Annotated in this window: 59 protein-coding genes and 1 other RNA gene (2 of these 60 only partly in view); 40 read left to right on the top strand and 20 right to left on the bottom strand. The window is 64.4% G+C overall.

Annotated elements, in window-relative coordinates; all coding sequences use genetic code 11:
* The 6 genes from pmbA to ACTJJX_RS07645 form a co-directional block, all read left to right on the top strand.
* Positions 1-1,349, top strand: partial view of a metalloprotease PmbA gene (gene pmbA / locus ACTJJX_RS07670; protein ID WP_003110024.1) — the 3' portion only. It extends 1 nt beyond the left edge of the window; only the last 1,349 of its 1,350 coding nucleotides appear in the window; the start codon is cut by the window's left edge — 2 of its three bases fall inside, at positions 1-2; its stop codon occupies positions 1,347-1,349.
* Between the two features lie 147 nt (positions 1,350-1,496).
* Entirely contained in the window at positions 1,497-1,892 is a 396-nt protein-coding gene (locus ACTJJX_RS07665; protein WP_003094374.1) for a hypothetical protein, read from the top strand.
* On the top strand, positions 1,885-3,261 hold the full coding sequence (gene fumC, locus ACTJJX_RS07660; protein WP_003098863.1) for a class II fumarate hydratase FumC: 1,377 nt from the start codon (positions 1,885-1,887) through the stop codon (positions 3,259-3,261). Before ACTJJX_RS07665 ends, fumC begins: the two co-directional genes overlap by 8 nt.
* Before the next feature lie 27 nt (positions 3,262-3,288).
* Positions 3,289-3,738 (top strand): hypothetical protein, encoded by a 450-nt coding sequence (locus ACTJJX_RS07655; protein WP_003094369.1) that lies wholly within the window; start codon positions 3,289-3,291, stop codon positions 3,736-3,738.
* A 12-nt stretch (positions 3,739-3,750) separates the two neighbouring features.
* A complete protein-coding gene (locus tag ACTJJX_RS07650) occupies positions 3,751-4,362 on the top strand; it encodes a superoxide dismutase (protein ID WP_016852110.1) in 612 nt (203 codons plus the stop codon).
* A gap of 18 nt (positions 4,363-4,380) precedes the next feature.
* Positions 4,381-5,313, top strand: coding sequence for a ZIP family metal transporter (locus tag ACTJJX_RS07645; RefSeq protein ID WP_003123303.1), 933 nt, complete (start codon positions 4,381-4,383; stop codon positions 5,311-5,313).
* A 96-nt stretch (positions 5,314-5,409) separates the two neighbouring features.
* Here ACTJJX_RS07645 and ACTJJX_RS07640 read toward each other — a convergent pair whose 3' ends face one another.
* The 10 genes from ACTJJX_RS07640 to kdsD all read right to left on the bottom strand — a co-directional run bounded on the left by ACTJJX_RS07640 (position 5,410) and on the right by kdsD (position 12,496).
* Positions 5,410-5,682: an HPr family phosphocarrier protein gene (locus ACTJJX_RS07640; protein ID WP_003094362.1), complete on the bottom strand. Its 273-nt coding sequence runs from the start codon at positions 5,680-5,682 to the stop codon at positions 5,410-5,412.
* Positions 5,683-5,711: 29 nt separating this feature from the next.
* Positions 5,712-6,572: an RNase adapter RapZ gene (gene rapZ / locus ACTJJX_RS07635; protein ID WP_003094361.1), complete on the bottom strand. Its 861-nt coding sequence runs from the start codon at positions 6,570-6,572 to the stop codon at positions 5,712-5,714.
* 1 nt (position 6,573) lies between these two features.
* Positions 6,574-7,038, bottom strand: a complete 465-nt coding sequence (gene ptsN / locus ACTJJX_RS07630; RefSeq protein WP_003098853.1) for a PTS IIA-like nitrogen regulatory protein PtsN — start codon at positions 7,036-7,038, stop codon at positions 6,574-6,576.
* A gap of 13 nt (positions 7,039-7,051) precedes the next feature.
* Positions 7,052-7,360: a ribosome hibernation-promoting factor, HPF/YfiA family gene (hpf, locus tag ACTJJX_RS07625; protein WP_003094359.1), complete on the bottom strand. Its 309-nt coding sequence runs from the start codon at positions 7,358-7,360 to the stop codon at positions 7,052-7,054.
* A gap of 77 nt (positions 7,361-7,437) precedes the next feature.
* Entirely contained in the window at positions 7,438-8,931 is a 1,494-nt protein-coding gene (locus tag ACTJJX_RS07620) for an RNA polymerase factor sigma-54 (protein WP_003094357.1), read from the bottom strand.
* Positions 8,932-9,156: 225 nt separating this feature from the next.
* The gene (lptB, locus tag ACTJJX_RS07615) at positions 9,157-9,882 is read right to left on the bottom strand and encodes an LPS export ABC transporter ATP-binding protein (RefSeq protein WP_003094355.1); all 726 of its coding nucleotides are present in this window, start codon (positions 9,880-9,882) and stop codon (positions 9,157-9,159) included.
* Positions 9,882-10,409, bottom strand: coding sequence for a lipopolysaccharide transport periplasmic protein LptA (gene lptA / locus ACTJJX_RS07610; protein WP_003120916.1), 528 nt, complete (start codon positions 10,407-10,409; stop codon positions 9,882-9,884). Before lptA ends, lptB begins: the two co-directional genes overlap by 1 nt.
* The gene (lptC, locus tag ACTJJX_RS07605; RefSeq protein ID WP_003094353.1) at positions 10,396-10,968 is read right to left on the bottom strand and encodes an LPS export ABC transporter periplasmic protein LptC; all 573 of its coding nucleotides are present in this window, start codon (positions 10,966-10,968) and stop codon (positions 10,396-10,398) included. The genes lptA and lptC overlap by 14 nt, the downstream gene beginning before the upstream one ends.
* A gap of 8 nt (positions 10,969-10,976) precedes the next feature.
* A complete protein-coding gene (locus ACTJJX_RS07600; RefSeq protein ID WP_003112742.1) occupies positions 10,977-11,516 on the bottom strand; it encodes a KdsC family phosphatase in 540 nt (179 codons plus the stop codon).
* Positions 11,516-12,496 (bottom strand): arabinose-5-phosphate isomerase KdsD, encoded by a 981-nt coding sequence (gene kdsD, locus ACTJJX_RS07595; RefSeq protein WP_003094347.1) that lies wholly within the window; start codon positions 12,494-12,496, stop codon positions 11,516-11,518. The genes ACTJJX_RS07600 and kdsD overlap by 1 nt, the downstream gene beginning before the upstream one ends.
* 413 nt (positions 12,497-12,909) lie before the next feature.
* Between kdsD and ACTJJX_RS07590 the strand changes: the two genes are divergently transcribed.
* From ACTJJX_RS07590 to hisC, 10 genes are all read left to right on the top strand, one after another.
* On the top strand, positions 12,910-13,719 hold the full coding sequence (locus ACTJJX_RS07590) for an ATP-binding cassette domain-containing protein (protein WP_003094343.1): 810 nt from the start codon (positions 12,910-12,912) through the stop codon (positions 13,717-13,719).
* Positions 13,719-14,516, top strand: a complete 798-nt coding sequence (gene mlaE, locus ACTJJX_RS07585; RefSeq protein WP_003094341.1) for a lipid asymmetry maintenance ABC transporter permease subunit MlaE — start codon at positions 13,719-13,721, stop codon at positions 14,514-14,516. The genes ACTJJX_RS07590 and mlaE overlap by 1 nt, the downstream gene beginning before the upstream one ends.
* Positions 14,517-14,990 carry an outer membrane lipid asymmetry maintenance protein MlaD gene (gene mlaD, locus ACTJJX_RS07580; RefSeq protein WP_003094339.1) on the top strand — a complete coding sequence of 158 codons (474 nt, stop codon included), beginning with the start codon at positions 14,517-14,519 and terminating at the stop codon, positions 14,988-14,990.
* 11 nt (positions 14,991-15,001) lie between these two features.
* Positions 15,002-15,649, top strand: a complete 648-nt coding sequence (locus tag ACTJJX_RS07575; protein ID WP_016852109.1) for an MlaC/ttg2D family ABC transporter substrate-binding protein — start codon at positions 15,002-15,004, stop codon at positions 15,647-15,649.
* The gene (locus ACTJJX_RS07570) at positions 15,646-15,954 is read left to right on the top strand and encodes an STAS domain-containing protein (RefSeq protein WP_003094335.1); all 309 of its coding nucleotides are present in this window, start codon (positions 15,646-15,648) and stop codon (positions 15,952-15,954) included. Before ACTJJX_RS07575 ends, ACTJJX_RS07570 begins: the two co-directional genes overlap by 4 nt.
* 116 nt (positions 15,955-16,070) lie before the next feature.
* Positions 16,071-16,310, top strand: a complete 240-nt coding sequence (locus tag ACTJJX_RS07565; RefSeq protein ID WP_003094334.1) for a BolA family protein — start codon at positions 16,071-16,073, stop codon at positions 16,308-16,310.
* 20 nt (positions 16,311-16,330) lie between these two features.
* Positions 16,331-17,596 (top strand): UDP-N-acetylglucosamine 1-carboxyvinyltransferase, encoded by a 1,266-nt coding sequence (gene murA / locus ACTJJX_RS07560; protein ID WP_003094332.1) that lies wholly within the window; start codon positions 16,331-16,333, stop codon positions 17,594-17,596.
* A gap of 17 nt (positions 17,597-17,613) precedes the next feature.
* On the top strand, positions 17,614-18,249 hold the full coding sequence (gene hisG, locus ACTJJX_RS07555; protein ID WP_003098837.1) for an ATP phosphoribosyltransferase: 636 nt from the start codon (positions 17,614-17,616) through the stop codon (positions 18,247-18,249).
* 125 nt (positions 18,250-18,374) lie between these two features.
* Complete coding sequence (gene hisD, locus ACTJJX_RS07550) at positions 18,375-19,697, top strand: histidinol dehydrogenase (protein ID WP_003094326.1); 1,323 nt, start codon at positions 18,375-18,377, stop codon at positions 19,695-19,697.
* Positions 19,698-19,699: 2 nt separating this feature from the next.
* Positions 19,700-20,755 (top strand): histidinol-phosphate transaminase, encoded by a 1,056-nt coding sequence (gene hisC / locus ACTJJX_RS07545; protein ID WP_003134757.1) that lies wholly within the window; start codon positions 19,700-19,702, stop codon positions 20,753-20,755.
* A gap of 42 nt (positions 20,756-20,797) precedes the next feature.
* On the opposite strand, the gene algW is transcribed toward hisC, so the two are convergent.
* Positions 20,798-21,967 (bottom strand): Do family serine endopeptidase AlgW, encoded by a 1,170-nt coding sequence (algW, locus tag ACTJJX_RS07540; RefSeq protein WP_003134756.1) that lies wholly within the window; start codon positions 21,965-21,967, stop codon positions 20,798-20,800.
* Between the two features lie 116 nt (positions 21,968-22,083).
* Between algW and ACTJJX_RS07535 the strand changes: the two genes are divergently transcribed.
* On the top strand, positions 22,084-22,842 hold the full coding sequence (locus tag ACTJJX_RS07535; RefSeq protein ID WP_016852108.1) for a Nif3-like dinuclear metal center hexameric protein: 759 nt from the start codon (positions 22,084-22,086) through the stop codon (positions 22,840-22,842).
* On the opposite strand, the gene mltB is transcribed toward ACTJJX_RS07535, so the two are convergent.
* A complete protein-coding gene (gene mltB, locus ACTJJX_RS07530; protein ID WP_016852107.1) occupies positions 22,829-23,932 on the bottom strand; it encodes a lytic murein transglycosylase B in 1,104 nt (367 codons plus the stop codon). The two genes, ACTJJX_RS07535 and mltB, sit on opposite strands and share 14 nt — an antisense overlap.
* A 343-nt stretch (positions 23,933-24,275) precedes the next feature.
* Here mltB and cysD point away from each other — a divergent pair, with 343 nt between their 5' ends.
* Together cysD and cysN are read left to right on the top strand one after the other, a co-directional pair.
* Positions 24,276-25,193, top strand: a complete 918-nt coding sequence (gene cysD, locus ACTJJX_RS07525; RefSeq protein WP_003094311.1) for a sulfate adenylyltransferase subunit CysD — start codon at positions 24,276-24,278, stop codon at positions 25,191-25,193.
* An 11-nt stretch (positions 25,194-25,204) separates the two neighbouring features.
* Positions 25,205-27,106, top strand: coding sequence for a sulfate adenylyltransferase subunit CysN (gene cysN / locus ACTJJX_RS07520; protein WP_003455505.1), 1,902 nt, complete (start codon positions 25,205-25,207; stop codon positions 27,104-27,106).
* 73 nt (positions 27,107-27,179) lie between these two features.
* Here the strand turns inward: cysN and ACTJJX_RS07515 are convergent, their stop codons facing one another.
* Entirely contained in the window at positions 27,180-27,626 is a 447-nt protein-coding gene (locus ACTJJX_RS07515) for a YhcB family protein (protein ID WP_003094304.1), read from the bottom strand.
* A 144-nt stretch (positions 27,627-27,770) separates the two neighbouring features.
* Between ACTJJX_RS07515 and ACTJJX_RS07510 the strand changes: the two genes are divergently transcribed.
* The 3 genes from ACTJJX_RS07510 to zapE all read left to right on the top strand — a co-directional run bounded on the left by ACTJJX_RS07510 (position 27,771) and on the right by zapE (position 31,003).
* Positions 27,771-28,400 carry an alpha/beta hydrolase gene (locus tag ACTJJX_RS07510; protein WP_003098823.1) on the top strand — a complete coding sequence of 210 codons (630 nt, stop codon included), beginning with the start codon at positions 27,771-27,773 and terminating at the stop codon, positions 28,398-28,400.
* Positions 28,401-28,467: 67 nt separating this feature from the next.
* Positions 28,468-29,814, top strand: a complete 1,347-nt coding sequence (locus tag ACTJJX_RS07505; RefSeq protein WP_003112748.1) for a tryptophan--tRNA ligase — start codon at positions 28,468-28,470, stop codon at positions 29,812-29,814.
* Between the two features lie 94 nt (positions 29,815-29,908).
* Positions 29,909-31,003, top strand: coding sequence for a cell division protein ZapE (gene zapE / locus ACTJJX_RS07500; RefSeq protein ID WP_003094297.1), 1,095 nt, complete (start codon positions 29,909-29,911; stop codon positions 31,001-31,003).
* Positions 31,004-31,067: 64 nt separating this feature from the next.
* Here the strand turns inward: zapE and ACTJJX_RS07495 are convergent, their stop codons facing one another.
* Positions 31,068-32,030 (bottom strand): hypothetical protein, encoded by a 963-nt coding sequence (locus ACTJJX_RS07495; RefSeq protein WP_003112749.1) that lies wholly within the window; start codon positions 32,028-32,030, stop codon positions 31,068-31,070.
* A gap of 158 nt (positions 32,031-32,188) precedes the next feature.
* On the bottom strand, positions 32,189-33,088 hold the full coding sequence (locus ACTJJX_RS07490; RefSeq protein ID WP_003120906.1) for a GlxA family transcriptional regulator: 900 nt from the start codon (positions 33,086-33,088) through the stop codon (positions 32,189-32,191).
* A 253-nt stretch (positions 33,089-33,341) separates the two neighbouring features.
* On the opposite strand from ACTJJX_RS07490, the gene ACTJJX_RS07485 reads away from it, so the two are divergent.
* On the top strand, positions 33,342-34,487 hold the full coding sequence (locus ACTJJX_RS07485) for an acyl-CoA dehydrogenase family protein (protein ID WP_003120905.1): 1,146 nt from the start codon (positions 33,342-33,344) through the stop codon (positions 34,485-34,487).
* 84 nt (positions 34,488-34,571) lie between these two features.
* Here the strand turns inward: ACTJJX_RS07485 and ACTJJX_RS07480 are convergent, their stop codons facing one another.
* Complete coding sequence (locus ACTJJX_RS07480) at positions 34,572-35,609, bottom strand: NADP(H)-dependent aldo-keto reductase (RefSeq protein ID WP_003098813.1); 1,038 nt, start codon at positions 35,607-35,609, stop codon at positions 34,572-34,574.
* Positions 35,610-35,854: 245 nt separating this feature from the next.
* On the opposite strand from ACTJJX_RS07480, the gene rplM reads away from it, so the two are divergent.
* From rplM to ACTJJX_RS07445, 7 genes are all read left to right on the top strand, one after another.
* A complete protein-coding gene (rplM, locus tag ACTJJX_RS07475; RefSeq protein WP_003094164.1) occupies positions 35,855-36,283 on the top strand; it encodes a 50S ribosomal protein L13 in 429 nt (142 codons plus the stop codon).
* Between the two features lie 14 nt (positions 36,284-36,297).
* On the top strand, positions 36,298-36,690 hold the full coding sequence (rpsI, locus tag ACTJJX_RS07470; RefSeq protein ID WP_003098810.1) for a 30S ribosomal protein S9: 393 nt from the start codon (positions 36,298-36,300) through the stop codon (positions 36,688-36,690).
* A 249-nt stretch (positions 36,691-36,939) separates the two neighbouring features.
* Positions 36,940-37,533 carry a ubiquinol-cytochrome c reductase iron-sulfur subunit gene (gene petA / locus ACTJJX_RS07465; RefSeq protein ID WP_003100631.1) on the top strand — a complete coding sequence of 198 codons (594 nt, stop codon included), beginning with the start codon at positions 36,940-36,942 and terminating at the stop codon, positions 37,531-37,533.
* On the top strand, positions 37,533-38,744 hold the full coding sequence (locus ACTJJX_RS07460; protein WP_003094159.1) for a cytochrome b: 1,212 nt from the start codon (positions 37,533-37,535) through the stop codon (positions 38,742-38,744). The genes petA and ACTJJX_RS07460 overlap by 1 nt, the downstream gene beginning before the upstream one ends.
* Positions 38,744-39,526 carry a cytochrome c1 gene (locus ACTJJX_RS07455; protein ID WP_003094157.1) on the top strand — a complete coding sequence of 261 codons (783 nt, stop codon included), beginning with the start codon at positions 38,744-38,746 and terminating at the stop codon, positions 39,524-39,526. The genes ACTJJX_RS07460 and ACTJJX_RS07455 overlap by 1 nt, the downstream gene beginning before the upstream one ends.
* 75 nt (positions 39,527-39,601) lie before the next feature.
* A complete protein-coding gene (locus ACTJJX_RS07450) occupies positions 39,602-40,219 on the top strand; it encodes a glutathione S-transferase N-terminal domain-containing protein (RefSeq protein ID WP_003094155.1) in 618 nt (205 codons plus the stop codon).
* Positions 40,220-40,230: 11 nt separating this feature from the next.
* A complete protein-coding gene (locus tag ACTJJX_RS07445; protein WP_003094153.1) occupies positions 40,231-40,638 on the top strand; it encodes a ClpXP protease specificity-enhancing factor in 408 nt (135 codons plus the stop codon).
* A 56-nt stretch (positions 40,639-40,694) separates the two neighbouring features.
* Here ACTJJX_RS07445 and ACTJJX_RS07440 read toward each other — a convergent pair whose 3' ends face one another.
* The 4 genes from ACTJJX_RS07440 to ACTJJX_RS07425 are packed head-to-tail and all read right to left on the bottom strand — an operon-like array spanning position 40,695 to position 44,080.
* The gene (locus tag ACTJJX_RS07440; protein WP_003094151.1) at positions 40,695-41,273 is read right to left on the bottom strand and encodes a BON domain-containing protein; all 579 of its coding nucleotides are present in this window, start codon (positions 41,271-41,273) and stop codon (positions 40,695-40,697) included.
* On the bottom strand, positions 41,270-41,863 hold the full coding sequence (locus ACTJJX_RS07435) for a phosphoheptose isomerase (protein ID WP_003094149.1): 594 nt from the start codon (positions 41,861-41,863) through the stop codon (positions 41,270-41,272). The genes ACTJJX_RS07440 and ACTJJX_RS07435 overlap by 4 nt, the downstream gene beginning before the upstream one ends.
* 28 nt (positions 41,864-41,891) lie before the next feature.
* Positions 41,892-42,269: a YraN family protein gene (locus ACTJJX_RS07430; RefSeq protein WP_003110149.1), complete on the bottom strand. Its 378-nt coding sequence runs from the start codon at positions 42,267-42,269 to the stop codon at positions 41,892-41,894.
* Positions 42,266-44,080 (bottom strand): penicillin-binding protein activator, encoded by a 1,815-nt coding sequence (locus tag ACTJJX_RS07425; RefSeq protein ID WP_003116210.1) that lies wholly within the window; start codon positions 44,078-44,080, stop codon positions 42,266-42,268. The genes ACTJJX_RS07430 and ACTJJX_RS07425 overlap by 4 nt, the downstream gene beginning before the upstream one ends.
* A 126-nt stretch (positions 44,081-44,206) precedes the next feature.
* On the opposite strand from ACTJJX_RS07425, the gene rsmI reads away from it, so the two are divergent.
* The 10 genes from rsmI to murD all read left to right on the top strand — a co-directional run.
* Positions 44,207-45,055, top strand: a complete 849-nt coding sequence (gene rsmI / locus ACTJJX_RS07420; protein WP_003120901.1) for a 16S rRNA (cytidine(1402)-2'-O)-methyltransferase — start codon at positions 44,207-44,209, stop codon at positions 45,053-45,055.
* Positions 45,056-45,095: 40 nt separating this feature from the next.
* Positions 45,096-45,445, top strand: an RNA gene (gene rnpB / locus ACTJJX_RS07415) — RNase P RNA component class A.
* Positions 45,446-45,759: 314 nt separating this feature from the next.
* Positions 45,760-46,215, top strand: coding sequence for a division/cell wall cluster transcriptional repressor MraZ (mraZ, locus tag ACTJJX_RS07410; RefSeq protein WP_003103101.1), 456 nt, complete (start codon positions 45,760-45,762; stop codon positions 46,213-46,215).
* A gap of 2 nt (positions 46,216-46,217) precedes the next feature.
* Positions 46,218-47,159 (top strand): 16S rRNA (cytosine(1402)-N(4))-methyltransferase RsmH, encoded by a 942-nt coding sequence (gene rsmH, locus ACTJJX_RS07405; RefSeq protein ID WP_004348010.1) that lies wholly within the window; start codon positions 46,218-46,220, stop codon positions 47,157-47,159.
* A complete protein-coding gene (gene ftsL, locus ACTJJX_RS07400) occupies positions 47,156-47,449 on the top strand; it encodes a cell division protein FtsL (RefSeq protein ID WP_003094142.1) in 294 nt (97 codons plus the stop codon). The genes rsmH and ftsL overlap by 4 nt, the downstream gene beginning before the upstream one ends.
* The gene (ftsI, locus tag ACTJJX_RS07395) at positions 47,446-49,185 is read left to right on the top strand and encodes a peptidoglycan D,D-transpeptidase FtsI (RefSeq protein ID WP_003094139.1); all 1,740 of its coding nucleotides are present in this window, start codon (positions 47,446-47,448) and stop codon (positions 49,183-49,185) included. Before ftsL ends, ftsI begins: the two co-directional genes overlap by 4 nt.
* Positions 49,185-50,648, top strand: a complete 1,464-nt coding sequence (locus tag ACTJJX_RS07390) for a UDP-N-acetylmuramoyl-L-alanyl-D-glutamate--2,6-diaminopimelate ligase (RefSeq protein ID WP_003094133.1) — start codon at positions 49,185-49,187, stop codon at positions 50,646-50,648. The genes ftsI and ACTJJX_RS07390 overlap by 1 nt, the downstream gene beginning before the upstream one ends.
* Entirely contained in the window at positions 50,641-52,017 is a 1,377-nt protein-coding gene (locus tag ACTJJX_RS07385) for a UDP-N-acetylmuramoyl-tripeptide--D-alanyl-D-alanine ligase (protein ID WP_003103103.1), read from the top strand. Before ACTJJX_RS07390 ends, ACTJJX_RS07385 begins: the two co-directional genes overlap by 8 nt.
* Positions 52,017-53,099, top strand: a complete 1,083-nt coding sequence (gene mraY, locus ACTJJX_RS07380) for a phospho-N-acetylmuramoyl-pentapeptide-transferase (protein ID WP_003094129.1) — start codon at positions 52,017-52,019, stop codon at positions 53,097-53,099. Before ACTJJX_RS07385 ends, mraY begins: the two co-directional genes overlap by 1 nt.
* A gap of 13 nt (positions 53,100-53,112) precedes the next feature.
* Positions 53,113-54,004, top strand: partial view of a UDP-N-acetylmuramoyl-L-alanine--D-glutamate ligase gene (gene murD / locus ACTJJX_RS07375; RefSeq protein WP_003161468.1) — the 5' portion only. The gene runs 455 nt beyond the window's last position; only the first 892 of its 1,347 coding nucleotides appear in the window; its start codon is at positions 53,113-53,115; its stop codon lies beyond the right edge, outside the window.

Here is a 54,004-nt window from a genome sequence, read left to right as displayed (position 1 = left end):
TGAGTCTACATGCCGCGGCAGTCGGTCCCTCCGTGCTTCCGGACCTTCGCGAGCAGGTCGAGCAGATCATCGCCGAGGCCCGCCGCCAGGGCGCCAGTGCCTGCGAAGTGGCGGTGTCGCTGGAGCAGGGCCTGTCCACCAGCGTGCGCCAGGGCGAGGTGGAAACCGTCGAGTTCAACCGTGACCAAGGTTTCGGCATCACCCTCTACGCAGGCCAGCGCAAGGGCTCGGCGAGCACCTCGGCGACCGGCGAGGCGGCCATCCGCGAGACGGTGGCGGCGGCGCTGGCGATCGCCCGCCATACCTCCGAGGACGAATGCGCCGGTCTCGCCGATGCCGCGTTGATGGCCCGCGAGTTGCCCGAGCTGGACCTCTATCATCCATGGAGCCTGAGTCCCGAGCAGGCCGTGGAACGTGCCCTGGCTTGCGAGGCAGCGGCGTTCGCCGCCGACAAGCGGGTGACCAAGGCCGACGGCACCACCCTGAATACCCACCAGGGCTGCCGGGTATACGGTAACAGCCACGGTTTCATCGGTGGTTACGCCAGCACCCGGCACAGCCTCAGCTGCGTGATGATCGCCGAGGGCGAAGGACAGATGCAGCGTGACTATTGGTATGACGTCAACCGCCGTGGTGAGGCCTTGGCCAGCGCCGAGTCGATCGGCCGGCGCGCCGCCGAGCGCGCCGCCAGCCGACTGGGCGCGCGGCCGGTGCAGACCGCCGAAGTGCCGGTGCTGTTCGCTCCGGAAATCGCTGTTGGCCTGTTCGGCCATTTCCTCGGGGCGATCTCAGGCGGCAGCCTGTATCGCAAGTCATCCTTCCTCGAAGGCGCGCTGGGCCAGCGCCTGTTTCCCGAGTGGCTGAGCATCGACGAGCGGCCGCACCTGGTCGGCGCGCTCGGCAGCGCCAGCTTCGATAGCGACGGCCTGGCGACCTATGCCAAGCCATTCGTCGAGAACGGCGAGCTGGTGTCCTATGTCCTGGGCACCTATTCCGGGCGCAAGCTCGGCCTGCCGAGCACGGCCAACGCCGGCGGCGTGCATAACCTGTTCGTCAGCCATGGCGACGAGGACCAGGCCGCTCTCATACGCAGGATGGGGCGTGGCCTGCTGGTCACCGAGTTGATGGGGCAGGGCGTCAACCTGGTGACCGGCGATTATTCCCGCGGCGCCGCCGGCTACTGGGTCGAGAACGGCGAGATCCAGTTCCCGGTCCAGGAAGTCACCATCGCCGCCAACCTGCGCGACCTGTTCCGCCGTATCGTCGCGGTCGGCAAGGACATCGAACGGCGCGGCAACCTGCATACCGGTTCTGTACTGGTCGAGTCGATGATGGTGGCCGGGCGCTGAGGCCGGGTTTCCCTCTATAAAACGCCAGCGCTCGTCGCTGGCGTTTTCGTTTCCGCCTGTTCAATTGTCCGCCTCTATGGGGACCATGCTTGTCTTTTGCCAAGAAGAAAACAATAATCAATCTCATTATCGTCTGGTGAGGTTGCCATGTCCTTCGAGGCGCACGACCCGCAAGCATTGGATCACTGGTACTGGCTGGGCACGCAGATCCGCTGCGCGCTCGATCCCGACGAACCGCGCCTGCTCGACCAGTACCTCGGCGAGGCGCGCTATCTCGCCGGTTGGGAAGGTGTGGCCGCCTGGCCGCTGTTCGAGAAAGCCTACAACCTCCTGCTCGATACCGGTCGCGATCCGATATTGCCCTGGCACTGGCGCAGCCTCTGCCTCGACTACGCCTACCGGCCCCTCTGCGAACTTCAGCGACTGACCACCAACGGCAGCCAGCGACGCCGGCTGCGCCAGCTCTCCGTACGAATGGCCAGGCAGGACCTGGCGCCGTCGATGAGCTTCGATCACCCGCAACAAGGAAACCAAGATGACTGACACCCGCATCGAACGCGACAGCATGGGCGAACTGGCGGTCCCGGCGACCGCCCTCTATGGCGCCCAGACCCAGCGCGCGGTGAACAACTTCCCGGTCAGCGGCCAACGCATGCCCCAGGCCTTCGTCCGCGCCCTGCTGCTGGCCAAGGCCGCGGCGGCGCGGGCGAACGTCTCCCTGCAGCAACTGGATGCACCGATGGGCGAGGCGATCGCCGAGACCTGCCTGCAACTGCTGCAGGAGGACTTCATGCAGCATTTCCCGGTGGATGTGTTCCAGACCGGCTCCGGCACCAGTTCCAACATGAACGCCAACGAAGTGGTGGCGACCCTGGCCAGTCGTCGCCTGGGCGGCAAGGTCAATCCGAACGACCATGTGAACTGCGGGCAGAGCAGCAACGACATCATTCCCTCGACCATCCACATCAGTGCCGCCCTCGAGATCAGCGAACGCCTGCTGCCGGCGCTGCGCCACCTGGAGCAGACTATCCAGAGCAAGGCCGGCGAAGTGCATGCCTATGTGAAGACCGGCCGCACCCACCTGATGGATGCGATGCCGGTACGCATGAGCCAGGTGCTCGGTGGCTGGGCGCAGCAGGTGCGACAGGCCGGCGTGCACATCGAGAGCGTACTTCCTGCCTTGCAGCAGTTGGCACAGGGCGGCACCGCGGTGGGCACCGGGATCAACGCCCATCCGCGGTTCGCCGAACGTTTCAGCCAGGAGCTGAACGACCTGACCGGGTTGGCGTTCCGCCCCGGCGACGACTTCTTCGCCCTGATCGGTTCGCAGGACACGGCGGTCGCTGCGTCCGGCCAGTTGAAGACCCTGGCCGTGACCCTGATGAAGCTGGCCAACGACCTGCGCTGGATGAACTCCGGGCCGCTTGCCGGGCTCGGCGAGATCGAGCTGGAAGCGCTGCAACCAGGCTCCTCGATCATGCCCGGCAAGGTCAACCCGGTGATCCCGGAGGCCACCGCGATGGTCGCCGCCCAGGTGATCGGCAATGACGCCGCCATTGCCGTCGCCGGCCAATCGGGCAACTTCGAACTGAACGTGATGCTGCCGCTGGTGGCGGACAACCTGTTGCACAGCATCCAGTTGCTGGCCAACGTCAGCCGGCTGCTGGCGGACAAGGCCATCGCCAGCTTCAAGGTCAACCAGGGCAAGCTCAGCGAGGCGTTGGCGCGCAACCCGATCCTGGTCACTGCGCTGAACCCGATCATCGGCTACCAGAAGGCTGCGGAAATCGCCAAGCAGGCCTATCGCGAGGGACGGCCGATCATCGATGTGGCGCTGGAAAACACCGATCTGGACCGTGCGCGCCTGGAGGTGTTGCTGGATCCGGAAAAACTCACGGCTGGCGGCCTCTGAGGCCGCCCCACCACTGGAGGTACCGCCATGCGTCATTGGCAACGAACGATCGAACAGGGCAACCGCTGTTTCGTCACCGGCGCATTGATCGATGCGCGTGAGCACTACCTCCATGCCCTGGCCCTGGCCCAGGTGCTGCTGGAACGCTGGGGCGACGCCGACGAGGCGGTGATGGCGTTCGTGATTTCCCATCACAACCTGGCCGACTTGCACCTGCAACTGGAGCAACCGGAGGAGACCGCAGAATACCTGTGCGCCTGCCACGAGCGCCTGTTGCGGGTCAGCGCCGACCAGAAGCTGCCGCTGGCCCTGCGCCAGGCGGCCCAGCATCACAGCCGGCGCACCTATGTCGAACTGCTGTCGTTCATCGGCGAACACGGTGCCTATCCGCGCACCGAGCGCCTGCTCAAGGGACCGCCGAACGCGGAGGTCCGACCCGAGTTCCTCGCTCCGCCCCCCTCACTTCGCTATCACTGACGGAGAGTTTCCATGCCCCACGCCTTGCCGCCCTTGCCTTACGCCTACGATGCCCTGGAACCGCACATCGATGCGCTGACCATGGATATCCACCACAGCAAGCACCACCAGACCTATGTGAACAACCTGAACGCCGCGCTGGAAGGCACGCCCTATGCCGAGCAGCCGGTGGAAAGCCTGCTGCGGCAACTGGCTGGTCTGCCGGAGAAGCTGCGCACCCCGGTTGTCAACAATGGCGGTGGGCATGCCAACCACTCGCTGTTCTGGACCGTGATGTCGCCCCAGGGCGGTGGCCGTCCCGATGGCGACCTGGGGCGGGCCATCGATGAGCAGCTCGGGGGCTTCGAGGCGTTCAAGGATGCGTTCACCAAGGCTGCGCTGACCCGCTTCGGCAGCGGCTGGGCCTGGCTCAGCGTGACTCCCCAGGGCAGCTTGCTGGTGGAGAGCAGCGGCAACCAGGACAGCCCGCTGATGAACGGCAATACGCCGATCCTCGGCCTGGACGTATGGGAGCACGCCTATTACCTGAAGTACCAGAACCGCCGCCCGGAATACATCGGCGCTTTCTACAACGTGATCGACTGGCGGGAGGTCGCGCGTCGCTATGCGCAAGCCCTGGCCTAGTGTTACCCGTGATGCGAGATGGCTGGCCGGCAGCCTGGCGGTGCGGCGATGAAGGCGTTGCTCCATGGCATCGCCGAAGGTAACGGGCGGACGCTGCGCAACCTGCTGGGCCTGCTGATCTTCATCGGCGGCGGCTACCTGCTCGGCCGCCACGCGCTGTTGCTGGCCGAACTCAACCTGCCGGCGCCCATCGTGCTGGCATTGAAAGGCGGCCTGCTCTGTGCCTTCGGTACCGCTCTCGGGGCGATGCCGGTGCTGGTGGTGAAGACCATGCCGGCGCGCCTGTCGGATGCGCTGCTGGGCTTCGGTGCCGGCGTGATGCTCTCGGCGACGGCCTTCTCGCTGATCATGCCGGCGCTATCCGCGGCCGGCGACCTCGGCTACTCGAAGTTCGGCGCGGGGTTCCTGGTCAGCTTCGGCCTGGCGGTCGGCGTGATGGGGCTGTTCATCCTCGGCCGGCTGATGCCGGACGTCCATCCCGGTTGCGAGGGCGCGCCACTGTCCGGTGGCATTCCCCCGCGCATCCTGCTGTTCGTCACGGCCATCGTCCTGCACAACATCCCCGAAGGCATGGCGGTTGGCGTGTCGGCCGGTGCCGGCCTGGACGAGGCGAACGGCCTCGCCCTGGGCATCGCTCTGCAGGATGTGCCGGAAGGTCTGGTGGTGGCGCTGGTGCTGGCCGGAGTCGGTATGTCGCGTTTCAAGGCGATGCTGGTCGGTGCCGCGTCGGGCCTGGTCGAGCCGCTGTTCGCGGTGCTCTGCGCCTGGCTGGTCGGCCTCTCCGCGCTGCTCCTGCCCTGGGGGCTGGCCGCCGCGGGGGGAGCGATGCTCTTCGTGGTCACCCACGAGATCATTCCCGAGTCCCACCGCCAGGGACATGCCGCCGAGGCTACGCTGGGCCTGGTGTTCGGTTTCTGCCTGATGATGGTGCTGGATACCGCGCTGGGCTAGGGGATTCATCCGACCCGCGCTGAATTGACGCCGGCCGCAATCGCCGGAAAGGAAAAGCCGCCAGTTGGCGGCTTTTTCGTTGTCGCTGGGAAGAGCCTACTCGCCCTCGTCGAACCTGTTGTTGATCAGTTCGACCAGCGCGTTCAACGCCTCGTCTTCCTGTTCGCCTTCGGTATGCAGGTGCAGGTTGGTGCCCTTGCCGGCAGCCAGCATCATCACGGCCATGATGCTCTTGCCGTCGACGCAGCTTTCAGGATTGCGGCCGACCCGGACCTGGCAAGGGTAGCGCCCCGCGACGCCGACGAACTTGGCCGCCGCGCGGGCGTGCAGACCGAGCTTGTTGATGATGGTGATCTCGAGGGCGGGCATCTTGGGGAGTCTGTCCTTCTTGTTATGGGCTAGCTGCTGAGATCGCGGTGGCGAATCTGCACGTTCTTCAGGGAATCCCTGAGTGCAGCGCCAATCCGCTCGGCGAGGTAGACCGAACGATGGTGCCCGCCGGTACAGCCTATCGCAACTGTTACATATGAGCGGTTACTGGCGGCGAAGCGCGGCAGCCATTTGTTCAGGTAGCCGACGATGTCCTGGTACATTTCCTCGACGTCCGGCTGGGCGGCCAGATACTCGCGGACTTCCGGCTCCAGCCCCGAATGATCGCGCAACTCGGGCTTCCAGTAGGGGTTCGGCAGGCAGCGCACATCGAACACCAGGTCGGCGTCGACTGGCATGCCGCGCTTGAAGCCAAAGGATTCGACGAGGAACGCGGTGCCGGGCTCCGGCTTGTTCAACAGGCGCAGTTTGATGGTGTCGCGCAGCTGATAGAGGTTGAGGCTGGTGGTGTCCAGCTTCAGGTCGGCGAGGTCGGCGATCGGTCCGAGCAATTGGCTCTCGTCGCCAATCGCCTCCGCCAGCGAACGGGTGTCGGTAGTCAGCGGGTGGCGCCGGCGGGTTTCCGAGAATCGTTTGAGCAGCGTCTCGTCGTCGGCGTCGAGATACAGCACATCGCAGTTGATGTGGTTGTCCCGCACTTCCTGCAACAGTTCGGGGAAGCGCTGCAACTGGCTGGGCAGGTTGCGGGCGTCGATCGACACCGCCACCTGTGGCTGCAGTAGCTCCGTGTGCAACAGGGCGCGCTGCGCCAGGTCGGGAAGCAGGCTGGCGGGAAGGTTGTCGATGCAATAGAAGCCGTTGTCTTCGAGGACGTTCAGGGCGGTGCTCTTGCCCGAGCCCGAGCGGCCACTGACGATGATCAGGCGCATGTCATTGCCCGTTCTGTACGTCTACCACGATCTGATAAAGCGCTTCGGCGGTGGGAGCGCTGCGCAGGCGGTCGCGTACGTCGGCACGGTCGAGCATGGCGGCGATCTGCCGGAGCAGTTCGAGATGTTCTTCGGTCGCGGCCTCCGGTACCAGCAGGACGAAGAGCAGGTCGACCGGCGCGCCGTCCAGCGCGTCGAAGTCCACGGGAGCATCCAGGTGCAGCACGGCGCTGATGGGGCTCTGGCAGCCAGACAGGCGGCAGTGCGGAATGGCGATGCCATTGCCGAAGCCGGTGGAACCGAGTTTTTCCCGGGCCACCAGGTTTTCGAAGATGGTCTGGGCGTCGAACTCCGGCAGCTCCCTGGCTACCAGGTTGGCGATTTGTTCGAGTACGCGTTTCTTGCTGCCGCCCGGCACGTTCACGAGGGAACGGCCGGGGGTCAGGATTTGCTCAAGTCGGATCATAGGGGAGGGGAGATCAGCGGGCGCCTACGCCTTGCTGCCGTTCGAGATACTTCTCTTTGTGTTTGATCAGTTGACGGTCGAGTTTGTCGATCAGCAGGTCGATGGCCGCGTACATGTCCTCATGTTCCGCATTGGCTACGATCTCGCCACCGGCGATGCGCAGGGTGGCTTCGATCTTCTGCTTCAGTTTCTCGACCTCCATGATCACCTGAACATTGGTGATCTTGTCGAAATGGCGCTCCAGACGGCTCAGTTTCTCGCCGACATAGTCGCGCAGGGCGTCGGTCACATCCAGTTGATGGCCACTGATGTTGACTTGCATACCGCGTTCTCCTTGTTGCCCGTGTGTAAGTGGCAGGTTAGCAACCTGCCTCCGGAACACCTTGGCGTGGATCAACGTCACACCAGTCGCTTGCGCTCGCTCGAAGGGGCTATGCCCAGGGATTCGCGGTATTTGGCGACGGTGCGGCGAGCCACTTGAATGCCCTGTGCCTCCAGTAAACCAGCGATCTTGCTGTCGCTCAATGGCTTTTTCGCATTTTCCGCGGCCACCAGTTTCTTGATGATCGCGCGGATCGCGGTGGACGAGCATTCCCCGCCTTCGGCGGTACTGACGTGACTTGAAAAGAAATATTTCAGCTCGAAAATGCCGCGCGGCGTATGCATGTATTTCTGCGTGGTGACCCGCGAAATGGTCGATTCGTGCATGCCCACCGCTTCGGCGATGTCGTGCAGGACCAGCGGCTTCATGGCTTCTTCGCCGTAGTCGAGGAAACCGCGCTGGTGCTCGACGATCTGGGTGGCGACCTTCATCAGCGTTTCGTTGCGGCTCTGCAGGCTCTTGATGAACCAGCGGGCTTCCTGCAACTGGTTGCGCATGAAGGTATTGTCGGCGCTGCTGTCGGCGCGGCGGACCATGCCGGCGTAGGTGGCGTTGACGCGCAGGCGTGGCATCGCCTCCTGGTTCAGCTCGACCAGCCAGCGCTCGTTGTCCTTGCGCACGATGACGTCGGGGACGATGTATTCGGCTTCGCTCGATTCGATCTGCGAACCGGGCCGGGGATGCAGGCACTGGATCAGCTCGATGACCTGGCGCAGTTCGTCTTCCTTGAGCTTCATGCGCCGCATCAATTGGCTGTAGTCGCGGCCGCCGAGCAGGTCGAGGTAGTCGGATACCAGGCGCAGCGCTTCGTTCAGCCAGGGCGTGGTGGACGGCAACTGGCGCAGTTGCAGCAGCAGGCACTCGCGCAGGTTGCGGGCGCCGATGCCGGCGGGTTCCAGTTGCTGGATGCGGCGCAGCACGACTTCCACTTCGTCGAGCTCGACGTCCAGTTCCGGATCGATGGCGGCGAGGATTTCCTCGAGGGACTCTTCGAGGTAGCCATCGTTGTTGATGCTATCGATGATGGTCACCGCGATCATCCGATCGGTGTCCGACATCGGTGCCAGGTTGACCTGCCAGAGCAGGTGGCTGTGCAGGCTCTCGCCGCTGCTGGTGCGCGCGGTGAAGTCCCATTCGTCATCGTCGTTGCTGGGCAGGCTGCTGGCGCTGGTCTGGTAGATGTCTTCCCAGGCGGTATCCACCGGCAACTCGCTGGGTATGCGTTCGCTCCACTGGTCGTCGTCGAGGCTTTCGACGCTGGGCGTGGCGCTTTCCTGGAGAGGGCTCTCCTGGGGCGCGCTGGCCGCCTGTTCGGCGCCATCGGCGAGAGGGTCGCTGTTGTCGAAATCGTCGCCGTCTTCCTGGCGTTCGAGCATGGGATTGGATTCCAGCGCTTCCTGGATTTCCTGCTGGAGGTCCAGGGTGGATAGCTGGAGGAGGCGTATGGCCTGTTGCAGCTGCGGCGTCATCGTCAGCTGCTGGCCCATCTTGAGGACTAGCGATGGTTTCATGGCTGAGGGCTTAGTACCTTATTCGCTGGTACCGGATGGCACCATCCACTACTACGGGTGCCGAGGTGGCGGCACCGCCAGGAAGCAAATTATATGCCTGAATTTTCGTACTTTGCCTAGGGTTGCTCTGAATAAATCATCCGCTCCAGGCGGCACTCGTGGTTGCGAAACCGCGGGCGAGCGGAACCGCTCCGGCGAGGCCGGAGGGCGCGCTAGGAGATTTCTTCAGAGGCGGAACTCGTGCCCCAGGTAGACTTCCTTGACCAGGTCGTTGGCGAGGATGCTCTCGGCATCCCCTTCCGCGATCAACTGCCCATCATTGACGATATACGCCGTTTCACAGATGTCCAGGGTCTCGCGGACGTTGTGGTCGGTGATGAGGATGCCGATACCCTTCGCCTTGAGGTGATGGATGATCTGCTTGATGTCGCCGACCGAGATCGGGTCCACGCCGGCGAAGGGCTCGTCGAGGAGGATGAATTTCGGCGCGCTGGCCAGGGCGCGGGCGATTTCCACCCGGCGTCGTTCGCCGCCGGACAGGCTCATGCCGAGGTTGTCGCGGATGTGGTGGATGTGGAATTCCTGCAGCAGGCCTTCCAGGGCTTCCTTGCGACCGTTGCGATCGAGGTCGCTGCGGGTCTCGAGGATCGCCATGATGTTGTCGGATACCGACAGCTTGCGGAAGATCGAGGCTTCCTGCGGCAGGTAGCCGATGCCGGCCCGGGCGCGCCCGTGCATCGGCAGGTGGGTGACGTTCTGCTCGTCGATGCGGACCACGCCCTGGTCGGCCTGGACCAGGCCGACGATCATGTAGAAGCAGGTGGTCTTGCCGGCACCGTTCGGACCGAGCAGGCCGACGATCTGCCCGCTATCGATGGACATGCTGACGTCGCGGACGACTTGCCGGCCTTTATAGCTTTTGGCCAGGTGCTGGGCTTTGAGCGTTGCCATTACTGGGCCTTTTTCTTCGGCTGGATGACCATGTCGATGCGCGGGCGCGGGCTGGTCACCTGGGAGCCGGTGGCACGACCCGCGTTGACGATCTGGCGCTGGGTGTCGTAGACGATCTTCTCGCCTTCGAAGGTGTTGCCTTCCTGGATCACCTTGGCCTGGTCGATCAGCACGACCCGGTTCTGCGTGACGAAGTACTGGATGGTCAGGCCATAGGCCTTGGTCACGTCCTTGTCCGGAGCGGGTTTCTGCTCGTAGTAGGCAGGTTTGCCGACCGAGGTCACGACCTCGATGTCGCCGTTCTTGTCCTGCTTCAGGGTCACGGTGTTGCCGGTCAGCTTGGTGCTGCCCTGGGTCACCACGACGTCGCCGCGGTAGACCGCGACGCCCTGCTTGTCGTCCAGTTCGGCGCTGTCGGCCTGGACGCGGATCGGTTGTTCGCGGTCCGAAGGCAGGGCCAAGGCCATGGAGCTGCCGAGGGCGGCAGTCAGACCGAAAATAAGGGGGAGGGTATTAACGAACCTCATGCTGACCTCTTACGTTGGACAGCAGGTGCATCCGGCTGTCTTTCAGATACGCTTTCATTCCAACAGCCGTCGTCACTCCATTGGCCGCGTCGATTTTAACGGCTTGCTCGGTCTGTGCATAATTCTTGTCGGGGAATACGGTCAGCCGAGTGGTGGTCAGGATGCTTGGTTGGCCCTTGGCATCGGTACGTGCGACGCGCACGTCGTCGATGAGTTCGACCTCCTTGCCTTTCGGTCCGACTTCGGCGCGGGCGCTCTGGATGTGCCAGGGTTGCACGTTGCCACGGAAGAGCAGCAGGTCGGGGGTGGTGACGAAAGTGATGTCCGTGGCTTTCTGGTGCTCCAGCTTCACCGCGGTCATCTCGTAGTCGAGGCTGCCGTCCTCCTGGTACTGGAGGCTATGGGCATTCTCGGCATAGTAGTCGATGGTATTGTCCTGGCCGGGACGGGTCGGCTGTTCGTTGAACAGCTCGAGCCCGACGTTCCAGTAGTAGCCCGCGACGATCAGCAACAGGGCGATCAGGGCGAGCAGCAGTTTCTGGCGTAGTGTCTTCGGCATGGTCGGCTCTACAGATAGGCGCTCTGGGCGGCTTCGAGCGTACCCTGGGCGCGCATGATCAGTTCGCAGAACTCGCGGGCGGCGCCTTCGCCGCCGCGGGCCGCGGTGACGCCATGGGCATGCTGGCGCACGAACGGGTCGGCACTGGCTACCGCCATGCCCAGGCCGACGCGGCGGATCACCGGCAGATCGGGCAGGTCGTCGCCAAGGTAGGCGACTTGCTCATAGCCTAGTCCGAGTTCGCCGAGAAGTTCGTCGAGGACGGCGAGCTTGTCTTCCCGGCCCTGATAGAGATGCTGGATGCCCAGGTTGCGCGCGCGCCGTTCGACCACCGGAGTGTCGCGGCCGGTGATGATGGCGGTGCGCACGCCGGAGGCGATGAGCATCTTGATGCCATGTCCGTCCAGGGTGTTGAAGGTCTTGAACTCGCTGCCGTCGACGAGGAAATACAGCTTGCCGTCGGTCAGCACGCCGTCGACGTCGAAAATCGCCAGGCGTATCCGGCTGGCCCGGACCGGGAGTTCCGCGGCCGAATGGGTATCGCTCATTACATCACTCCTGCGCGCAACAGGTCGTGCATGTTCAGGGCGCCGACCGGACGGTCGTCCGCGTCGACCACCACCAGTGCGCCGATCTTGTTGTCTTCCATGATCTTCAGGGCTTCCGCGGCGAGGATCTCGGCGCGGACGGTCTTGCCGTGGACGGTCATCACCTGGTCGATGGTGACCTGGCGGACGTCGATGCCCCGATCCAGGGCGCGACGCAGGTCGCCATCGGTGAAAATGCCGGCAAGCTTGCCATGTTCGTCGAGCACTACGGTCATGCCCAGGCCCTTGCGGGTCATTTCCATCAGCGCGCCGGTCAGCGAGGTGCCGAGCAGCACCTGCGGCAGCCCTTCGCCAACGTGCATGACGTCTTCCACCTTCAGCAGCAGTCGGCGGCCCAGCGCACCGCCCGGGTGCGAGAAGGCGAAGTCTTCCGCGGTAAAGCCGCGGGCTTCGAGCAGGGCGATCGCCAGGGCGTCGCCGAGGACCAGGGTTACGGTGGTGGAGGAGGTCGGGGCCAGGTTCAGTGGGCAGGCTTCCTGGCCGACACTGGCGTCCAGGTTCACTTCCGCAGCCTTGGCCAGGGGCGACTCGGGGTTACCGGTCATGCTGATCAGGGTGATGCCCAGGCGCTTGATCAGAGGCAACAGGGTGACGATTTCGGCAGTCGAGCCGGAGTTGGACAGGGCGAGGACCACGTCGTCCTTGGTGATCATGCCCATGTCGCCATGGCTGGCCTCGGCCGGATGCACGAAGAAGGAGGGGGTGCCGGTGCTGGCCAGGGTAGCGGCGATCTTCTTGCCGATGTGACCGGACTTGCCCATGCCGACGACGACGACCCGGCCCTTGCCGGCCAGCAGCAGTTCGCAGGCCTTGACGAAATCGTCGCCAATCCGCGCCAGCAGGCTGTCTACCGCGTCGCGCTCGAGGCCGATGGTGCGCTGGGCGGAATGGATGAAATCGAGGTTCTGGCTCATGTTCAACGAATGTGGCGCCTGGATTAAAGGCGGGATTATAACGGGAAAGCGTGCCCCGCTTACACCAGCCATGCTGTGAAGTCGGTCCGCATCCCCCGCGGCGCAATGTTGTATGGACTGCAATGCTCTGTTACGCCGCCGTTATCTGCACTCCGCGCTATGACTGCATAAATGTCGATATATTCGACGTCGACGCGATTTTTTTCTGTCCGTAGTGAACCTGAAGTGTGCGATATGTCCTAAAGGGCTGAGAGAACGCTCCGAACAAGCTGAATCCAAGCTGAACGGCACGGTGCCAGGCCTTGGGCCAGAACCCGCCGCAGTGCTATAGTCCGCGCCCATTCGACCCCTCCGGGATGCGTGCCTTTGCAACGGGGCAAGGCGTCCAGCATGGACGGGTCGCATCGCAAGGAGTCCTGATGAGCACCGATAGTGCCTACGCGGTCGAGTTGAAGGGCCTGACCTTCAAGCGCGGATCGCGGGCGATTTTCGACAACATCGATGTGCGTATCCCGCGCGGAAAGGTGACCGGCATCATGGGCCCGTCCGGTTGCGGCAAGACCACGTTGCTGCGGCTGATCGCCTCCCAGTTGCGTCCTTCGAAGGGGGAGGTCTGGGTCAACGGGCAGAACCTGCCGCAGCTTTCGCGCGGCGACCTGTTCGACATGCGCAAGCAGTTCGGCGTGCTGTTCCAGAGCGGGGCGCTGTTCACCGATCTCGACGTCTTCGAGAACGTCGCGTTTCCGCTGCGTGTGCATACCCAGCTGCCGGAAGAGATGATCCGCGACATCGTCCTGATGAAGCTTCAGGCCGTCGGCCTGCGCGGCGCCGTGGAACTGATGCCGGACGAGCTTTCCGGCGGCATGAAGCGCCGCGTCGCCCTGGCCCGGGCGATCGCCCTGGACCCGCAGATCCTGCTCTACGACGAGCCGTTCGTGGGGCAGGATCCGATCGCCATGGGCGTCCTGGTGCGCCTGATCCGCCTGCTCAACGATGCCCTCGGCATCACCAGCATCGTGGTTTCCCATGACCTGGCCGAGACCGCCAGCATCGCCGACTACATCTATATCGTCGGCGACGGCCGGGTACTTGGCCACGGGACGCCGGACGTCCTCAAGGAAACCGACGATCCTCGTATCCGCCAGTTCGTCAAGGGAATCCCGGATGGTCCCGTTCCGTTCCATTATCCGGCCCGCGACTACCGGGCCGACCTGCTGGGAGAGCGCTGATGCGTAGAGTCTCTCCCCTCGAACGTATCCGCCTGTTCGGCCGCGCCGGCCTGGACGTGGTCGCCGCGCTCGGCCGCTCGACCCTGTTCCTCGGCCACGCCCTGCTCGGCCGGCGCACGCCAGGCACCGGTTTGCACCTGCTGGTGAAGCAACTCTACTCGGTAGGCGTGCTGTCGCTGGCGATCATCGTTGTCTCGGGCCTGTTCATTGGCATGGTGCTGGCCCTGCAGGGCTACAACATCCTGATTTCCTATGGTTCCGAGCAGGCGGTCGGGCAGATGGTGGCCCTGACCCTGCTGCGCGAACTGGGGCCGGTGGTGACCGGCCTGCTGTTCGCCGGCCGTGCCGGCTCTGCGCTTACCGCGGAAATCGGCAACATGAAGGCCACCGAACAGCTTTCCAGCCTGGAAATGATCGGTGTCGACCCGCTCAAGTACATCGTCGCGCCGCGCCTGTGGGCCGGTTTCATCTCCATGCCGCTGCTCGCCGCGATCTTCAGCGTGGTCGGCATCTGGGGCGGGGCGATGGTCGCGGTCGACTGGCTGGGCGTATACGAGGGGTCGTTCTGGGCGAACATGCAGAACAGCGTGCAGTTCACCGAGGATGTGCTCAACGGCGTGATCAAAAGTATCGTATTCGCCTTCGTGGTGACCTGGATCGCGGTCTACCAAGGCTACGACTGCGAGCCGACCTCGGAAGGAATCAGCCGGGCGACGACTCGGACCGTGGTCTATGCCTCCCTGGCGGTGCTGGGGCTCGACTTCATTCTGACTGCTTTGATGTTTGGAGATTTCTGAATGCAAACCCGCACCCTGGAAATCGGTGTCGGCCTGTTCCTCCTGGCCGGCCTGCTGGCCCTGTTGCTGCTGGCCCTGCGGGTCAGCGGCCTGAGCGTGGGCAACGCCGGCGATACCTACAAGGTCTACGCCTACTTCGACAACATCGCCGGTGTTACCGTGCGCGGCAAGGTCACCCTGGCCGGCGTGACGATCGGCAAGGTGACGGCGGTCGACCTGGATCGCGACAGCTACACTGGTCGCGTGACCATGGAGATCAACCAGAACGTGAACAACCTGCCGGTCGACTCCACGGCGTCGATCCTGACCGCCGGCCTGCTGGGCGAGAAATACATCGGCATCAGCGTCGGCGGCGACGAGGATGTTCTGAAGGACGGCAGCACCATCCACGACACCCAGTCGGCGCTGGTGCTGGAAGACCTGATCGGCAAGTTCCTGCTGAACTCGGTTAACAAAGACGAAGCCAAAAAGTGAGGTTTTCTTCCATGCTGACTCTTCTGCGTCGCGGCCTGCTGGTGTTCCTGGCGGCTTTCCCGCTGCTTTCCATGGCGGCGCCGACTCCGCAACAGGTGGTGCAGGGCACGGTCGACGAACTGCTTTCCGACATCAAGGCCAACAAGTCCGCCTACAAGGCCGATCCGCAAAAGCTCTATGCCACTCTCGACCGTATCCTCGGGCCGGTGGTCGATGCCGAAGGCATCGCCAAGAGCGTGATGACCGTCAAGTACTCGCGCCAGGCCTCACCCGAGCAGATCAAGCGCTTCGAGGAAGTGTTCAAGAACAGCCTGATGCAGTTCTACGGCAACGCGCTGCTCGAATACGACAACCAGGACATCCGCGTGCTGCCTAGTTCGGCCAAGCCGAGCGACGATCGCGCCAGCGTCAACATGGAAATCCGTGACAGCAAGGGCACGGTCTACCCGGTCTCCTACACCATGACCAACCTGGCAGGTGGCTGGAAGGTCCGCAACGTGATCATCAACGGCATCAACATCGGCAAGCTGTTCCGCGACCAGTTCGCCGACACCATGCAGAAGAACCGCAACGACCTCGAGAAGACCATCGCCGGCTGGGGCGAGGTGGTCGCCAAGGCCAAGGAAACCGCGAAAGCGGAAGAGGCCGGGGCGAAATGAGCCAGGCCAGCCTGCGCGAAGGCGCGGCCGGCGAACTGCAGCTCGCCGGCGTGCTCGACTACAGCAGCGGGCCGGCGTTGCGCGAGCAGGGCGGTCGGCTGATCCGCGCCAGCCAGGCGGCGGAACTGGTCGTCGACTGCTCGGCGGTGGAGCGCTCCAGCAGCGTGGGCATTTCCCTGTTGCTGGCCTTCATGCGCGACGCACGCAAGGCCGGCAAGGTCCTGAGCGTCAGGGCCTTGCCGGACGACATGCGGGAGATTGCCAAGGTCAGCAGCCTTCTGGAGATCCTGCCTTTGCAGGAATGACCGGCCGGCGGAACGAGCGGCCCTCCGTCTGCGCGTCCCTTCCTGGGGTTCGCAGGCGGAGGGCTTTTTTGTATGATGGCCGACCGTGCGCGTAGGGCGCCCGATTGAGGTTGAGCATGCAGGCCGAAGACGTTAAGAGCCTTCTCCAGGAAAAACTCCCCGGCACCCAGGTGGAAGTCGAGGGCGAAGGGTGCAATTTCCAACTGAATCTGATCAGCGACGAACTGGCCGGCCAGAGCCCGGTCAAGCGTCAGCAGCAGGTCTACGCCCATTTGAACGCCTGGATCGCCGATGGCAGCATCCATGCCGTCACCATGAAATTCTTCAGCCGCGCCGCCTGGGCCGAGCGTTCCTGAGCCCACGGGGGATCATTGCAATGGATAAACTGATTATTACCGGCGGTAACCGCCTCGATGGCGAAATCCGCATTTCCGGCGCGAAGAACTCGGCGCTGCCGATCCTGGCCGCGACCCTGCTGGCCGATACTCCGGTCACCGTCTGCAACCTGCCGCACCTGCACGACATTACCACCATGATCGAACTGTTCGGCCGCATGGGCGTGCAGCCGATCATCGACGAGAAGCTCAACGTCGAAGTCGACGCCAGCAGCATCAAGACCCTGGTCGCGCCGTACGAACTGGTGAAGACCATGCGTGCCTCGATCCTGGTGCTGGGCCCGATGCTGGCGCGCTTCGGCGAGGCCGAAGTGGCCCTGCCGGGCGGTTGCGCGATCGGTTCGCGTCCGGTCGACCTGCATATCCGCGGTCTCGAGGCCATGGGCGCGCAGATCGAGGTCGAAGGCGGCTACATCAAGGCCAAGGCGCCCGCCGGCGGCCTGCGTGGCGGTCACTTCTTCTTCGATACCGTCAGCGTGACCGGCACCGAGAACCTGATGATGGCCGCCGCGCTGGCCAACGGCCGCACCGTGCTGCAGAACGCCGCTCGCGAGCCTGAGGTGGTCGACCTGGCCAACTGCCTGAACGCCATGGGCGCCAACGTCCAGGGCGCTGGCTCCGATACCATCGTCATCGAAGGCGTGAAGCGCCTCGGCGGCGCTCGCTACGACGTACTGCCCGACCGTATCGAGACCGGCACCTACCTGGTGGCCGCGGCCGCGACCGGCGGCCGGGTGAAGTTGAAGGATACCGACCCGACCATCCTCGAGGCGGTCCTGCAGAAGCTGGAAGAGGCCGGTGCCCACATCAGCACCGGCAGCAACTGGATCGAGCTGGACATGAAGGGCAACCGGCCGAAGGCGGTCAACGTGCGTACCGCGCCGTACCCGGCGTTCCCCACCGACATGCAGGCCCAGTTCATCTCCATGAACGCGGTTGCCGAAGGCACCGGCGCGGTCATCGAGACGGTCTTCGAGAACCGCTTCATGCATGTTTACGAAATGAACCGCATGGGTGCGCAAATCCTCGTCGAAGGCAACACCGCCATCGTCACCGGCGTACCCAAGCTCAAGGGCGCTCCGGTCATGGCGACCGACCTGCGCGCATCCGCGAGCCTGGTGATCGCCGGCCTGGTGGCCGAAGGCGACACCCTGATCGATCGCATCTACCACATCGACCGTGGCTACGAGTGCATCGAAGAGAAACTCCAGCTGCTCGGCGCCAAGATCCGCCGCGTACCGGGCTAGCGGAGGCTGTCGCGCAAATGCTGACCATCGCCTTGTCCAAGGGCCGGATTCTCGACGATACCCTGCCGCTGCTCGCAGCGGCGGGCATCGTACCGTCGGAGAACCCGGACAAGAGCCGCAAGCTGATCATCCCGACGTCCCTGTCCGATGTGCGCCTGCTCATCGTGCGCGCCACCGACGTGCCGACCTATGTCGAGCATGGCGCCGCCGATCTCGGCGTGGCCGGCAAGGACGTGCTGATGGAGTACGGCGGCCAGGGACTCTACGAACCGCTGGACCTGCGTATCGCCAACTGCAAGCTGATGACCGCCGGCGCCATTGGCGCGCCTGAACCCAAGGGACGCCTGCGGGTGGCCACCAAGTTCGTCAATGTCGCCAAGCGCTACTACGCCGAGCAGGGCCGCCAGGTCGACGTGATCAAGCTGTACGGCTCGATGGAGCTGGCGCCCCTGGTCGGTCTCGCCGACAAGATCATCGACGTCGTGGATACCGGCAATACCCTGCGCGCCAACGGCCTGGAGCCCCAGGAACTGATCGCCACGATCAGCTCGCGCCTGGTGGTCAACAAGGCCTCGATGAAGATGCAGCACGGTCGCATCCAGTCGCTGATCGATACCCTGCGCGACGCCGTCGAGGCGCGACACCGTCACTGATACCCGTGCGGCTCCGCGCCGCACCTGCCTATCCGTGTCATAGCCAAATTTTCTCGGGTGCCCGCACGGTGGGCTTGGTAGTCTAGCGGCGCCCGAGACAACGCCATCCATAAAAGAGGCTCGCTATGACCGCTCCCTTCGCTATCCGTCGACTCAATGCCGCTGATCCGGACTTCGGGCGTCATCTGGATCATCTGCTGAGCTGGGAAAGTGTCTCCGACGATTCGGTCAACCAGCGCGTCCTCGACATCATCGCCGCCGTACGCAGCCGTGGCGACGCCGCCGTGGTCGAGTTCACCCAGCGCTTCGACGGTCTCCAGGCCGCCTCGATGGCCGACCTGATCCTGCCGCGCGAGCGCCTGGAGCTGGCTCTCACCCGTATCACCGTAGCCCAGCGCGAAGCCCTGGAAGTCGCCGCCGAGCGCGTGCGCAGCTACCACGAGAAGCAGAAGCAGGGTTCCTGGCGCTACACCGAGGCCGACGGCACGGTGCTCGGCCAGCAGGTCACCCCGCTGGACCGCGCCGGGCTCTATGTGCCGGGCGGCAAGGCGTCCTACCCGTCCTCGGTGCTGATGAATGCGATCCCGGCCAAGGTCGCCGGGGTGTCCGAAGTGGTCATGGTCGTACCGACCCCGCGCGGCGAGATCAACGAGATCGTCCTCGCCGCCGCCTGCATCGCCGGTGTCGACCGTGTCTTCACCATCGGCGGGGCACAGGCCGTGGCCGCGTTGGCCTACGGCACCGAAAGCGTGCCGCGGGTGGACAAGATCGTCGGCCCCGGCAACATCTACGTGGCCACCGCCAAGCGTCACGTGTTCGGCCAGGTCGGCATCGACATGATCGCCGGTCCCTCGGAAATCCTCGTGGTCTGCGATGGCCAGACCGATCCCGACTGGATCGCCATGGACCTGTTCTCCCAGGCCGAACACGACGAAGACGCCCAGTCGATCCTGGTCAGTCCGGACGCGGCGTTCCTGGACCGCGTCGCGGACAGCATCGCTCGCCTGCTGCCGACCATGGAGCGCGCCGAGATTATCCGCACCTCCCTGGAGGGGCGCGGCGCGCTGATCCAGGTCGCCGACCAGGCCCAGGCCTGTGCGGTGGCCAACCGCATCGCCCCGGAACACCTGGAGCTGTCGGTGGCCGATCCGGAAAGCTGGCTGCCGGAGATCCGCCATGCCGGCGCGATCTTCATGGGCCGCTACACTGCCGAGGCCCTGGGCGACTACTGCGCCGGCCCGAACCACGTGCTGCCGACCTCCGGTACCGCGCGTTTCTCTTCGCCGCTGGGGGTATATGACTTCCAGAAGCGTTCGTCGATCATCAACTGCTCGGCCGAGGGCGCTTCGGTCCTCGGTCGCACCGCTTCGGTGCTGGCTCGCGGCGAGTCGTTGACCGCCCACGCGCGCAGCGCCGAATACCGCATCCTCGACGAGAAGGAGGCCTGAGCATGAGCAAATTCTGGAGTCCCTTCGTCAAGGACCTGGTGCCTTATGTGCCGGGCGAGCAGCCGAAGCTGTCGCGGCTGGTCAAGCTGAACACCAACGAGAATCCCTACGGTCCGTCGCCACAGGCGCTCGCCGCGATGCAGGCGGAACTCAACGACGACCTGCGCCTGTATCCCGATCCCAACGGCGAGCGGTTGAAGCAGGCGGTCGCCGCGCACTACGGCGTACAGGCCAACCAAGTGTTCGTCGGCAACGGCTCCGACGAGGTGCTCGCGCACATTTTCCATGGCCTGTTCCAACACGACCTGCCGCTGCTGTTCCCGGACGTGACCTACAGCTTCTACCCGGTCTATTGCGGCCTGTACGGGATCGCGCACGAGAAGATCGCGCTGGATGAAAGGTTCCGCATCCGCGTCGAAGACTACGCGCGGCCCAACGGCGGGATCATCTTCCCCAATCCGAACGCGCCGACCGGCTGCCTGCTGCCGCTGGACGCCATCGAAGCGATGCTGAAGGCGTCGCCGGATTCGGTGGTGGTGGTCGACGAGGCCTATGTCGACTTCGGTGGCGAGAGCGCCATCGCCCTGGTCGATCGCTACCCGAACCTGCTGGTCACCCAGACGCTGTCCAAGTCGCGCTCCCTGGCCGGCCTGCGGGTCGGCCTGGCGGTCGGCCATGCCGATCTGGTCGAGGCGCTGGAGCGGATCAAGAACAGTTTCAATTCCTACCCGCTGGATCGCCTGGCGATCGCCGGCGCGGCGGCGGCTTTCGAGGACGACGCCTATTTCCGTCGGACCTGCCAGGCAGTGATCGATAGCCGCGAGGCGTTGAGCGCCTCTTTGCAGGCGCTGGGCTTCGAGGTGCTACCGTCGGCCGCCAACTTCGTCTTCGCCCGTCATCCGCAGCATGATGCCGGGCAGATTGCCTCGACCCTGCGCGAGCAGGGAGTGATCGTCCGCCATTTCAAGCAGGCGCGGATCGACCAGTTCCTGCGTATCACCATCGGCAGTCCGGAGCAGAACCAGGCGCTACTGGACGCCCTGCACTTCCTCAAGTGATACGAAAACGGCGCCCGAGGGCGCCGTTTTCAATGGCGGGGATCACTCGCCGCCGTCCTGTTTCTGCTGTGGAGCCGGTGCCGGCGGCGGACGCAGGCCGACCTCGGCGGTCAGGTTGACCTTCTGTCCGTTGCGCAGCACCACGATGCTGATCTTCTGTCCCGGACGGGTGCGCGCCACCTGGTTCATCGAGCGGCGGCCGTCGCTGGCTTCCTGCTTGTCGATGGTCAGGATCACGTCGCCCGGCAGCAGGCCGCCGCGTGCCGCCGGGCCGTCGCGATAGACGCCGGCGACGACGATCCCGGCGGTTTCGCCGAGGCCCAGCGACTCCGCCAGTTCCGGGGTCAGCGCCTTGACCTCGACGCCGAGCCAGCCGCGGATCACCTGGCCGTGCTCGATGATCGACTGCATGACCTCCAGGGCCAGCTTGGTCGGGATGGCGAAGCCGATACCCTGGGAGCCGCCGGACTTGGAGAAGATCGCCGTGTTGATGCCGATCAGGTTGCCGGCAGCGTCCACCAGCGCGCCGCCGGAGTTACCGGGGTTGATCGCCGCGTCGGTCTGGATGAAGTCTTCGTAGGTGTTCAGGCCGAGCTGGTTGCGTCCGGTGGCGCTGATGATGCCCATGGTCACGGTCTGGCCGACGCCGAACGGGTTGCCGATGGCGAGGCAGACGTCGCCGGTGCGAATGCCGTCGGAGCGGCCGAGGGTCATCGCCGGCAGGTTCTTAAGGTCGATCTTCAGCACGGCCAGGTCGGTTTCCGGGTCGCTGCCGACCAACTGGGCGATGGTTTCGCGGCCGTCGCGCAAGGCCACGATGATCTGGTCGGCGCCAGCGGTCACGTGGTTGTTGGTCAGCAGGTAGCCTTCCGCGCTCATGATCACCGCCGAGCCGAGGCTCGATTCCATGCGCTTCTGTTGTGGCAGGTTGTCGCCGAAGAAGCGGCGGAACATCGGGTCGTCGAACAATGGGTGGGAGGGCTTGCTGACCATCTTGGTGGTGTACAGGTTGGCCACTGCCGGAGCCGCCCGGCTCACCGCATTGGCATAGGACACCGGGCCTTCCTGCAGACGGCTGAGCAGAGGCGCCTGCTCGACGTGCACCTCCTGGCGTGGCAGGCCGACCAGCTCGGGGTTGCGCTGGATGATCAGCAGGGCCAGCAGCACGCCGACCAGCACGGGCCAGCCGAGGAAACGCAGGGCCTTGGGCATCGGGACAATCCTTGGGGTTGCGAGGCCGAAAAGCGGCCGATAAGGTGGCGCCCATTATAGGGGGAAGCCGTCCATTAGAGGAGCGGCGCGCCCTGCCTGAATGAAGAGGAATTTGCATGGCTATCGCCCTGAGCACCCTGGTCGAAGAGGCCGACCGTTATCTGGATGCCGCGCGCATCCAGGACTACTGCCCGAACGGCCTGCAGGTCGAGGGCCGGCCGCAGGTGCGGCGGATCGTCAGCGGGGTCACTGCCAGCCAGGCGCTGCTGGATGCCGCCGTGGAGGCCGACGCCGACGTGGTGCTGGTGCATCACGGCTACTTCTGGAAGGGTGAGAATCCCTGCGTGGTCGGCATGAAGCAACGGCGCCTGAAGACCCTGCTGAACAACGATATCAGTCTGCTCGCTTACCACCTGCCACTGGATCTGCATCCGGAGGTGGGCAACAACGTGCAGTTCGCCCGGCAGCTCGGCTTCGAAGTGGAAGGGCCGTTGGAGCCGGGCAACCCGCGTTCCATCGTCCTCCTCGGTTCGCTTGCCGAGCCGATGCAGCCTGCCGATTTCGCTCGGCATGTGCGCGATGCGCTGGGGCGCGAGCCGCTGCTGGTCGACGCCGGCCAGCCGATCCGACGCATCGCCTGGTGCACCGGCGGCGCCCAGGGCTATATCGACCAGGCGATCGCCGCCGGCGTCGATGCCTACCTGACCGGCGAGGTTTCCGAGCAGACCGTGCACAGCGCGCGGGAGAACGGCATCAGCTTCATCGCCGCCGGACACCACGCCACCGAGCGCTACGGGGTGCAGGCGCTGGGCGACTACCTGGGCAAGCGCTTCGCCATCGAGCACCTGTTCATCGACTGTCCTAATCCTGCCTGACGACGGAGCGGTGACGCACCCGGTCGACCTCCTTGCCCAGTTCCCAGACAGCCATCGCGTAGTGGGTGCTGTGGTTGTAGCGGGTGATCACGTAGAAGTTCGGCAAGCCGTACCAGTACTGGTAGTTCCTGCCCATGTCCAGGCGCAGCAGGCTGGCTTGCCGGTGGCCGCCGAGCGGACCCTGCGGGCGTAATCCGGCGGAAGCGAGCACGTCCAGCGGGTACAGCGTCTTGAAGCCATCTTCCAGCGAGGGAGCCCGGCCACTGGCGGGAACCGCCACGCGATCGCCGCTGACCCAGCCGTGCTGCTTGAAATAGTTGGCGACGCTGCCGATGGCGTCACGCGGATTCCACAGGTCGATATGCCCATCGCCATCGAAGTCCACCGCGTACTTGGTGAATGAAGACGGCATGAACTGGCCGTAGCCCATGGCGCCGGCATAGGAACCGCGCAGGGCCAGCGGGTCGGTGCCTTCCTTGCGCGCCTGGAGGAGGAATTGCTCCAGTTCGCCGCTGAAGAATTCCGCGCGGCGAGGGTAGGAGAAGGACAGGGTGGACAGCGCATCGATGATCCGCGTCTTGCCCATCACACGCCCCCAGCGGGTTTCCACGCCGATGATGCCGACGATGATCTCCGGCGGCACGCCGTAGACGCGCGATGCCCGTTGCAGGTCGGTTTCGTATTGGTCCCAGAACAGCACGCCGTTCTGTACGTTGCCTGGCGTGACGAACTTCTTCCGGTAGCGCAGCCAGGCGCCGTTCGGTCCGCTGGGTGGGGTATAGGTCGGGGCTTGCCGGTCCATCAGGCGGATCACCCAGTCCAGGCGCTGGGTCTGGGCGAACAGGTCGTGCAGTTGCTGGCGGTTGAAGCCGTGCTGGCTGACCATCCTGTCGATGAAGCGCTGTGCCGCCGGATTGTTCGCGTAATCGCCGCGCAGCGGCAGTATCGGTTGCACCGACTGGCGTACGGGGCGGGGTGAAATGACGGTGCGAGCCTGGGGTTTGGCGGCGGGTTTCGGTGGTGGCGTCGGTTCGCTGCTGCATGCTGAGACCAGAAAGAACAGGGGCAGGGCGAGGGCGGTACGGCGCATCTGGGGGCTTCTTGGCGGAATGACGATGCCCGCTATGCTAGCGCAGTGCCGCCGGCGTACAAGTCGAGCCGCCGAAAGGGGGCGGACCGTCTGCTCGCTGTCGCGGCGACGGCTTTGTCCGGTCCGGGACGATGCCGTCTCAGCTTTGTCCGCCCGGTCTGCGAAACGCCCCTGGAAAACCTCTCGACGCCAGTGTTTTCGCCGGCTGCGAGGCTGAGCGCTGATGGCTATATGGGTATATTTTTTCGGTATAAATGGCGAATCTTTTAGAGCCTTGCGCTGTGATAGAGTGCGCGTTCGTCTACGGCCCGACGGCCGTCCATAAGCAATTCCGTGAGTAGCCATGGTCGACAAACTGACGCACCTGAAACAGCTGGAGGCGGAAAGCATCCACATCATCCGCGAGGTGGCCGCCGAGTTCGATAACCCGGTGATGCTGTACTCGATCGGCAAGGATTCCGCGGTCATGCTGCACCTGGCCCGCAAGGCCTTCTTCCCCGGCAAGCTGCCCTTCCCGGTGATGCACGTGGACACCCGCTGGAAATTCCAGGAGATGTACAGGTTCCGCGATCGGATGGTCGAAGAAATGGGCCTGGACCTGATCACCCACGTCAACCCGGACGGCGTCGCCCAGGGCATCAACCCGTTCACCCACGGCAGCGCCAAGCACACCGACGTGATGAAGACCGAGGGACTCAAGCAGGCCCTGGACAAGTACGGTTTCGACGCTGCCTTCGGCGGTGCGCGCCGCGACGAGGAGAAGTCGCGGGCCAAGGAACGGGTCTATTCGTTCCGCGACAGCAAGCACCGCTGGGACCCGAAGAACCAGCGTCCCGAGTTGTGGAACATCTACAACGGCAAGGTGAAGAAGGGCGAGTCGATCCGCGTCTTCCCGCTGTCCAACTGGACCGAGCTGGACATCTGGCAATACATCTACCTGGAAGGCATCCCGATCGTCCCGCTGTACTTCGCCGCCGAGCGCGAGGTTATCGAGAAGAACGGCACGCTGATCATGATCGACGACGAGCGCATCCTCGAGCATCTCTCTGACGAAGAGAAAGCCCGTATCGAGAAGCGCATGGTGCGCTTCCGTACCCTCGGCTGCTACCCGCTCACCGGCGCGGTCGAGTCCAGCGCCACCACGCTGCCGGAAATCATCCAGGAAATGCTCCTGACGCGTACTTCCGAACGCCAGGGTCGGGTCATCGACCATGACCAGGCCGGTTCGATGGAAGAAAAGAAACGTCAGGGCTATTTCTGAGGATACGCAGCATGTCTCATCAATCCGATCTGATCAGCGAGGACATCCTCGCCTACCTGGGGCAGCACGAACGCAAGGAACTGCTGCGCTTCCTTACCTGCGGCAACGTCGATGACGGCAAGAGCACCCTGATCGGGCGCCTGCTGCACGACTCCAAGATGATCTACGAGGATCACCTCGAGGCCATCACCCGCGACTCGAAGAAAGTCGGCACCACGGGCGACGACGTCGACCTGGCGCTGCTGGTCGATGGCCTGCAGGCCGAGCGCGAGCAGGGCATCACTATCGATGTGGCGTACCGCTACTTCAGCACCGCCAAGCGCAAGTTCATCATCGCCGACACGCCCGGCCATGAGCAGTACACCCGCAACATGGCTACCGGTGCCTCGACCTGCGACCTGGCGATCATCCTGATCGATGCCCGCTACGGCGTGCAGACCCAGACCCGCCGGCACAGTTTCATCGCGTCCCTGCTGGGTATCCGGCATATCGTGGTCGCCATCAACAAGATGGACCTGAAGGACTTCGACCAGGGTGTCTTTGAACAGATCAAGGCCGACTACCTGGCCTTTGCCGAGAAGATCGGTCTGAAGACCAGTTCGCTGCACTTCGTGCCGATGTCGGCGCTCAAGGGCGACAACGTGGTCAACAAGTCCGAGCGTTCGCCCTGGTACGCCGGCCAGTCGCTGATGGAAATCCTCGAAACCGTCGAGATCGCCGCCGACCGCAACCTCGATGACATGCGCTTCCCGGTGCAGTACGTGAACCGGCCGAACCTGAACTTCCGCGGTTTCGCCGGCACCCTGGCCAGCGGCGTGGTGCGCAAGGGCGACGAGGTGGTGGCATTGCCGTCGGGCAAGGGGAGCAAGGTGAAATCCATCGTCACCTTCGAGGGCGAACTGGAGCAGGCCGGTCCCGGCCAGGCCGTCACCCTGACCCTGGAAGACGAGATCGACGTTTCCCGCGGCGACATGCTGGTGCATGCCGACAATCGCCCGCTGGTCACCGACGGCTTCGATGCCATGCTGGTGTGGATGGCCGAGGAGCCGATGCTTCCGGGCAAGAAGTACGATATCAAGCGCGCTACCAGCTATGTGCCGGGTTCGATTCCGAGCATCGTCCACAAGGTGGACGTGAACACCCTGGAGCGGACCCCGGGCAGCGAGCTGAAGCTGAACGAGATCGCCAGGGTCAAGGTCAGCCTGGACGCGCCCATCGCGCTCGATGGCTATGAGCAGAACCGCACCACCGGCGCCTTCATCGTCATCGATCGCCTGACCAACGGCACCGTTGGCGCCGGCATGATCATCTCCGCTCCGCCGGCGGCCCATGGCAGCAGCGCTCATCACGGCTCGAATGCCCATGTGACGCGCGAGGAGCGTGCCGGCCGCTTCGGCCAGCAGCCGGCGACCGTACTGTTCAGCGGCCTCTCCGGCGCCGGCAAGAGTACCCTGGCCTATGCCGTGGAGCGCAAGCTGTTCGATATGGGCCGCGCGGTCTACGTGCTGGACGGGCAGAACCTGCGCCACGACCTGAACAAGGGGTTGCCGCAGGACCGCGCCGGGCGCACCGAGAACTGGCTGCGTACCGCCCATGTCGCCAAGCAGTTCAACGAGGCCGGGTTGATCAGCCTCTGCGCCTTCGTCGCGCCGAGCGCGGAAGGGCGCGAGCAGGCCAGGGCGCTGATCGGCGCCGAGCGCCTGATCACCGTCTATGTGCAGGCGTCGCCGCAGGTCTGCCGCGAACGCGATCCCCAGGGGCTGTATGCGGCGGGCGAGGACAATATCCCCGGCGAGTCCTTCCCCTACGACGTGCCGCTGGATGCCGACCTGGTGATCGATACCCAGGCGCTGAGCGTCGAGGACGGCGTGAAGCAGGTGCTCGACCTGTTGCGCGAGCGCCAGGCGATCTGATCGTCTCGCAGCCATGAAAAAGCCCCGCGGATGCGGGGCTTTTTCATGGGCGTCGGCAGGTTCGCGCAGCGCGTCAGTACTTGCCTTTCAGGCCGTAGGTGGCGTCGAGGGTGCCGGGGCTGTCCGGGCTTTTCGGCGCATAGTCCTTCGGCACTTCGCCGGAGGCCGGCGGAGTCAGGCGCTCGCGGCGCTCGGCCGGATAGGCCTCGTCGGCATGCAGTGCAGCCAGCAGGCGCTGGCGGGTCTGTTCGTCCAGGGCCAGGCGCTGGGCGCCGTCGGAGAGGTGCTCCTGCACGTCCTGGTAGCTCTGGGTCAGCTTCTTCACGAGGCTGGCGGTGGTGTTGAAATGGGTCACGACTTCGCGCTGATAGCTGTCGAAGCGGTCCTGCAGGTCGTCCATCTGGCGTTGCACCTTGTTCGGCGCGGCGTTGGGCAGCAGGCGGGCGATCAGAAAACCGATGGCGACCCCGGCGACCAGGGCGAGGGCCGGCAGCAGCCAGGCGGTGAGCGACTGTTCCACGCGAATCCTTCCTCTATAGACGGCTTTGCTTTACGTTAACGGCTTGAGTCCGAGCTGTATACCACGGCACGCGAGTAAGTGCCTGTGTCGCTTGGAGTAATCTGCTAGACGAGTCGACCCGAGCCGGGGTCACGGAGTTCCTGTTTGTCTACCCGCGAAATCCCTGTATCCATCGATGGCCCCTGCGGGCCGCTGGAAGCCCTGCACCTCGATCTGCCCGATGCCCGCGGCATCGCCCTGGTCTGCCATCCGCACCCGCTGTTCGCCGGCACCATGCAGAACAAGGTGGTCGCCACTCTGCAACGCAGCGCCCGCGATGCCGGCCTGGCGACCCTGCGTTTCAACTTCCGTGGCGTTGGCCAGAGCGCTGGCAGCTATGGCGAGGGGATCGGCGAGATCGACGACGCCGAGGCCGCCGCGCGCTGGTTGCTGGCACGCCATCCGGGGTTGCCGCTGACACTGATGGGCTTTTCCTTCGGCTCCTGCGTCGCCGGCAATCTGGCGGGGCGCCTGGAAGCGCAGGGCGTCGGGCTGGCGCGGCTGTTCATGATCGCGCCGCCGGTGGAACGCTTCGCGGTCAGCCTGCCTGCGCGTTGCCCGCTGACCGTGGTGCAGCCGGAGGACGACGACGTGGTCACGCCGGCCGCGGTATATGCCTGGAGCGAGTCCCTGGCACGACCGCACGAGCTGTTGCGGGTGGCAGAAAGCGGACATTTCTTCCATGGCAAGCTGATCGATCTGAAGGACCTGTTGCTGCCACGCCTGCAGGACTGACGTCGTCGCGCCGGCCCTGCTACCATCCGGCGCGCCATTCTTTTCTTTGCCTGACATCTGGTATCGCATGACTACTCGTATCCTGACCGGCATCACTCCTACCGGCACTCCGCACCTGGGCAACTACGCCGGCGCCATCCGCCCGGCGATCCTCGCCAGCCGTCGGAGCGACGTGGATTCGTTCTACTTCCTGGCGGACTACCACGCCTTGATCAAGTGCGACGATCCCGCTCGTATCCAGCGCTCGCGCCTGGAAATCGCCGCGACCTGGCTGGCCGGCGGCCTGGACGTCGAGCGTGCGACCTTCTACCGGCAGTCGGACATCCCCGAGATTCCCGAGCTGACCTGGTTGCTCACCTGCGTCAGTGCCAAGGGCCTGCTCAACCGCGCGCATGCCTACAAGGCCGCGGTGGACCGCAATGTCGAGGCCGGCGAAGACCCGGACGCCGGCGTGACCATGGGCCTCTACAGCTATCCGGTGCTGATGGCCGCGGACATCCTGATGTTCAACGCGCACAAGATTCCGGTCGGCCGCGACCAGGTGCAGCACGTGGAGATGGCCCGCGACATCGGCCAGCGTTTCAACCACCTGTTCGGCAACGGCCGCGAGTTCTTCGTCCTGCCCGAAGCGGTGATCGAGGAAAACGTCGCCACCCTGCCGGGCCTGGACGGGCGCAAGATGTCCAAGAGCTACGACAACACCATCCCGCTGTTCAGCCCGTCCAGGCAGCTCAAGGACGCCATCGCACGCATCGTCACCGACTCGCGCGCGCCGGGCGAGCCGAAAGACCCGGACAGTTCGCACCTGTTCCTTCTTTACTCGGCCTTCGCCAGCGCCGAACAGGTCGCCGCGTTCCGCCAGGAACTGCTCGAAGGCCTGGCCTGGGGCGAAGCCAAGCAGCGCCTGTTCCAGTTGCTCGACAACGAACTGGGCGAGGCTCGCGAGCGTTACCAGGCGCTGATCGCCAAGCCGGACGATATCGAGGACATTCTCCTCGCAGGTGCCGCCAAGGCGCGCCGCATCGCCACCCCATTCATCGCCGAGTTGCGCGAGGCAGTCGGCCTGCGCTCCCTGCGCGAGCCGCTGAAAAGTGCCGAGAGCGGCAAGAAGAAGGCCGCCAAGGCTGCGCGCCTGGTCAGCTTCCGCGACGACGACGGCAGCTTCCGCTTCCGCCTGCTGGACGCCGCCGGCGAACAGCTACTGCTGTCCCGCGCCTTCGCCGACGGCAAGGCCGCCGGTGCGGTGAGCAAGCGCCTGCTGGCTGGCGAGACTGCCGACCTGCGGGCCGAGGGCAATGCCTTTGGCCTGTGGCTGGATGGCGAGGCGGTGGCGCAGAGCCCGGCCTTCGCCGACGCCGCCGCCCGTGACGCCGCCATCGAGCGCACCCGCGAAGCGCTGGCACCGCAGGAGTAGGCAGCCCCGGTACATCCTCGACGGATGGCCGATTGCCAAGAGACGGGGTCGTCGCTAAAGTGACGGCCCCGTTTTCGTTGCATTGCTACCGATCATGACGCCCCTCGAGCGCTACCAGGCCGATCTCCAACGCCCCGATTTCTTCCACGATGCCGCACAGGCGAATGCCGTGAAGCATCTGCAACGCCTCTACGATGACCTGGTCGCCGCCGACCACGCCAAGCCCGGCCTGTTCGGCAAGCTGCTCGGCAGGAAGTCCGGCGGGCCGGTGAAGGGCCTGTATTTCTGGGGCGGCGTCGGCCGTGGCAAGACCTACCTGGTGGACACTTTCTTCGAGTCGCTGCCGTTCGAGCAGAAGGTGCGCACGCACTTCCACCGCTTCATGAAGCGGGTGCACGAAGAACTGAAGACCCTCAAGGGCGAGAAGAACCCGCTGACCATCATCGGCAAGCGCTTCGCCGACGAGGCGCGGGTGATCTGCTTCGACGAGTTCTTCGTCTCCGACATCACCGATGCGATGATCCTCGCCACCCTGCTGGAAGAGCTGTTCAAGAACGGCGTGAGCCTGGTGGCGACCTCCAACATCGTGCCGGACGGCCTGTACAAGGACGGCCTGCAACGCGCCCGTTTCCTGCCGGCGATCGCCCTGCTCAAGGAACATACCGAGATCGTCAACGTCGATAGCGGCGTCGACTATCGCCTGCGCGCGCTGGAGCAGGCCGAGCTGTTCCACTGGCCGCTCAGCGAACAGGTCGAGGAGGAGATGGCGCGCAGCTTCAAGGCCCTGACCCCGGACTGTGCCAAGGCCCAGCGCGACGAGGCGCTGATGATCGAGAACCGCGAGATCCGCGCGCGCCTGACCTGCGACGACGTGGCCTGGTTCGAATTCCGTGAGCTGTGCGACGGCCCGCGCAGCCAGAACGACTACATCGAGCTGGCGAAGATTTTCCACGCCGTGCTGATCTCCAACGTCGAGCAGATGGGCGTCACCAAGGACGACATGGCGCGGCGTTTCATCAACCTGGTGGATGAGTTCTACGACCGCAGCGTCAAGCTGATCATCTCCGCCGAGGTCGAGCTAAAGGATCTCTACAGCGGCGGCCGGCTGGAGTTCGAATTCCAGCGCACCCTCAGTCGTCTGCTGGAAATGCAGTCCCACGAATACCTGACGCGTCCGCACCGGCCCTGATCCGGGGCGGAAACGAGAAAGGGGTTGCCGATGGCAACCCCTTTTTTCATGGACGCGCGGCGTTTCAGCGCTGCGCGGTGTTCTGCTCGAAGCCGGCGAGGAGCTTCTTCGCATGGGCCACTTCGAGGGCTTCCATGGCGTTGATCGGCTTGATCGCCACGGCCTGCTTCAGTTGGGCGATGGCCTTCTCCCGCTCGTCGTCGCCGTATACGTAGGTCAGCGCGTTGGCGTACTCGTAGTGGCCGATCGGCAGGTCGTTGGCCTGGCGGAAGGAGCGGGCGAAGTACTGTTCCATCTTGTCGGCGCTGACCCCGTAGGTCATCTTGCCGACCAGCTTGCCGACCTTGCGGATCACTCCCGCCTCGTAGCCGCCGTAGAGCGCCAGGGCGAACGGCTGGTTGGGTTGCCTGGCCAGGAGGGCGTCCAGTTCCTTGGGTATCTCGCTGGTATAGCCGCGCTTGAGCACTACCGGTACCGATAGCTCCTCGGCCAGGCGCGCCTTGGCGTAGACGCTGCCGAACTGGGCGACGATATCGGCCTTGACCAGCGGGCCGGCCTGTTCGGTGTAGTCGATGACCTCTTCGAGCAGGCGCTGTTTCTCCGCCTGGCCGGGAGCCAGGAACATGGCGTAGAGCACCTGGGCGAACATCGCCGGTACCTGGCCGCCGACTCCCAGGGCCAGTCCCTGCTCCTTGGCCTTGGCGTAGTCGCCGCGGAACAGCAGGCGCCAGACATCCTGCAGGCGCGCCGCATATTGCGCGGCCTCTTCCGGCTTGCCGGTGAAGCCGGTGCCGGCCTTCACGGTCTTTTCCAGGGCATCCGGATGGGCGGTCGCCATGTTCACCACCCAGTCGGCGTCCGGATAGGGATAGTCGCCGAAGCCGCGGGTCAGGCGCGGCCAGGCTTCCTTCAACTTATCGCCTGGATAGTCATAGGCGCTCTGGTCGTAGGGGAAGGCTTTCCAGTTGTCGGCGGCCATAGCATTCATACCGAAGAGGGCCAGGAAGGCGAGCAGATAAAGGCGCATGGCAAAGGTCCGTTCTTGTCGTTGTTCGGAACGCCCGCGTCTGCGGCGGGCCTGCGGATTCATGAGAACCCGCGAAGGCCGACCTGGCTACCTATCCTAGGTTCTGTAGGGAAAGCGCCGGCGCCGATGCCGTTCGGGCAGGCCCGGCGATGTCCGGCTCAGCTTTCCTTCTGCATGAACTGGCGACGGTAATGGTGGGGAGAGAGTTCGGTGTGCTGGCGGAACAGGCGGGCGAAGAAGCTGGCGTCGTCGTAGCCGACCTCGTAGCTGATCGTCTTGATGCTCTTGCGCGTGCTCGAGAGCATGCCCTTGGCGGTCTCGATCCGCAGTCGCTGCAGGTAGTGCAGCGGCTTGTCGCCGGTAGCGGCCTGGAAGCGCCGCATGAAGTTGCGGATGCTCATGCCGTGGTCGCGGGCGACGTCCTCGAAACGGAACTTGTCGGCGAAGTGGTCTTCCAGCCATTGCTGGATCTGCAGGATCGTCGGGTCATGGTGCAGCTTCTGTCCGCCGAAGCCGATACGCCCTGGGGTGTAGCTGCGCTGTACTTCGTAGAGGGTATCCCGGGCCACCGCCTGGGCCACCGATCCGCCGCAGAAACGCTCGATCAGATAGATGTAGAGGTCGCAGGCGGAGGTGACGCCGCTGGCGCAGAACAGGTCGTCGGCATCAGTCAGGTGCTTCTCCTGGTTGAGCAGCACGTTCGGGAAGCGTTCGGCGAATTCCCGATAGAAGCGCCAGTAGGTGGTCGCTTCCTTGCCATCCAGCAGGCCTGCCTGGGCCAGCCAGAAAACCCCGGTCGCCTCGCCGCAGAGGGCGGTTCCCTCGGCATGGCTGCGGCGCAACCAGGGAACGATTTGCGGATAGCGCCGTTCGAGCGCGTCGAAGTCGCCCCAGAAGGCGGGCAGGACCACGATATCGCAGGCGGCGAGGGGACCGTCGACGGCGATGCTGTCGCCGCTGAAGCTGCGTACCGGCTGGCCGTCGGGGCTGAGGATGCGGGTGCGGAAGGCCGGCTGGAGACCGAGGCCCTGCTGCTTGCCGTGGCGCAGGCTGGCCATGTGGAAGAAGTCCTTGGCCTGCATCAGGGTCGAGGCGAAGACGCCGTCGATGGCGACGATGCCGACATGTTTCAGCACCGGAGCGGATTGAGCGCGCATGGATTTTTATCGTTGTTGTGAGTAAGGGAAAGCGGTCAAAAGGCGGCTGGATCGTCTTATTTTTTGGCGCAACTGTCCAGTGCGTCGGTCGGGGCATTTCCCTACAGTCGAAGACCTGCCGCGTGCAGCCAACCCGATCCCAGACCGTTTCCAGGTGACCACGATGATACCGAGAACCCTGTTCAGCTCCGACCACGAACTGTTTCGCGACAGCGTGCGCAAGTTCCTCGAACAGGAAGCCGTGCCTTTCCATCACCAATGGGAAAAGGATGGGCATGTCGACCGCGCGCTCTGGAACAAGGCCGGCGAGGCCGGAATGCTCTGTTCGCACCTGCCGGAAGAGTATGGCGGGATGGGCGCGGACTTCCTCTACAGCGCCGTGGTCATCGAAGAGATCGGTCGGGCCGGCCTGACCGGGATCGGTTTCTCCCTGCATTCGGACATCGCTGCACCCTACATCCTCCACTACGGCAGCGAGGCGCTGAAGCGCAAGTACCTGCCGAAGCTGGTATCCGGCGAGATGGTCGCGGCCATCGCCATGACCGAGCCGGGGGCTGGTTCCGACCTGCAAGGGGTGAAGACCACTGCGGTACTGGATGGCGACGAGTACGTCATCAATGGCTCGAAGACCTTCATCACCAACGGCTTCCTCGCCGACCTGGTGATCGTGGTGGCGAAGACCGATCCGAAGGCTGGCGCCAAGGGCATAAGCCTGTTCGTGGTCGAGGCGGGTACGCCGGGCTTCAGCAAGGGCAAGCGCCTGGAGAAGGTCGGGATGAAGGCCCAGGACACCTCCGAGCTGTTCTTCCAGGATGTGCGGATTCCCCGGGAGAACCTGCTCGGCAAGGACGGCCAGGGATTCATCTACCTGATGCAGGAGCTGCCGCAGGAGCGCCTGACCGTCGGTATCGGCGCGCTGGCGTCGGCCGAGGCGGCCCTGCAATGGACGCTCGACTACACTCGCGAGCGCAAGGCGTTCGGCAAGTCGGTGGCGGACTTCCAGAATACCCGCTTCAAGCTTGCCGAGATGGCTACCGAGATCCAGGTCGGCCGGGTCTTCGTCGATCGCTGTATGGAGCAGCATCTCCAGGGCAAGCTGGACGTACCCACCGCCGCCATGTGCAAGTACTGGACGACGGACCTGCAATGCAAGGTGCTCGACGAATGCGTGCAGTTGCACGGCGGCTACGGCTTCATGTGGGAATATCCGGTGGCGCGGGCCTGGGCCGATGCCCGGGTGCAGCGGATCTACGCCGGTACCAACGAGATCATGAAGGAGATCATCGCGCGGGCCCTGTGAGGCGCGCCTGGTCACCGGGAGGGGCGGACGACCGCATCGCGCGGTTGTCCGCCGAACCCGCGGCAGCGCCAGGCCCCTGGAGGCTCAGGGAGCCGGGTTCGGTTGCTCCCGGTGGATTGCATCGATACCGGCGAGCAATTCCTCGTCCAGCCTCAGGTCGACGCTGCCGAGATTGGTTTCCAGCTGTTCCAGCGAGGTGGCGCCGATGATGTTGCTGGTCACGAACGGCCGCGAGGTGACGTAGGCCAGTGCCATCTGCGCCGGTTCCATTCCATGTTCGCGGGCCAGCGCTACGTAGCGCGCGCAGGCCGCTTCCGCCTGCGGGTTGGTGTAGCGGGTGAAGCGGCTGTACAGACTGATGCGCGCGTTGGCCGGGCGGGCGCCGTCCGCGTACTTGCCGGAAAGCATGCCGAAGGCCATCGGCGAGTAGGCCAGCAGGCCGCACTGCTCGCGGATGGCGATTTCCGCCAGGCCCACCTCGAAGCTGCGGTTGAGCAGGTTGTAGGGGTTCTGGATCGATACCGCGCGCGGCCAGCCGCGCTCCTCGGCGAGCCTGAGGAAGGTCATGGTGCCCCAGGGCGTCTCGTTGGACAGGCCGATGTGGCGGATCTTGCCGGCGCGCACCTGCTCGTCGAGCACTTCCAGGGTTTCCTCCAGCGGTGTGAAGCTCTCTTCCTGGTGCTGGTAGCCGAGCTGGCCGAAGAAGTTGGTCCGCCGCTCCGGCCAGTGCAACTGGTAGAGGTCCAGCCAGTCTGTCTGCAGGCGCTCCAGGCTGGCATCGAGGGCGGCGACGATGTGCTGGCGGTTGAACTTGAGGTTGCCGTCGCGCACATGGCTGATGCCGTTGCCGGGGCCGGCGATCTTGCTGGCGAGGATCCAGTCGGCGCGGTCGCTGCTGCGGCGGAACCAGTTGCCGATGATGCGCTCGGTGCTGGCGTAGGTCTCGGCGCGGGGCGGCACCGGATACATTTCGGCGGTATCCATGAAATTGATCCCGGCGGCCTTGGCCCTGGCGATCTGGGCGAAGGCGTCCTGCTCGCTGTTCTGCTCGCCCCAGGTCATGGTGCCGAGGCAGAGGGCGCTGACTTTCAGATCGGTGCGGCCGAGCGGGCGATACTCCATGCGGGTGTCCTCGTGAAATTAAGTGGTTAATGCGGTTGTAAATTCTGGCGAAATCTGCATAATTCCGCAGCCTTTCATCGGTGGGGGATGCCAAGCCTGCCGATCGATGTATCTAGTCGTTACGGACGCACACCGACCCGAGCCCCAATTCGTGTCTGTTTTCGGCTGTCCTTGACTTGTCAAGGCAACCACTGTCCAGTAAGATTCGCCGTCTTATTTTCAGGCGGCCCCTGAGGCTATAACGAATGAAAACCTATACCGCGAAACCGGAAACTGTACAGCGCGACTGGTTCGTCGTCGACGCTGCCGGCCAGACCCTGGGTCGTCTGGCGACCGAAATTGCCCGCCGCCTGCGTGGCAAGCACAAGCCTGAGTACACTCCGCACGTTGACACCGGCGACTACATCGTCGTCATCAACGCCGAGCAGGTGCGTGTGACCGGTGCCAAGACCACCGACAAGATGTACTACCACCACTCCGGCTTCCCGGGCGGCATCAAGTCGATCAACTTCGAGAAGCTGATCGCCAAGGCCCCTGAGCGCGTCATCGAGACCGCTGTAAAAGGCATGCTGCCGAAGAACCCTCTGGGTCGCGATATGTATCGCAAGCTGAAGGTGTACAAGGGTGCCAGCCACCCGCACACCGCTCAGCAGCCCCAAGAACTGAAGATTTAACGGGATAGCTCATTATGTCGGCGACTCAAAATTACGGCACTGGCCGTCGTAAGACCGCTACCGCTCGCGTCTTCCTGCGTCCGGGTACTGGCAAGATTTCCATCAACAACCGTGGTCTCGATCAGTTCTTCGGTCGTGAAACCGCTCGCATGGTCGTGCGTCAGCCGCTCGAGCTGACCGAGACCGTCGAGAAGTTCGACATCTTCGTTACCGTCGTTGGCGGTGGCGTAAGCGGTCAGGCCGGTGCGATCCGTCACGGCATCACCCGTGCCCTGATCGAGTACGACGAAACCCTGCGTAGCTCGCTGCGCAAGGCCGGCTACGTGACTCGCGATGCCCGTGAAGTCGAGCGTAAGAAAGTCGGTCTGCGTAAAGCGCGTAAGCGTCCGCAGTACTCCAAGCGTTAATTCGACGCTTGCTGAAAAACGCCCACCTCTTCGGAGCTGGGCGTTTTTTTATGTCTACGCTTTAACTCTGCGGCAAGGTGTCGCATGGCCGAAGGGCGCGCCCTACAAGGGTTTCGGGCGTTTTGTGTCAGGCTATTACCTTGTCATCAAAGGGGGTTTTCTTTACCATTTGGCGAATTTTTTGCGCGGCTCGAATTTTTACTTAAAGGCCTGATTAGAACAGGTCTGAAGCTGATGGGAGACGACTGAATGAGTAATGACGGCGTGAATGCAGGCCGGCGTCGCTTCCTCGTCGCGGCCACCTCTGTGGTTGGCGCGGCGGGAGCGGTGGGTGCTGCGGTCCCGTTCGTAGGGTCATGGTTCCCCAGTGCCAAAGCCAAGGCTGCTGGCGCGCCGGTGCAGGTGAACGTGGGCAAGATCGATCCAGGTCAGCAGATCATCGCTGAATGGCGCGGCAAGCCTGTATTCATCGTGCACCGCACGAAGGAGATGCTGGACGCCCTGCCGAGCCTCGAAGGACAACTGGCCGACCCGGACTCCAAGGCCTCGGAGCAGCCGGAGTACGTCGATCCCAAGCTTCGCTCGATCAAGCCGGAACTGGCGGTGATCGTCGGCATCTGCACCCACCTGGGCTGCTCGCCGACCTTCCGTCCCGAAGTCGCCCCCGCCGACCTCGGTCCGGACTGGAAGGGTGGCTACTTCTGCCCTTGCCACGGCTCCCACTACGACCTCGCCGGTCGTGTCTACAAAGGCCAGCCAGCGCCGCTGAACCTGCCGATTCCGCCTTATACGTTCGATGCTGACGACGTCATCACCATCGGCGTGGACCAGGAGAAAGCCTGATGAACAAGTTCATGGCTTGGGTCGATGCGCGTTTTCCCGCGACCAAGATGTGGGAAGACCATCTGAGCAAGTACTACGCACCGAAGAACTTCAACTTCTGGTATTTCTTCGGTTCCCTGGCGCTGCTGGTGCTGGTCAACCAGATCCTCACCGGCATCTGGCTGACCATGAGCTTCACGCCGTCGGCCGAAGAGGCGTTCGCTTCCGTCGAATACATCATGCGCGATGTCGACTACGGCTGGATCATTCGCTACATGCACTCCACCGGTGCATCGGCGTTCTTCATCGTGGTCTACCTGCACATGTTCCGCGGCCTGCTCTACGGCTCCTATCAGAAGCCGCGCGAGCTGGTGTGGATCTTCGGCATGCTGATCTACCTGGCGCTGATGGCCGAGGCCTTCATGGGCTACCTGCTGCCTTGGGGTCAGATGTCCTACTGGGGCGCCCAGGTGATCATTTCCCTGTTCGGCGCGATTCCGGTGGTCGGCGAAGACCTGGCCCAGTGGATCCGCGGTGACTTCCTGATCTCCGGCATCACCCTGAACCGCTTCTTCGCCCTGCATGTGATCGCCCTGCCGATCGTCCTGCTCGGCCTGGTCGTGCTGCACATCCTGGCGCTGCACGAAGTCGGTTCGAACAACCCGGACGGCGTTGACATCAAGAAGAAGAAGGACGAGAACGGCGTACCGCTGGACGGCATCGCGTTCCATCCGTACTACACCGTGAAGGATATCGTCGGTGTGGTGGTGTTCCTGTTCATCTTCTGCACCGTGATCTTCTTCTTCCCGGAAATGGGCGGCTACTTCCTCGAGAAGCCCAACTTCGAGATGGCCAACCAGTTCAAGACCCCCGAGCACATCGCTCCGGTCTGGTACTTCACCCCGTTCTACGCGATCCTCCGCGCGGTTCCGGACAAGCTGATGGGCGTGGTGGCGATGGGTGCGGCGATCGCCGTGCTGTTCGTCCTGCCGTGGCTGGATCGCAGCCCGGTTCGCTCGATCCGCTACAAGGGCTGGCTGAGCAAGCTGTGGCTGGTGATCTTCGCGGTGTCCTTCGTGATCCTCGGCTACTACGGCGCCCAGGCTCCGAGCCCGCTGGGTACTACCCTGTCGCGCGTTTGCACCGTCCTGTATTTCGCCTTCTTCATCCTGATGCCGTTCTACACCCGGATGGAGAAGACCAAACCGGTTCCGGAAAGGGTGACTGGCTGATGAAAAAGCAATTCGCTGCACTGATTCTGGCGGTACTGCCAGTCCTGGGTTTCGCCGCTGGCGGCCATGGGCCGCAACTGGATCATGTCGATATCGACCTGACCGACAAGGCGGCCATGCAGGATGGCGCGCGTACCTTCGCCAACTACTGCATGGGCTGCCATAGCGCCAAGTTCCAGCGTTACGAGCGTGTCGCCACCGACCTGGGCATTCCTGCCGATCTGATGATGGAGAAGCTGGTGTTCACCGGCGCCAAGATCGGCGACCACATGGACATCGGCATGAAGCCGGCCGACGCCAAGACCTGGTTCGGCGCCGCTCCGCCGGATCTGACCCTGGTTGCCCGCGTACGCGGCACCGACTGGCTGTACAGCTACCTGCGCTCGTTCTACGAGGATCCCAAGCGTCCGTGGGGCGTGAACAACGTGATCTTCCCCAACGTCGGCATGCCGAACGTCCTGGCGCCCCTGCAGGGACGCCAGGTGATCGGCTGCAAGCAGGTACAGGTGGTCGAGGATGGCAAGAAGCAGTTCGATCCGTTGACCGGTACCCCGCTGACTCACGAAGCTTGTGACCAGTTGACCGTGGTGCCGAAGACCGGCGAGCTGAACGAAGCCCAGTTCGACGAGAAGGTCAAGAACCTGGTGACCTTCCTGGCCTATTCGGCCAACCCGAACAAGCTGGCCTCCGAGCGTATCGGTACCTACGTCCTGCTCTACCTGGCCTTCTTCTTCGTATTCGCCTATCTCCTCAAGCGCGAGTACTGGAAGGACGTGCACTAACCCGCACGTTGGTCTTCGAAGCGNGGGCGCGCGCGTCTTTTCACCTCCCACAAGTCGACCTGCGAGGAGGGCTCCATGGCTTCAATCAACAAGCTGACCTGCTATTCCGACCCTGCCGATCATTACTGCCATCGCATCCGCCTGGTCCTGGCCGAGAAGAACGTGGCGGTAGAGGTGATCGATATCGAGGCGGGCCGCTGTCCGCCGATGCTGGCGGAGGTCAACCCCTACGGCAGCGTACCGACCCTGGTCGATCGCGACCTGGCGCTGTACGAGCCGACGGTGGTCATGGAATACCTCGACGAACGCTATCCGCATCCGCCGCTGCTGCCCGATTATCCGGTGAAGCGTGCCAACAGCCGCCTGTTGATCCATCGTATCCAGCGGGACTGGTGTTCCCTGGTGGACCGGATCCTGGATGCGCGCAGCAAGGAGGCCGAGCGGGTCCAGGCGCGCAAGGAGTTGCGCGAGAGCCTGACCGGGGTTTCCCCGCTGTTCGCCGACAAGGCATATTTCCTCAGCGAGGATTTCAGCCTGGTGGATTGCTGCCTGTTGCCGATCCTCTGGCGTCTGCCGTTGCTGGGCATCGAGTTGCCGCGGCAGGCCAAGCCGTTGCTCGACTACATGGAGCGCGGATTCGCCCGGGAAAGCTTCCGGGCCAGCCTGTCTTCCGTTGAACGAGATATGCGTTAAGGAACATGAAGATGAATTCCAGCCGTCCCTATCTGGTCCGCGCGCTCTATGAATGGATCGTCGACAACGATTGCACGCCACATATCCTGGTGAACGCAGAGTTCGCCGGGGTAAAGGTGCCTCCGGGTTATGCCAGCGATGGGCAGATCGTGCTCAATGTCTCGCCCTCTGCCGTGCGGCATCTGCACATGGACAACGAGGCGGTCAGCTTCGAGGGGCGTTTCGGCGGCGTGGCGCAGAGCCTGTACATTCCAGCGCTGGCGGTAATGGCCATCTACGCCCGGGAAAACGGACAGGGCATGGTCTTCGATCTGGAGCAGCCGGGTCCGGTGGACGACGAGCCGGGCGATGACGATGGCGGACCGTCCGATGAGCCGCCGCGTCCCAGTGGCAGGCCATCCCTGAAGGTGGTCAAGTAAACGGCGAGCAATGAAAAAGGCGATCGAAGGATCGCCTTTTTTTCGTTCGCTGTTCTTCAGTTTATGTATTCGAACAGCTTGACGATCTTCTGCACCCCGTCGACGCCCTGGGCGACGCGGACAGCCTGGGCGGCTTCCTGCTGGTTGACCAGGCCCATCATGTAGACGATGCCGTTCTCGGTGACCACCTTGATCCGCGACGAGGGCACGTTGGGATCGCTGAGCATCTGGGTCTTCAGCTTGGTGGTGATCCAGGCGTCGTTGTTGCGGGCGAGCAGGGAGGAGGGCGAGGTCACCTGCAGTTCGTTATGCACGTTCTTGACCTTCTGCACCGTGCGCGCGGCCTGTTCGGCCTTGCTCTTGAGGTCGGCGCGCGGGGTCTGGCCGGCGATCAGAACGATGCCGTTGTAGCTGACCACGACGATGTGAGAGTCCTTGTCCAGGGCCGGATCGGCCTTGGCGATGTTCACCGCGGCCTTGGTCTCGATCAGCGAGTCGTCGATCTTGCTGCCGATGGTTCGGGTCCCGCGATCGTCGTCGATCGGTTTGTCCCGGGTGGCGCTGAGGAAACTGCTGCAGCCTCCCAGGGCCAGGCTCAGGGCCAAGGTGGCGGCGACGAAGGCGGTACGGCTCATTCTTCACTCCCGAACAGTTGGCGGTCGATCAGGTCGCAGAGGCAGTGGATGGCCAGCAGGTGGACTTCCTGGATGCGTGCGGTGATCTTGGAAGGAACGCGGATCTCCACGTCTTCCGGCAGCAGCAGCGAAGCCATGCCGCCACCGTCGCGGCCGGTCAGGGCGACCACCAGCATCTCGCGGTCGTGGGCCGCCTGGATGGCCTGGATCACGTTGGCCGAATTGCCGCTGGTGGAAATCGCCAGCAGGACGTCGCCCGGCTGGCCCAGGGCGCGGATCTGCTTGGAGAAGACTTCGTTGTAGCTGTAGTCGTTGGCGATCGAGGTGATGGTCGAGCTGTCGGTGGTCAGGGCCACGGCCGGCAGGCTCGGACGTTCGCGCTCGAAGCGGTTGAGCAGTTCGGAGGAGAAGTGCTGGGCATCGCCGGCCGAGCCGCCATTGCCGCAGGAGAGGATCTTGCCCTCGTTGAGCAGCGCATTGACCATCACCAGGCTGGCTTGCTCGATATAGGGAGGCAGTACTTCCAGCGCCTGCTGCTTGGTCTCGATGCTGGCCTGGAAGAGCTGGCGGATACGGTGTTGCATGTCCATCGGTAATGACCTTCGGTGGGGCGGCTGATCAGGCGTCGAATGCGTTCTGAATCCAGTCCAGTCGCGGTGGTGATTGTCCGTCGCTGGTATCGACGGTGACCACATCGAAGCGACAGGGGCGTTTGGCCCAGCGCGCCTCCTGTTGCAGAAAAAGTTCGGCGGAGAGAATCAGGCGCTGCCGCTTGCGCGCGTCGATGCTCTCCAGGGCTCCGCCCCAGGCGCGATGCCGGCGGGAGCGGACTTCGACGAATACTACTGTATCGCCGTCGAGCATGACCAGATCGAGCTCTCCGCGGCGACAGGTCCAATTCTTGCCAAGTGTGGCAAGGCCCTGTCGCCGTAGATGGGCGCAGGCCAGTTCCTCGGCCTGGCGCCCCTTGTCCCGGGAGCTTTCCCTATCGGTCAAAAGCTGCTGGTCCCCAGCGGCTGGACCTGGCCATTGCGGAACTCGGCCCATTGCAACTGGCGTTCGATACGTTGGGTCGGATTCAGGCTCAGGGTACCGGTCAGGCCGTCGATCTGCAGGCTCGGCACGGCCTTCAGTTCAGGCAGACGCGGAGCGAGGCGGTAGGCGTCGACGCCCATGGCGTAGAGGCGGCCCATGCTGCCGTTGGCCTGGGGCCATTGGGCGGCGACCTGCTGGCGGGTCGGGTCGCTGGGGTTGAGCAGCCACGGGGTCTCGCAGAAGCGGATGCCGTTGAGATCCTGGTCCTGGGTCGGGTTGTTGGTCCCGGTGTAGAGGTGCGAAGTGGCGTAGACCGGAAGGTCGCCGGCGTACTGGAAGGCCAGGGTCGGCTTGATCTGGCGGGCCTGCTGCGGGGTGGCGGCGAGGAACACGAAGTCGATGTCCTGGCGGCGCGACGGCTGGGTGGCGATCTGGCTGCCGAGGGCGCCCTGCAGGCGCTGGGCGCGGCCTTCGCTCTGGCGCAGTTGCAGCAGGTCGGCGATCTGTTGCGCCAGTTGTACCGGCTGGTCGACATGCTCGGCGGCGATCAGGCTGCCGCCCGCGGACTGCCAGCTCTGGCTGAAGGCGGCCAACACGCGGTCGCCCCATTCGCCGCGCGGCACCAGCGCCACGGCCCGGCGCATGCCGTCGCCCCAGGCCCGGCTGGCCACCGCGCGCGCTTCGTCCTCGGCGGCGAGGCCGAACTGGAACAGCTGCGCCGGGCCTTCCTGGCTGTTGTCGCTGTAGTTGAGTGCGAGGGTGGTGATCGGCAGTTGCTCGCGGCTAGCGAGTTGCTTGACCAGCGGCTTCTCCAGTGGACCGACGACCAGTTCGACGCCATCGGCCTGGGCCTGGCGGTAGAAGTCATCTAGCGAGCGCACCTGGGTACTGTCGTAGAGCTTGATCGAAGGAGGATTCTGGCCGGCCTGCTGGGCCTGGAAGTGGGCGGCGAGGAAGCCGTCCTGCAGGGCCCGGGCGACGTTGGCCAACTGCCCCTGCTGGGGTAGCAGGAGGGCGATGCGGGTCAGCGGCTGCTGGGACAGCGTCTTGAGTTTCTCCAGCGCCGCCGGCAAGTGCTTGGCCGCCGGGTGCTCGGGGTTCTGCTGTTGCCAGCTCTCGATGCTGGCCTGCTGTTGCTGCAGGGTCGGCGAGGTCTTGGTGATGCGTGCCAGGGTCAGCCAGCCGCTGAGGTCGCCTTCGTTGGCGCTCGGTTGCAACTGGTCGACCGGCAGGCTGCTGACCAGGGTCCAGATCTTTTCCTGGTTCTCGATCACCGCCGGGCCCTCGAGCAGCGGTGCGAAGTAGATGCGCTCCTTGGCTGCGGCAAGGACCTGGCCGTCGGCGGCGAGGGCCTGGGCCTTGGCGCGCTGGGTACGAACCTGCTGGGTCACCGGCAGTTCGCTGAGATGCTGCATGCTCGGATGCTGCAATGCCTGCAGGGCGGCCTTGGGCTTGCTGCGGGCGAGGGCCAGTTCGGCGTTCAGGGTGCTGGCGAAGACCTGCTGGGCCGGCTTCAGGCTTTCCAGCGGAATCTGTCCCAGGATGGCGGTGGACCTGGCGAGGTCCTTCTGCTGGTAGGCAAGGTCCGCTGCCGAGAGGCGCAGCAGCGCCGCGTCCTCGGGCTTGCTCTGGCTGGCCTGTTGCAACAACTGCTCGATGCTGGCATTCGGCGTACGGGGAAGTTCGCCCAGTCCGGAATTGGACGAGGTCGCGCAGGCGGTCAGCAGACCGGCCAGGATCAGAGCAGAAAGCGGACGCAGGCAAGCGATCATATAGGGCTTCTCATGGCGCATTCACGAAGAGTCGCCGATTGTACCGGAGGCCCGCCTCGGGTGCGATGGCGGCACCCTGAATCGCGATACAATGCCGCCTTTTCAGATAGCTCCCGAGGTATTTTCGTGTCAGCAGGCACTCTGTTCGTAGTGGCGACCCCGATCGGCAATCTCGACGACATCAGCCCGCGCGCCCTGCGGGTGCTGCGGGAGGTGGCCCTGGTGGCTGCGGAGGATACCCGCCATTCGATCCGGCTGTTCCAGCACTTCGGCATCGAGACGCCATTGGCGGCCTGTCACGAGCACAACGAGCGCGAGGAGGGCGGGCGCTTCATCTCCCGGCTGCAGGGTGGGGAGGACGTCGCGCTGATCTCGGACGCCGGTACCCCGCTGATTTCCGATCCCGGCTTCCACCTGGTGCGCCAGGCACAGGCGCTGGGTATCCGGGTGGTCCCGGTGCCGGGCTCCTGCGCGCTGATCGCGGCGCTGTCGGCGGCGGGATTGCCGTCGGACCGGTTCATCTTCGAAGGTTTCCTGCCCGCCAAGGCTGCGGGACGACGCAGCCGCCTCCAGGCGGTACAGGAAGAGCCGCGCACGCTGATTTTCTACGAGGCGCCCCATCGTCTGCTGGAAAGCCTGGCGGACATGCGCGACGTGTTCGGCGGGGAGCGCCGTGCGGTGCTGGCCCGGGAGCTGAGCAAGACCTTCGAGACCATTCGCAGCCTGCCGTTGGCCGAACTGCACGATTGGGTCGCGTCGGACAGCAACCAGCAGCGCGGCGAGTGCGTTGTGCTGGTGGCGGGGTGGCAGGCGCCGGAAGGCGAGGAGTCGATCGGTGCGGAGGCGCTCAGGGTGCTCGACCTGCTGCTTGCCGAGCTGCCGTTGAAGAAAGCCGCGGCGCTGGCGGCGGAAATTACCGGGGTGCGAAAAAACCTTTTGTATCAACAGGCTTTGCAACGCCAAGGGAAGAGTTGAGCTTGTTCTTCGCGCCTGCTCCCGCTAACCTTGTCGGCGGAGAGTCGATTGGACAGTCGCTGTCGCGCAATAGCGCGGTGGAGGAAAGTCCGGGCTCCATAGGGCAGAGTGCCAGGTAACGCCTGGGAGGCGCGAGCCTACGGAAAGTGCCACAGAAAATAACCGCCTAAGCGCAACAGCGCCGGTAAGGGTGAAAAGGTGCGGTAAGAGCGCACCGCACGGCTGGCAACAGTGCGTGGCTAGGTAAACCCCACTCGGAGCAAGACCAAATAGGAATCCATTGGCGCGGCCCGCGTTGGATTCGGGTAGGTCGCTTGAGGCGTACAGTGATGTGCGTCCCAGAGGAATGGCTGTCCTCGACAGAACCCGGCTTATAGATCGACTCTCCCACTTCTTCCCACTCTCTTCGCTTTTTCCCGGTTTTATCCGTCCGTCGCAAAAGCGAAAAGCCGCAACTCTTGATAAATCACTTTAAGTTCGAAGGCTAAGACTTTGGACTTATTGTGTTTTGTCATCTCTTTTACTTCTAAAAGCGCTCCGCAACCTTCCAAAAGCACGCTAAATCTCCGTCCTGTAAGGATTTTTCACTTCTGACGCGCCTTGACGGTGGGGAGTGTGGATTTCTATAGTGTGCAGAAGTGGTATGAAGTGGGTAAAAGTGGGATCAATTGGCATGGAAAGCCAACCACAGGGGAAGCGCTGACGTGTTTCGCGGAGCTAATGCCATAAGTCTCGACGCCAAAGGGCGCCTCGCGATGCCGAGTCGGTATCGTGACGAGCTCGTTTCGCGTTGTGCCGGCCAGCTCATCGTCACTATCGACGCAGTCGACCCCTGCCTCACCGTTTACCCCTTGCCCGAATGGGAACTGATCGAAGCCAAGCTGCGCGAGCTGCCTTCTTTGCGAGAAGAAACGCGGCGCCTGCAGCGGCTGCTGATCGGTAATGCCGTCGATCTGGAACTGGACGGAAACGGGCGTTTCCTGATTCCGCCGCGCCTGCGCGAGTACGCCAAGCTGGACAAGCGGGCGATGCTGGTGGGGCAACTGAACAAGTTTCAGTTGTGGGATGAGGATGCCTGGAACGCCATGGCTGAAGCCGACCTGGCGGCAATCAAACAACCCGGTGGGCTGCCGGACGAACTACGCGACCTGATCCTTTGACTATGAATGCCACCTACCGCCATATCACCGTTCTGCTCGAGGAGGCCGTTTCCGCACTGGCCCCGCGGGAGGACGGCTGCTATCTGGACGGTACCTTCGGAAGAGGGGGCCATAGTCGAGCCTTGCTCGAGAAACTGGGCGCCGGGGGACGCCTGCTCGGATTCGACAAAGATCCCCAGGCCATCCAGACAGGAAAAGCATTGGCGGCCGAAGACGGCCGCTTCGTCATTGTGCAGCGCTCGTTCGCCGAACTGGGCGATGAGGTGCGCGCACGCGGTCTCGAAGGGCGGGTCGATGGCGTCCTGCTCGACCTTGGCGTGTCGTCGCCGCAACTCGACGATCCCGAGCGCGGCTTCAGCTTCCTCAACGATGGTCCGCTGGACATGCGCATGAATCCCGGCCAGGGCATCAGCGCAGCGGAGTTCATCGCCAATGCCGCCGAAGAGGAAATCGCCCGGGTTTTCAAGGAATATGGCGAAGAGCGCTTCGCCAAGCGGATGGCTCGCGCCATCGTGCAGCGCCGCCAGGAGCGGCCGTTCGAACGAACTGCCGATCTCGCCGAAGTGATCACGGTTGCCAACCCCGCCTGGGAGAAGGGCAAGAATCCGGCGACCCGCGCATTCCAGGGCCTGCGCATCCATGTGAACAATGAGCTGGGCGATCTCGAGCGTGGCCTTGACGCCGCGCTCGAATCGCTGGCCGTCGGCGGCCGGCTGGTGGTGATCAGTTTCCATTCCCTGGAAGACCGCATCGTCAAGCTGTTCATGCGCAAGCACGCCAAGGGCGAGGCGGACAACCTGCCGCGCGACCTGCCGATCCGTTCCAAGGTCTTCGAGCCGCGCCTGAAGCTGCTGGGCAAGCCGCAGTACGCTTCGGAAGAAGAACTCAAGGCCAACCCGCGCTCGCGCAGCGCGGTCATGCGCGTGGCGGAGAAGCTGAGATGAGCCGTCTCTTCGTCAAGCGCCTGCCTACCGGCAGCTTCCTCATGTTGCTGCTTTATATAGGTCTGCTGCTCTCGGCGATTGCCGTGGCCTACAGCACCTACTGGAACCGGCAACTGCTCAACTCGCTGTATTCCGAGCTGAGCGTGCGCGACAAGGCGCAGGCCGAGTGGGGCCGGTTGATTCTCGAGCAGAGCACCTGGACCGCCCATAGCCGCATCGAAAGCCTGGCGGTGGAACAGTTGCGCATGCGCGTTCCCGACCCGGCCGAGGTCAGGATGGTGGCGCCATGAAACTGAATTATTTCCAGGGCGCCCTCTACCCATGGCGGTTCTGCGTGATCGTCGGCCTGCTGCTGGCGATGGTCGGCGCCATCGTCTGGCGAATCGTCGACCTGCACGTGATCGACCATGACTTCCTCAAGGGCCAGGGCGACGCGCGTAGCGTGCGGCATATAGCCATCCCTGCGCACCGGGGCCTGATCACTGACCGCAACGGCGAACCGCTGGCGGTGAGCACCCCGGTCACCACCCTGTGGGCCAACCCCAAGGAGCTGATGACCGCCAAGGAACGCTGGCCGCAACTGGCGGCGGCGCTCGGGCAGGATACCAAGCTGTTCGCCGACCGCATCGAGCAGAACGCCGAGCGCGAGTTCATCTATCTGGTCCGTGGGCTGACCCCGGAGCAGGGCGAAGGCGTGATCGCCCTGAAGGTGCCCGGCGTGTACTCCATCGAGGAGTTTCGGCGTTTCTACCCGGCTGGCGAAGTGGTGGCCCATGCGGTCGGCTTTACCGATGTCGACGACCGCGGTCGCGAAGGTATCGAGCTGGCTTTCGACGAATGGCTGGCCGGCGTGCCGGGCAAGCGCCAGGTGCTCAAGGATCGCCGTGGCCGCGTGATCAAGGACGTGCAGGTCACCAAGAATGCCAAACCGGGCAAGACCCTTGCGCTGTCCATCGACCTGCGCCTGCAGTACCTGGCTCATCGCGAACTGCGCAACGCTCTGCTGGAAAACGGCGCCAAGGCCGGCAGCTTGGTGATCATGGACGTGAAGACCGGGGAGATCCTGGCCATGACCAACCAGCCCACCTACAACCCGAACAATCGTCGTAACCTGCAGCCGGCGGCCATGCGCAACCGGGCGATGATCGACGTGTTCGAGCCGGGCTCGACGGTCAAGCCGTTCTCGATGAGCGCGGCGCTGGCCAGCGGGCGCTGGAAACCCAGCGATATCGTCGACGTCTACCCGGGCACCCTGCAGATCGGCCGCTACACCATTCGCGACGTATCGCGCAATTCGCGGCAACTCGATCTCACCGGCATCCTGATCAAGTCGAGCAACGTCGGCATCAGCAAGATCGCCTTCGACATCGGCGCCGAATCCATCTACTCGGTCATGCAACAGGTCGGCCTCGGGCAGGACACGGGGTTGGGCTTCCCCGGCGAGCGCGTCGGCAACCTGCCCAACCACCGCAAGTGGCCGAAGGCGGAAACCGCGACCCTGGCCTACGGCTACGGTCTCTCGGTAACCGCGATCCAGTTGGCGCATGCCTATGCGGCCCTGGCCAACGACGGCAAGAGCGTGCCGCTGAGCATGACCCGAGTCGACCGCGTGCCGGATGGCGTGCAGGTGATCTCGCCTGAAGTGGCTTCCACCGTGCAGGGCATGCTGCAACAAGTGGTCGAGGCCCAGGGCGGGGTGTTCCGCGCCCAGGTGCCGGGTTACCACGCCGCCGGCAAGAGCGGGACCGCGCGCAAGGTCTCGGTCGGCACCAAGGGCTACCGGGAAAACGCCTATCGCTCGCTGTTCGCCGGTTTCGCCCCGGCCACCGATCCGCGCATCGCGATGGTCGTGGTGATCGACGAGCCGAGCAAGGCGGGCTACTTCGGCGGCCTGGTGTCGGCGCCGGTGTTCAGCAAGGTCATGGCTGGCGCGCTGCGCCTGATGAACGTGCCGCCGGATAACCTGCCGACGGCCACCGAACAGCAGCAGGTCAATGCTGCGCCCGCAAAAGGAGGGCGTGGCTGATGCCTATGAGCCTGAACCAACTGTTTCCCCAGGCCGAGCGCGATCTGCTGATCCGCGAGCTGACCCTGGATAGCCGCGGCGTTCGTCCGGGCGACCTGTTCCTGGCGGTGCCGGGCGGGCGCCAGGATGGTCGTGCGCACATCGCCGATGCCCTGGCCAAGGGCGCGGCTGCCGTGGCTTACGAGGCGGAAGGCGCCGGAGAGTTGCCGCCCAGCGATGCGCCGCTGATCGCGGTGAAGGGGCTGGCCGCGCAACTGTCGGCGGTCGCCGGGCGTTTCTACGGCGAGCCGAGCCGCGGGCTGGACCTGATCGGCGTCACCGGCACCAACGGCAAGACCAGCGTCAGCCAACTGGTGGCCCAGGCCCTGGATCTGCTCGGCGAGCGCTGCGGCATCGTCGGCACCCTCGGCACCGGTTTCTACGGCGCCCTGGAGAGCGGCCGGCACACCACGCCGGACCCGCTCGCGGTGCAGGCCACGCTGGCCACGCTGAAGCAGGCCGGCGCCCGCGCGGTAGCGATGGAAGTGTCTTCCCACGGCCTCGACCAGGGCCGCGTGGCGGCGCTCGGTTTCGATATCGCGGTGTTCACCAATCTGTCCCGCGACCACCTCGACTATCACGGTTCGATGGAAGCCTATGCCGCCGCCAAGGCCAAGCTGTTCGCCTGGCCGGGCCTGCGCTGCCGGGTGATCAACCTGGACGACGATTTCGGCCGTCGACTGGCCGGCGAGGAGCAGGACTCGGAGCTGATCACCTACAGCCTCACCGACAGCTCGGCGTTTCTCTATTGCCGCGAAGCGCGCTTCGGCGACGCCGGCATCGAGGCGGCACTGGTCACTCCGCACGGCGAGGGCCTGCTGCGCAGCCCGTTGCTCGGCCGCTTCAACCTGAGCAACCTGCTGGCGGCGGTCGGTGCGTTGCTTGGCCTGGGTTATCCCCTGGGCGATATCCTCCGCACCTTGCCGCAACTGCAGGGGCCGGTCGGCCGCATGCAGCGCCTGGGAGGCGGCGACAAGCCGCTGGTGGTGGTGGACTACGCGCATACTCCCGACGCCCTGGAAAAAGTCCTGGAGGCCCTGCGTCCGCACGCGGCCGCGCGCCTGCTGTGTCTGTTCGGCTGCGGTGGCGATCGCGATGCCGGCAAGCGTCCGCTGATGGCTGCGATCGCCGAACGCCTGGCGGATGGGGTGCTGGTCACCGACGACAACCCGCGCACCGAGGCCAGTGCGGCGATCATCGCCGATATCCGCAAAGGCTTCGCTGCCGCTGACAAGGTTACCTTCCTGCCGTCGCGCGGTGAGGCGATCGCCCATCTGATCGCTTCCGCTGCGGTGGATGACGTGGTGCTCCTGGCTGGCAAGGGTCACGAGGATTATCAGGAGATCGACGGCGTACGCCATCCGTTCTCCGACATCGAGCAGGCCGAGCGCGCCCTGGCCGCCTGGGAGGTGCCGCATGCTTGAGCCTCTTCGCCTCAGCCAGTTGACGGTCGCGCTGGACGCCCGCCTGATCGGCGAGGACGCCGTCTTTTCGGCGGTTTCCACCGACAGTCGCGCCATCGGGCCCGGCCAACTGTTCATTGCCCTGAGTGGGCCGCGTTTCGACGGCCACGACTATCTCGCCGAGGTTGCCGCCAAGGGCGCGGTGGCTGCGCTGGTGGAGCGCGAAGTCGCCGACGCGCCCCTGCCGCAATTGCTGGTGCGCGATACCCGTGCGGCCCTGGGGCGACTGGGCGCGCTGAACCGGCGCAAGTTCACCGGCCCGCTGGCGGCCATGACGGGCTCCAGCGGCAAGACCACGGTCAAGGAGATGCTCGCCAGCATCCTGCGTACCCAGGCCGGCGATGCCGAGTCGGTGCTGGCTACCCGTGGCAATCTGAACAACGACCTCGGCGTACCGCTGACCCTGCTGCAACTGGCGCCGCAGCACCGTAGCGCAGTGATCGAACTGGGCGCCTCGCGCATCGGCGAGATCGCCTACACGGTCGAGCTGACCCGCCCGCACGTGGCGATCATCACCAATGCCGGAACCGCCCATGTCGGCGAGTTCGGCGGACCGGAGAAGATCGTCGAGGCGAAGGGCGAGATACTCGAAGGGCTGGCCGCCGACGGCACCGCCGTGCTGAACCTGGACGACAAGGCCTTCGACACCTGGAAGGCCCGTGCCAGCGGCCGTCCGTTGCTGACTTTCTCCCTCGACCGGCCCCAGGCCGATTTCCGCGCCGCCGATCTGCAGCGCGATGCGCGCGGCTGCATGGGCTTCAGGCTGCAGGGCGTAGCGGGTGAAGCGCAGGTCCAGCTCAACCTGCTGGGGCGGCACAATGTCGCCAATGCCCTGGCTGCCGCCGCTGCCGCCCATGCACTGGGCGTGCCGCTGGATGGGATCGTCGCCGGGCTGCAGGCGCTGCAGCCGGTCAAGGGCCGCGCGGTAGCGCAACTGACCGCCAGCGGGCTGCGTGTGATAGACGACAGCTACAACGCCAACCCCGCGTCAATGCTGGCGGCGATTGATATACTGAGCGGCTTTTCCGGGCGCACCGTCCTGGTCCTCGGAGACATGGGCGAACTCGGTTCCTGGGCCGAGCAGGCCCACCGCGAGGTGGGCGCCTACGCCGCTGGCAAGGTGTCCGCGCTCTATGCGGTCGGACCGCTGATGGCCCACGCCGTACAGGCGTTCGGCGCCACGGGCCGGCACTTCGCCGACCAGGCCAGCCTGATCGGGGCGCTGGCCACCGAACAACCGACAACCACCATTTTGATCAAGGGTTCCCGCAGTGCGGCGATGGACAAAGTCGTCGCGGCGCTGTGCGGTTCCTCCGAGGAGAGTCACTAATGCTCCTGCTGCTGGCCGAATACCTGCAACAGTTCTACAAGGGCTTCGGCGTCTTCCAGTACCTGACCCTGCGCGGCATTCTCAGCGTGCTCACCGCGCTGTCGCTGTCGCTGTGGCTGGGGCCCTGGATGATCCGTACCTTGCAGATCCGCCAGATCGGCCAGGCCGTGCGCAACGACGGTCCGCAGTCGCACCTGTCGAAGAAGGGCACCCCGACCATGGGCGGCGCCCTGATCCTTACCGCCATAGCCATCAGCACGCTGCTGTGGGCGGATCTTTCCAACCGCTACGTGTGGGTAGTGCTGGTCGTTACCCTGCTGTTCGGTGCCATCGGCTGGGTGGACGACTACCGCAAGGTGATCGAGAAGAACTCCCGTGGCCTGCCGAGCCGCTGGAAGTACTTCTGGCAGTCGGTGTTCGGCATCGGCGCCGCCGTGTTCCTCTACATGACTGCCGAAACCCCGATCGAGACCACCCTGATCGTGCCGATGCTGAAGAGCGTCGAGATCCAGTTGGGCATCTTCTTCGTGGTCCTGACCTACTTCGTCATCGTCGGTTCGAGCAATGCAGTGAACCTCACCGACGGTCTCGACGGCCTGGCGATCATGCCGACGGTAATGGTTGCCGGCGCGCTGGGCATCTTCTGCTACCTGTCGGGCAACGTGAAGTTCGCCGAGTACCTGTTGATTCCCAACGTACCGGGCGCCGGCGAGCTGATCGTGTTCTGCGCCGCGCTGGTCGGCGCCGGCCTCGGCTTCCTCTGGTTCAACACCTATCCGGCGCAGGTCTTCATGGGCGACGTCGGCGCGTTGGCGCTGGGCGCCGCGCTGGGCACCATCGCGGTGATCGTGCGCCAGGAAATCGTGCTGTTCATCATGGGTGGGGTGTTCGTCATGGAAACCCTCTCGGTGATGATCCAGGTCGCTTCCTTCAAGCTGACCGGACGCCGCGTCTTCCGCATGGCGCCGATCCATCACCATTTCGAACTGAAAGGCTGGCCGGAGCCGCGCGTGATCGTGCGCTTCTGGATCATCACCGTGATCCTGGTGCTGATCGGCCTCGCCACCTTGAAGCTGCGTTGAGGACGAAGAGAGCATGAGCCTGATCGCCTCCGACCACTTCCGCATCGTTGTCGGCCTCGGCAAGAGCGGCATGTCCCTGGTGCGCTACCTGGCGCGCCGCGGCTTGCCTTTCGCCGTGGTCGATACCCGAGAGAACCCGCCGGAGCTGGCCACCCTGCGTGCCCAGTATCCGCAGGTGGAAGTGCGTTGCGGCGAACTCGACGCCGAGTTCCTCTGCTCCGCCCGCGAACTCTACGTCAGCCCCGGCTTGTCGCTGCGCACCCCCGCGCTGGTACAGGCCGCCGCGAAAGGCGTGCGCATCTCCGGTGACATCGATCTCTTCGCCCGCGAGGCGAAGGCCCCGATCGTCGCCATCACCGGTTCCAACGCGAAGAGCACCGTGACCACCCTGGTGGGCGAAATGGCGGTGGCCGCGGACAAGCGTGTCGCCGTCGGCGGCAACCTCGGCACCCCGGCGCTCGACCTGCTGGCCGACGACATCGAGCTGTACGTGTTGGAGCTGTCGAGCTTCCAGCTGGAAACCTGCGATCGCCTCAACGCCGAGGTGGCGACCGTGCTGAACGTCAGCGAAGACCATATGGATCGCTACGACGGCATGGCTGACTACCACCTGGCCAAGCACCGGATCTTCCGCGGTGCCCGCCAGGTCGTGGTGAATCGCGCCGATGCCCTGACCCGACCGCTGATCGCCGATACCGTGCCGTGCTGGTCGTTCGGCCTGAACAAGCCGGACTTCAAGGCTTTCGGCCTGATCGAGGAAGACGGCCAGAAGTGGCTGGCGTTCCAGTTCGACAAGCTGCTGCCGGTTGGCGAACTGAAGATCCGTGGCGCCCACAACTATTCCAACGCGCTCGCCGCGCTGGCGCTGGGCCATGCGGTCGGCCTGCCGTTCGACGCCATGCTCG

The sequence above is a fragment of the Pseudomonas sp. 22490 genome (assembly GCF_052044465.1).
Classification (GTDB): Bacteria; Pseudomonadota; Gammaproteobacteria; order Pseudomonadales; family Pseudomonadaceae; genus Pseudomonas; species Pseudomonas aeruginosa.
Note: the sequence above shows the minus strand (reverse complement) of the source record. Positions and strands in the feature narration are given on the sequence as shown.

Excerpts from the sequence above, each read along its gene's own strand:
- mltB (WP_016852107.1), bottom strand. The coding sequence starts at position 23,932 with ATGCGCCGTACCGCCCTCGCCCTGCCCCTGTTCTTTCTGGTCTCAGCA.
- zapE (WP_003094297.1), top strand. The coding sequence starts at position 29,909 with ATGACGCCCCTCGAGCGCTACCAGGCCGATCTCCAACGCCCCGATTTC.
- ACTJJX_RS07490 (WP_003120906.1), bottom strand. The coding sequence starts at position 33,088 with ATGGCCAGCCTGCGCCACGGCAAGCAGCAGGGCCTCGGTCTCCAGCCG.
- ACTJJX_RS07425 (WP_003116210.1), bottom strand. The coding sequence starts at position 44,080 with ATGATCGCTTGCCTGCGTCCGCTTTCTGCTCTGATCCTGGCCGGTCTG.
- ACTJJX_RS07665 (WP_003094374.1), top strand. The coding sequence starts at position 1,497 with ATGTCCTTCGAGGCGCACGACCCGCAAGCATTGGATCACTGGTACTGG.
- ACTJJX_RS07435 (WP_003094149.1), bottom strand. The coding sequence starts at position 41,863 with ATGGACATGCAACACCGTATCCGCCAGCTCTTCCAGGCCAGCATCGAG.
- ftsL (WP_003094142.1), top strand. The coding sequence starts at position 47,156 with ATGAGCCGTCTCTTCGTCAAGCGCCTGCCTACCGGCAGCTTCCTCATG.
- mlaD (WP_003094339.1), top strand. The coding sequence starts at position 14,517 with ATGCAAACCCGCACCCTGGAAATCGGTGTCGGCCTGTTCCTCCTGGCC.
- ACTJJX_RS07645 (WP_003123303.1), top strand. The coding sequence starts at position 4,381 with ATGGCTGGCCGGCAGCCTGGCGGTGCGGCGATGAAGGCGTTGCTCCAT.
- ftsI (WP_003094139.1), top strand. The coding sequence starts at position 47,446 with ATGAAACTGAATTATTTCCAGGGCGCCCTCTACCCATGGCGGTTCTGC.
- ACTJJX_RS07655 (WP_003094369.1), top strand. The coding sequence starts at position 3,289 with ATGCGTCATTGGCAACGAACGATCGAACAGGGCAACCGCTGTTTCGTC.
- mlaE (WP_003094341.1), top strand. The coding sequence starts at position 13,719 with ATGCGTAGAGTCTCTCCCCTCGAACGTATCCGCCTGTTCGGCCGCGCC.
- murA (WP_003094332.1), top strand. The coding sequence starts at position 16,331 with ATGGATAAACTGATTATTACCGGCGGTAACCGCCTCGATGGCGAAATC.
- ACTJJX_RS07535 (WP_016852108.1), top strand. The coding sequence starts at position 22,084 with ATGGCTATCGCCCTGAGCACCCTGGTCGAAGAGGCCGACCGTTATCTG.
- lptA (WP_003120916.1), bottom strand. The coding sequence starts at position 10,409 with ATGAGGTTCGTTAATACCCTCCCCCTTATTTTCGGTCTGACTGCCGCC.
- algW (WP_003134756.1), bottom strand. The coding sequence starts at position 21,967 with ATGCCCAAGGCCCTGCGTTTCCTCGGCTGGCCCGTGCTGGTCGGCGTG.
- ACTJJX_RS07620 (WP_003094357.1), bottom strand. The coding sequence starts at position 8,931 with ATGAAACCATCGCTAGTCCTCAAGATGGGCCAGCAGCTGACGATGACG.
- ACTJJX_RS07460 (WP_003094159.1), top strand. The coding sequence starts at position 37,533 with ATGAACAAGTTCATGGCTTGGGTCGATGCGCGTTTTCCCGCGACCAAG.
- ACTJJX_RS07575 (WP_016852109.1), top strand. The coding sequence starts at position 15,002 with ATGCTGACTCTTCTGCGTCGCGGCCTGCTGGTGTTCCTGGCGGCTTTC.
- ACTJJX_RS07495 (WP_003112749.1), bottom strand. The coding sequence starts at position 32,030 with ATGCGCCTTTATCTGCTCGCCTTCCTGGCCCTCTTCGGTATGAATGCT.
- hisC (WP_003134757.1), top strand. The coding sequence starts at position 19,700 with ATGAGCAAATTCTGGAGTCCCTTCGTCAAGGACCTGGTGCCTTATGTG.
- ptsN (WP_003098853.1), bottom strand. The coding sequence starts at position 7,038 with ATGATCCGACTTGAGCAAATCCTGACCCCCGGCCGTTCCCTCGTGAAC.
- rsmH (WP_004348010.1), top strand. The coding sequence starts at position 46,218 with ATGAATGCCACCTACCGCCATATCACCGTTCTGCTCGAGGAGGCCGTT.
- ACTJJX_RS07650 (WP_016852110.1), top strand. The coding sequence starts at position 3,751 with ATGCCCCACGCCTTGCCGCCCTTGCCTTACGCCTACGATGCCCTGGAA.
- hisG (WP_003098837.1), top strand. The coding sequence starts at position 17,614 with ATGCTGACCATCGCCTTGTCCAAGGGCCGGATTCTCGACGATACCCTG.
- rplM (WP_003094164.1), top strand. The coding sequence starts at position 35,855 with ATGAAAACCTATACCGCGAAACCGGAAACTGTACAGCGCGACTGGTTC.
- ACTJJX_RS07480 (WP_003098813.1), bottom strand. The coding sequence starts at position 35,609 with ATGGAGTATCGCCCGCTCGGCCGCACCGATCTGAAAGTCAGCGCCCTC.
- hisD (WP_003094326.1), top strand. The coding sequence starts at position 18,375 with ATGACCGCTCCCTTCGCTATCCGTCGACTCAATGCCGCTGATCCGGAC.
- ACTJJX_RS07600 (WP_003112742.1), bottom strand. The coding sequence starts at position 11,516 with ATGAGCGATACCCATTCGGCCGCGGAACTCCCGGTCCGGGCCAGCCGG.
- cysD (WP_003094311.1), top strand. The coding sequence starts at position 24,276 with ATGGTCGACAAACTGACGCACCTGAAACAGCTGGAGGCGGAAAGCATC.
- fumC (WP_003098863.1), top strand. The coding sequence starts at position 1,885 with ATGACTGACACCCGCATCGAACGCGACAGCATGGGCGAACTGGCGGTC.
- ACTJJX_RS07390 (WP_003094133.1), top strand. The coding sequence starts at position 49,185 with ATGCCTATGAGCCTGAACCAACTGTTTCCCCAGGCCGAGCGCGATCTG.
- cysN (WP_003455505.1), top strand. The coding sequence starts at position 25,205 with ATGTCTCATCAATCCGATCTGATCAGCGAGGACATCCTCGCCTACCTG.
- ACTJJX_RS07455 (WP_003094157.1), top strand. The coding sequence starts at position 38,744 with ATGAAAAAGCAATTCGCTGCACTGATTCTGGCGGTACTGCCAGTCCTG.
- hpf (WP_003094359.1), bottom strand. The coding sequence starts at position 7,360 with ATGCAAGTCAACATCAGTGGCCATCAACTGGATGTGACCGACGCCCTG.
- ACTJJX_RS07450 (WP_003094155.1), top strand. The coding sequence starts at position 39,602 with ATGGCTTCAATCAACAAGCTGACCTGCTATTCCGACCCTGCCGATCAT.
- ACTJJX_RS07385 (WP_003103103.1), top strand. The coding sequence starts at position 50,641 with ATGCTTGAGCCTCTTCGCCTCAGCCAGTTGACGGTCGCGCTGGACGCC.
- lptC (WP_003094353.1), bottom strand. The coding sequence starts at position 10,968 with ATGCCGAAGACACTACGCCAGAAACTGCTGCTCGCCCTGATCGCCCTG.
- rapZ (WP_003094361.1), bottom strand. The coding sequence starts at position 6,572 with ATGCGCCTGATCATCGTCAGTGGCCGCTCGGGCTCGGGCAAGAGCACC.
- lptB (WP_003094355.1), bottom strand. The coding sequence starts at position 9,882 with ATGGCAACGCTCAAAGCCCAGCACCTGGCCAAAAGCTATAAAGGCCGG.
- ACTJJX_RS07640 (WP_003094362.1), bottom strand. The coding sequence starts at position 5,682 with ATGCCCGCCCTCGAGATCACCATCATCAACAAGCTCGGTCTGCACGCC.
- rpsI (WP_003098810.1), top strand. The coding sequence starts at position 36,298 with ATGTCGGCGACTCAAAATTACGGCACTGGCCGTCGTAAGACCGCTACC.
- ACTJJX_RS07565 (WP_003094334.1), top strand. The coding sequence starts at position 16,071 with ATGCAGGCCGAAGACGTTAAGAGCCTTCTCCAGGAAAAACTCCCCGGC.
- petA (WP_003100631.1), top strand. The coding sequence starts at position 36,940 with ATGAGTAATGACGGCGTGAATGCAGGCCGGCGTCGCTTCCTCGTCGCG.
- mraY (WP_003094129.1), top strand. The coding sequence starts at position 52,017 with ATGCTCCTGCTGCTGGCCGAATACCTGCAACAGTTCTACAAGGGCTTC.
- ACTJJX_RS07440 (WP_003094151.1), bottom strand. The coding sequence starts at position 41,273 with ATGAGCCGTACCGCCTTCGTCGCCGCCACCTTGGCCCTGAGCCTGGCC.
- ACTJJX_RS07445 (WP_003094153.1), top strand. The coding sequence starts at position 40,231 with ATGAATTCCAGCCGTCCCTATCTGGTCCGCGCGCTCTATGAATGGATC.
- ACTJJX_RS07570 (WP_003094335.1), top strand. The coding sequence starts at position 15,646 with ATGAGCCAGGCCAGCCTGCGCGAAGGCGCGGCCGGCGAACTGCAGCTC.
- ACTJJX_RS07505 (WP_003112748.1), top strand. The coding sequence starts at position 28,468 with ATGACTACTCGTATCCTGACCGGCATCACTCCTACCGGCACTCCGCAC.
- ACTJJX_RS07590 (WP_003094343.1), top strand. The coding sequence starts at position 12,910 with ATGAGCACCGATAGTGCCTACGCGGTCGAGTTGAAGGGCCTGACCTTC.